General features: G+C 60.8%; 55 protein-coding genes, 1 pseudogene and 1 riboswitch (1 of these 57 running past the window's edge). Of the genes and pseudogenes, 36 read left to right on the forward strand and 20 right to left on the reverse strand.

Annotation, left to right across the window (positions count from 1 at the left end; genetic code table 11):
• Positions 1–260 precede the first annotated feature (260 nt).
• From K6T12_RS06550 to K6T12_RS06560, 3 genes are all read left to right on the forward strand, one after another.
• Complete coding sequence (locus tag K6T12_RS06550; RefSeq protein ID WP_222220696.1) at positions 261–836, forward strand: GNAT family N-acetyltransferase; 576 nt, start codon at positions 261–263, stop codon at positions 834–836.
• A gap of 8 nt (positions 837–844) precedes the next feature.
• Positions 845–1,576, forward strand: a complete 732-nt coding sequence (locus K6T12_RS06555) for a class I SAM-dependent methyltransferase (RefSeq protein WP_222220698.1) — start codon at positions 845–847, stop codon at positions 1,574–1,576.
• Between the two features lie 377 nt (positions 1,577–1,953).
• A complete protein-coding gene (locus tag K6T12_RS06560) occupies positions 1,954–2,160 on the forward strand; it encodes a hypothetical protein (protein ID WP_222220700.1) in 207 nt (68 codons plus the stop codon).
• 164 nt (positions 2,161–2,324) lie between these two features.
• Here K6T12_RS06560 and K6T12_RS06565 read toward each other — a convergent pair whose 3' ends face one another.
• Together K6T12_RS06565 and K6T12_RS06570 are read right to left on the reverse strand one after the other, a co-directional pair.
• A complete protein-coding gene (locus K6T12_RS06565; RefSeq protein WP_222220702.1) occupies positions 2,325–3,428 on the reverse strand; it encodes a phosphoribosylaminoimidazolesuccinocarboxamide synthase in 1,104 nt (367 codons plus the stop codon).
• A gap of 517 nt (positions 3,429–3,945) precedes the next feature.
• Positions 3,946–4,743 carry a hypothetical protein gene (locus K6T12_RS06570; protein ID WP_222220704.1) on the reverse strand — a complete coding sequence of 266 codons (798 nt, stop codon included), beginning with the start codon at positions 4,741–4,743 and terminating at the stop codon, positions 3,946–3,948.
• 265 nt (positions 4,744–5,008) lie between these two features.
• A riboswitch (cyclic di-GMP riboswitch) is annotated at positions 5,009–5,084 on the reverse strand.
• Positions 5,085–5,332: 248 nt separating this feature from the next.
• Between K6T12_RS06570 and cysK the strand changes: the two genes are divergently transcribed.
• Positions 5,333–6,823: a cysteine synthase A gene (gene cysK, locus K6T12_RS06575; protein WP_222220706.1), complete on the forward strand. Its 1,491-nt coding sequence runs from the start codon at positions 5,333–5,335 to the stop codon at positions 6,821–6,823.
• A 91-nt stretch (positions 6,824–6,914) separates the two neighbouring features.
• Here the strand turns inward: cysK and K6T12_RS06580 are convergent, their stop codons facing one another.
• Positions 6,915–8,312, reverse strand: coding sequence for a sodium:solute symporter family transporter (locus K6T12_RS06580; protein ID WP_222220708.1), 1,398 nt, complete (start codon positions 8,310–8,312; stop codon positions 6,915–6,917).
• Between the two features lie 320 nt (positions 8,313–8,632).
• On the opposite strand from K6T12_RS06580, the gene K6T12_RS06585 reads away from it, so the two are divergent.
• Both K6T12_RS06585 and speB read left to right on the forward strand, forming a co-directional pair.
• Positions 8,633–9,556: a LysR family transcriptional regulator gene (locus K6T12_RS06585; protein ID WP_222220710.1), complete on the forward strand. Its 924-nt coding sequence runs from the start codon at positions 8,633–8,635 to the stop codon at positions 9,554–9,556.
• Positions 9,557–9,662: 106 nt separating this feature from the next.
• Positions 9,663–10,640 (forward strand): agmatinase, encoded by a 978-nt coding sequence (gene speB, locus K6T12_RS06590; RefSeq protein ID WP_222220712.1) that lies wholly within the window; start codon positions 9,663–9,665, stop codon positions 10,638–10,640.
• A gap of 81 nt (positions 10,641–10,721) precedes the next feature.
• On the opposite strand, the gene K6T12_RS06595 is transcribed toward speB, so the two are convergent.
• Genes K6T12_RS06595 through K6T12_RS06610 form a run of 4 tightly spaced genes read right to left on the reverse strand, consistent with a single transcriptional unit; the run spans position 10,722 to position 16,795 of the window.
• Positions 10,722–12,026 (reverse strand): TolC family outer membrane protein, encoded by a 1,305-nt coding sequence (locus K6T12_RS06595; protein ID WP_315853571.1) that lies wholly within the window; start codon positions 12,024–12,026, stop codon positions 10,722–10,724.
• 2 nt (positions 12,027–12,028) lie between these two features.
• On the reverse strand, positions 12,029–15,091 hold the full coding sequence (locus K6T12_RS06600) for an efflux RND transporter permease subunit (RefSeq protein ID WP_222220714.1): 3,063 nt from the start codon (positions 15,089–15,091) through the stop codon (positions 12,029–12,031).
• Positions 15,092–15,096: 5 nt separating this feature from the next.
• Positions 15,097–16,179 (reverse strand): efflux RND transporter periplasmic adaptor subunit, encoded by a 1,083-nt coding sequence (locus K6T12_RS06605; protein WP_222220716.1) that lies wholly within the window; start codon positions 16,177–16,179, stop codon positions 15,097–15,099.
• Positions 16,180–16,189: 10 nt separating this feature from the next.
• Positions 16,190–16,795 carry a TetR/AcrR family transcriptional regulator gene (locus K6T12_RS06610; protein ID WP_222220718.1) on the reverse strand — a complete coding sequence of 202 codons (606 nt, stop codon included), beginning with the start codon at positions 16,793–16,795 and terminating at the stop codon, positions 16,190–16,192.
• Between the two features lie 455 nt (positions 16,796–17,250).
• Here K6T12_RS06610 and K6T12_RS06615 point away from each other — a divergent pair, with 455 nt between their 5' ends.
• Both K6T12_RS06615 and K6T12_RS21490 read left to right on the forward strand, forming a co-directional pair.
• On the forward strand, positions 17,251–18,468 hold the full coding sequence (locus K6T12_RS06615) for a multidrug effflux MFS transporter (RefSeq protein ID WP_222220720.1): 1,218 nt from the start codon (positions 17,251–17,253) through the stop codon (positions 18,466–18,468).
• A gap of 183 nt (positions 18,469–18,651) precedes the next feature.
• Positions 18,652–18,768 (forward strand): annotated as a pseudogene (locus K6T12_RS21490) (IS110 family transposase); the annotation flags it as partial.
• Positions 18,769–18,962: 194 nt separating this feature from the next.
• Here K6T12_RS21490 and K6T12_RS06620 read toward each other — a convergent pair.
• The gene (locus K6T12_RS06620; protein ID WP_222220722.1) at positions 18,963–19,712 is read right to left on the reverse strand and encodes a tRNA1(Val) (adenine(37)-N6)-methyltransferase; all 750 of its coding nucleotides are present in this window, start codon (positions 19,710–19,712) and stop codon (positions 18,963–18,965) included.
• A gap of 168 nt (positions 19,713–19,880) precedes the next feature.
• On the opposite strand from K6T12_RS06620, the gene K6T12_RS06625 reads away from it, so the two are divergent.
• Positions 19,881–20,147: a GIY-YIG nuclease family protein gene (locus K6T12_RS06625; protein WP_315853572.1), complete on the forward strand. Its 267-nt coding sequence runs from the start codon at positions 19,881–19,883 to the stop codon at positions 20,145–20,147.
• A gap of 9 nt (positions 20,148–20,156) precedes the next feature.
• On the opposite strand, the gene K6T12_RS06630 is transcribed toward K6T12_RS06625, so the two are convergent.
• Positions 20,157–20,930, reverse strand: coding sequence for a helix-turn-helix transcriptional regulator (locus K6T12_RS06630; protein WP_222220726.1), 774 nt, complete (start codon positions 20,928–20,930; stop codon positions 20,157–20,159).
• A 106-nt stretch (positions 20,931–21,036) separates the two neighbouring features.
• On the opposite strand from K6T12_RS06630, the gene K6T12_RS06635 reads away from it, so the two are divergent.
• The gene (locus tag K6T12_RS06635) at positions 21,037–21,651 is read left to right on the forward strand and encodes a 2-hydroxychromene-2-carboxylate isomerase (protein WP_222220728.1); all 615 of its coding nucleotides are present in this window, start codon (positions 21,037–21,039) and stop codon (positions 21,649–21,651) included.
• Positions 21,652–21,664: 13 nt separating this feature from the next.
• Entirely contained in the window at positions 21,665–22,360 is a 696-nt protein-coding gene (locus K6T12_RS06640) for a glutathione S-transferase N-terminal domain-containing protein (RefSeq protein ID WP_222220840.1), read from the forward strand.
• A 385-nt stretch (positions 22,361–22,745) separates the two neighbouring features.
• Here the strand turns inward: K6T12_RS06640 and ccoG are convergent, their stop codons facing one another.
• Positions 22,746–24,104, reverse strand: a complete 1,359-nt coding sequence (gene ccoG / locus K6T12_RS06645; RefSeq protein WP_222220730.1) for a cytochrome c oxidase accessory protein CcoG — start codon at positions 24,102–24,104, stop codon at positions 22,746–22,748.
• A 178-nt stretch (positions 24,105–24,282) separates the two neighbouring features.
• On the opposite strand from ccoG, the gene K6T12_RS06650 reads away from it, so the two are divergent.
• Both K6T12_RS06650 and K6T12_RS06655 read left to right on the forward strand, forming a co-directional pair.
• On the forward strand, positions 24,283–25,692 hold the full coding sequence (locus K6T12_RS06650; RefSeq protein WP_222220731.1) for an aminotransferase-like domain-containing protein: 1,410 nt from the start codon (positions 24,283–24,285) through the stop codon (positions 25,690–25,692).
• 85 nt (positions 25,693–25,777) lie between these two features.
• Positions 25,778–26,026, forward strand: a complete 249-nt coding sequence (locus K6T12_RS06655) for an RNA recognition motif domain-containing protein (protein ID WP_222220732.1) — start codon at positions 25,778–25,780, stop codon at positions 26,024–26,026.
• A gap of 351 nt (positions 26,027–26,377) precedes the next feature.
• Here K6T12_RS06655 and K6T12_RS06660 read toward each other — a convergent pair whose 3' ends face one another.
• Positions 26,378–27,718 (reverse strand): dihydroorotase, encoded by a 1,341-nt coding sequence (locus K6T12_RS06660; protein ID WP_222220733.1) that lies wholly within the window; start codon positions 27,716–27,718, stop codon positions 26,378–26,380.
• A 704-nt stretch (positions 27,719–28,422) separates the two neighbouring features.
• On the opposite strand from K6T12_RS06660, the gene K6T12_RS06665 reads away from it, so the two are divergent.
• The 5 genes from K6T12_RS06665 to K6T12_RS06685 all read left to right on the forward strand — a co-directional run bounded on the left by K6T12_RS06665 (position 28,423) and on the right by K6T12_RS06685 (position 32,194).
• Positions 28,423–29,145 carry a ZrgA family zinc uptake protein gene (locus K6T12_RS06665; protein ID WP_222220734.1) on the forward strand — a complete coding sequence of 241 codons (723 nt, stop codon included), beginning with the start codon at positions 28,423–28,425 and terminating at the stop codon, positions 29,143–29,145.
• Between the two features lie 44 nt (positions 29,146–29,189).
• A complete protein-coding gene (locus tag K6T12_RS06670) occupies positions 29,190–29,891 on the forward strand; it encodes an ABC transporter ATP-binding protein (RefSeq protein WP_315853573.1) in 702 nt (233 codons plus the stop codon).
• Positions 29,885–31,141 (forward strand): ABC transporter permease, encoded by a 1,257-nt coding sequence (locus K6T12_RS06675; RefSeq protein WP_222220736.1) that lies wholly within the window; start codon positions 29,885–29,887, stop codon positions 31,139–31,141. Before K6T12_RS06670 ends, K6T12_RS06675 begins: the two co-directional genes overlap by 7 nt.
• Positions 31,142–31,159: 18 nt before the next feature.
• Positions 31,160–31,711 (forward strand): DUF3299 domain-containing protein, encoded by a 552-nt coding sequence (locus tag K6T12_RS06680; protein WP_222220737.1) that lies wholly within the window; start codon positions 31,160–31,162, stop codon positions 31,709–31,711.
• Positions 31,712–31,933: 222 nt separating this feature from the next.
• Positions 31,934–32,194 (forward strand): Lpp/OprI family alanine-zipper lipoprotein, encoded by a 261-nt coding sequence (locus K6T12_RS06685; RefSeq protein ID WP_222220738.1) that lies wholly within the window; start codon positions 31,934–31,936, stop codon positions 32,192–32,194.
• Between the two features lie 20 nt (positions 32,195–32,214).
• Here the strand turns inward: K6T12_RS06685 and K6T12_RS06690 are convergent, their stop codons facing one another.
• Complete coding sequence (locus tag K6T12_RS06690; RefSeq protein WP_222220739.1) at positions 32,215–33,177, reverse strand: L,D-transpeptidase family protein; 963 nt, start codon at positions 33,175–33,177, stop codon at positions 32,215–32,217.
• A 156-nt stretch (positions 33,178–33,333) separates the two neighbouring features.
• Between K6T12_RS06690 and K6T12_RS06695 the strand changes: the two genes are divergently transcribed.
• Positions 33,334–34,269: a nucleoside recognition domain-containing protein gene (locus K6T12_RS06695; protein WP_222220740.1), complete on the forward strand. Its 936-nt coding sequence runs from the start codon at positions 33,334–33,336 to the stop codon at positions 34,267–34,269.
• A gap of 13 nt (positions 34,270–34,282) precedes the next feature.
• Here K6T12_RS06695 and K6T12_RS06700 read toward each other — a convergent pair whose 3' ends face one another.
• A complete protein-coding gene (locus K6T12_RS06700) occupies positions 34,283–34,486 on the reverse strand; it encodes a transcriptional regulator (RefSeq protein ID WP_222220741.1) in 204 nt (67 codons plus the stop codon).
• Positions 34,487–34,625: 139 nt separating this feature from the next.
• Here K6T12_RS06700 and K6T12_RS06705 point away from each other — a divergent pair, with 139 nt between their 5' ends.
• The 4 genes from K6T12_RS06705 to K6T12_RS06720 all read left to right on the forward strand — a co-directional run bounded on the left by K6T12_RS06705 (position 34,626) and on the right by K6T12_RS06720 (position 37,948).
• Entirely contained in the window at positions 34,626–35,774 is a 1,149-nt protein-coding gene (locus K6T12_RS06705; RefSeq protein ID WP_222220742.1) for a pyridoxal phosphate-dependent aminotransferase, read from the forward strand.
• Positions 35,762–36,571, forward strand: coding sequence for an amidohydrolase (locus tag K6T12_RS06710; protein WP_222220743.1), 810 nt, complete (start codon positions 35,762–35,764; stop codon positions 36,569–36,571). Before K6T12_RS06705 ends, K6T12_RS06710 begins: the two co-directional genes overlap by 13 nt.
• A gap of 83 nt (positions 36,572–36,654) precedes the next feature.
• Positions 36,655–37,284, forward strand: coding sequence for an NAD(P)-dependent oxidoreductase (locus K6T12_RS06715; RefSeq protein WP_222220745.1), 630 nt, complete (start codon positions 36,655–36,657; stop codon positions 37,282–37,284).
• A gap of 142 nt (positions 37,285–37,426) precedes the next feature.
• Entirely contained in the window at positions 37,427–37,948 is a 522-nt protein-coding gene (locus tag K6T12_RS06720; protein WP_222220747.1) for a hypothetical protein, read from the forward strand.
• Positions 37,949–38,178: 230 nt separating this feature from the next.
• Here the strand turns inward: K6T12_RS06720 and K6T12_RS06725 are convergent, their stop codons facing one another.
• Positions 38,179–38,952, reverse strand: a complete 774-nt coding sequence (locus K6T12_RS06725; protein ID WP_222220749.1) for an AraC family transcriptional regulator — start codon at positions 38,950–38,952, stop codon at positions 38,179–38,181.
• Between the two features lie 99 nt (positions 38,953–39,051).
• On the opposite strand from K6T12_RS06725, the gene panB reads away from it, so the two are divergent.
• From panB to K6T12_RS06770, 9 genes are all read left to right on the forward strand, one after another.
• Complete coding sequence (panB, locus tag K6T12_RS06730) at positions 39,052–39,897, forward strand: 3-methyl-2-oxobutanoate hydroxymethyltransferase (RefSeq protein ID WP_222220751.1); 846 nt, start codon at positions 39,052–39,054, stop codon at positions 39,895–39,897.
• A 266-nt stretch (positions 39,898–40,163) separates the two neighbouring features.
• A complete protein-coding gene (locus K6T12_RS06735) occupies positions 40,164–40,565 on the forward strand; it encodes a phnA protein (RefSeq protein ID WP_222220753.1) in 402 nt (133 codons plus the stop codon).
• Between the two features lie 120 nt (positions 40,566–40,685).
• Positions 40,686–41,657, forward strand: coding sequence for a DUF1835 domain-containing protein (locus K6T12_RS06740; protein WP_222220755.1), 972 nt, complete (start codon positions 40,686–40,688; stop codon positions 41,655–41,657).
• Between the two features lie 111 nt (positions 41,658–41,768).
• Positions 41,769–42,230: an FKBP-type peptidyl-prolyl cis-trans isomerase gene (locus K6T12_RS06745; protein ID WP_222220757.1), complete on the forward strand. Its 462-nt coding sequence runs from the start codon at positions 41,769–41,771 to the stop codon at positions 42,228–42,230.
• Positions 42,231–42,550: 320 nt separating this feature from the next.
• Positions 42,551–42,856 (forward strand): hypothetical protein, encoded by a 306-nt coding sequence (locus K6T12_RS06750; protein ID WP_222220759.1) that lies wholly within the window; start codon positions 42,551–42,553, stop codon positions 42,854–42,856.
• Positions 42,857–42,970: 114 nt separating this feature from the next.
• On the forward strand, positions 42,971–43,951 hold the full coding sequence (locus K6T12_RS06755; RefSeq protein ID WP_222220761.1) for an NAD(P)/FAD-dependent oxidoreductase: 981 nt from the start codon (positions 42,971–42,973) through the stop codon (positions 43,949–43,951).
• Positions 43,952–44,079: 128 nt separating this feature from the next.
• Positions 44,080–45,000: an AAA family ATPase gene (locus K6T12_RS06760; RefSeq protein WP_222220763.1), complete on the forward strand. Its 921-nt coding sequence runs from the start codon at positions 44,080–44,082 to the stop codon at positions 44,998–45,000.
• Entirely contained in the window at positions 45,000–45,974 is a 975-nt protein-coding gene (locus K6T12_RS06765; protein ID WP_222220765.1) for a DUF58 domain-containing protein, read from the forward strand. The genes K6T12_RS06760 and K6T12_RS06765 overlap by 1 nt, the downstream gene beginning before the upstream one ends.
• A complete protein-coding gene (locus K6T12_RS06770) occupies positions 45,971–47,947 on the forward strand; it encodes a transglutaminase TgpA family protein (RefSeq protein ID WP_222220767.1) in 1,977 nt (658 codons plus the stop codon). The genes K6T12_RS06765 and K6T12_RS06770 overlap by 4 nt, the downstream gene beginning before the upstream one ends.
• A 7-nt stretch (positions 47,948–47,954) precedes the next feature.
• On the opposite strand, the gene K6T12_RS06775 is transcribed toward K6T12_RS06770, so the two are convergent.
• From K6T12_RS06775 to K6T12_RS06790, 4 genes are all read right to left on the reverse strand, one after another.
• The gene (locus K6T12_RS06775; protein ID WP_222220769.1) at positions 47,955–48,533 is read right to left on the reverse strand and encodes a uracil-DNA glycosylase family protein; all 579 of its coding nucleotides are present in this window, start codon (positions 48,531–48,533) and stop codon (positions 47,955–47,957) included.
• 21 nt (positions 48,534–48,554) lie between these two features.
• Positions 48,555–49,085, reverse strand: a complete 531-nt coding sequence (gene ftnA / locus K6T12_RS06780; RefSeq protein WP_222220771.1) for a non-heme ferritin — start codon at positions 49,083–49,085, stop codon at positions 48,555–48,557.
• A gap of 49 nt (positions 49,086–49,134) precedes the next feature.
• Positions 49,135–49,305, reverse strand: a complete 171-nt coding sequence (locus K6T12_RS06785; protein WP_222220772.1) for a hypothetical protein — start codon at positions 49,303–49,305, stop codon at positions 49,135–49,137.
• Between the two features lie 107 nt (positions 49,306–49,412).
• Positions 49,413–50,195: a response regulator gene (locus tag K6T12_RS06790; protein WP_255611610.1), complete on the reverse strand. Its 783-nt coding sequence runs from the start codon at positions 50,193–50,195 to the stop codon at positions 49,413–49,415.
• A 390-nt stretch (positions 50,196–50,585) separates the two neighbouring features.
• On the opposite strand from K6T12_RS06790, the gene K6T12_RS06795 reads away from it, so the two are divergent.
• On the forward strand, positions 50,586–51,212 hold the full coding sequence (locus K6T12_RS06795; RefSeq protein ID WP_222220776.1) for a TetR/AcrR family transcriptional regulator: 627 nt from the start codon (positions 50,586–50,588) through the stop codon (positions 51,210–51,212).
• Here the strand turns inward: K6T12_RS06795 and K6T12_RS06800 are convergent.
• Entirely contained in the window at positions 51,201–51,656 is a 456-nt protein-coding gene (locus K6T12_RS06800; protein ID WP_222220778.1) for a hypothetical protein, read from the reverse strand. The genes K6T12_RS06795 and K6T12_RS06800 overlap by 12 nt on opposite strands.
• Before the next feature lie 95 nt (positions 51,657–51,751).
• Positions 51,752–52,939 (reverse strand): pyridoxal phosphate-dependent aminotransferase, encoded by a 1,188-nt coding sequence (locus K6T12_RS06805; protein WP_222220780.1) that lies wholly within the window; start codon positions 52,937–52,939, stop codon positions 51,752–51,754.
• Positions 52,940–53,390: 451 nt separating this feature from the next.
• On the opposite strand from K6T12_RS06805, the gene K6T12_RS06810 reads away from it, so the two are divergent.
• From K6T12_RS06810 to K6T12_RS06820, 3 genes are all read left to right on the forward strand, one after another.
• Entirely contained in the window at positions 53,391–54,470 is a 1,080-nt protein-coding gene (locus tag K6T12_RS06810; protein WP_222220781.1) for a TRAP transporter substrate-binding protein, read from the forward strand.
• 75 nt (positions 54,471–54,545) lie between these two features.
• Positions 54,546–55,082: a TRAP transporter small permease subunit gene (locus tag K6T12_RS06815; RefSeq protein WP_222220783.1), complete on the forward strand. Its 537-nt coding sequence runs from the start codon at positions 54,546–54,548 to the stop codon at positions 55,080–55,082.
• Positions 55,083–55,092: 10 nt separating this feature from the next.
• Positions 55,093–55,718: the 5' portion of a TRAP transporter large permease gene (locus tag K6T12_RS06820; RefSeq protein WP_222220785.1), read on the forward strand. 664 nt of this gene lie beyond the right edge of the window; 626 of the gene's 1,290 nt are visible here — the first part of the coding sequence; it begins with the start codon at positions 55,093–55,095; the stop codon falls past the right edge of the window.

The raw sequence follows: 55,718 nt of genomic DNA on the forward strand, positions 1-55,718 counted from the left end.
TCAACTGCTGATAACTCATGGTGGTACTTCTTCTACTTTGGCGAGCTGAAGCGTATCACTGTCAGCAGTTGGCCACCTCCCGCCTTTCAACCATGAGTGTTGCACTTATTATCTGAATTCAGGAAGCTACGTTGGATGGCAATAACCCTTATGCGATTCCATCTTATAGCCAGATTGTTGGGGCTTAGACAGGCCTCAACAAGGTATAGTGACGAGCTCACCGGTGTTGTACTTTGGCAAACCCTTACAGTATAGGCTTAATGAGCAAGGAAATACCCGTGCGCTTATTTGAAACCGAGAGACTGATCGTTCGGCAAATAACCAAAAAAGATCTGCGCGAGCTCACACAAATCCTCAGCGATCCGGACGTGATGAGGTATTCGGTAGGTGGTGTTTGCGACGAACAAGCCACCAGTAGATTTATCGACTGGTGTTTGGAGTCCTATTCAAGTCGTGGCGTAGGACCATGGGCTTTAGTCGAGAAAGGTACGGATGATCTTGTTGGCTTTTGCGGGATTGGTCCCGAACCGGTTGGCAATACCGAAGAGTTTAACCTCGGCTATCGGTTGGCAAGCAGGTTCTGGAATCGTGGTCTGGCCACCGAAGCCGCCGAAGGCGTACTCGGTTATGCCTTTGAAATGACGTCCATTGAATCGGTGGTTGTGATCATCGAGCCCGAACATACGGCTTCACTCAGGGTGGCCGGGAAAGCTGGGTTCAGTGAGTATGCCGACCTTGAGTTTCACGGTCGACCGGTGCGCTTGTACCGGATGAACAAGCAAGGTTGGAATGCTTTGCACAACGATGGCATGAGGACGTATTTTAGGCATCAATAGGAAGGAATATGAAACAAAATAAATATGATGATCCCAAGTTTTTTGCTGAGTACTCCAAGATGCCTCGCTCAGCCGGAGGCCTGGAAGCGGCCGGTGAATGGCAAGTGTTGCGGGAAAATCTTCCTGAACTTCTCGGGAAGCGAGTGCTCGATTTAGGATGCGGATATGGTTGGCACTGCCAGTTTGCCTCAGAGCAAGGCGCATCGCTTGTAGTGGGAATTGACATCTCGGAAAAGATGCTTTCAAAAGCCAGAGAGCTGAATTCGGCTGAAAACGTAGAATTTTTAAATACAGCTATTGAAGATTTTAAGGCGGCTCCTGAATCCTTTGACGTTGTGCTCAGTTCGCTGGCATTACACTATGTGAGAGATTTAGCGCCCGTTTTTTTAAAGGTTGCAGAACTGCTTTCTCCGAGAGGAATTTTTTGCTATTCCGTAGAGCATCCTGTGTTTACTTCGCGTGAGCAGCAGGACTGGTGCTACGATGATGAAGGTAATGCCTCTTATTGGCCGGTCGATAGTTATTTTGATGAGGGGCAGAGGACAACAAATTTTCTAGGATCAGAAGTCGTCAAGTACCACCGTACTGTAGAGAGCCACTTTAAAGCTTTGGTGTCAGCAGGATTCGAGCTCGAGTCACTGGTAGAGCCCTGTCCGTCGCCAGAGATGATCAAGAAAATGGGGTGGCAAGATGAACTTAGGCGGCCGATGATGCTTATCCTTAGAGCAGTAAAGAAGTAGGGGCGACAGATGGCTCAGGGGGCACGAGACGTAGTGCAGAAATATCACCGTTTAACCCTGGCGAAGCTTCTGTGATACGGGATGCTATTTCAGCAATGCGGCGCTGTTTACCGGCCTCGCTCCCTGTGATGTCTGCGCAACTTTACATTACATGAGGCTTTATTCACCACTCACCGGGAGAGGGTAATGACTCGTTCCGAGCGTGCCTGCCAGATCTGGTCGATACTGGCTTGGGCGGCAAAGCATCTTCCAATACTTACCTATAAGGACCTCTCCACTGCTTTCGTCCAGGTCAACATCGGTTACATGCCAAGGAGCCGACAGGCCGAGAATCCGTTCGTAGAGTGAGTGCTGATCCATTCCTGTATCCATACGAGGTGATCGACGAACGCACCTATCATGAAGGAGCTGGAGGCAAATCAGAATGCCAGCCCACTGGTGTTGATGAAGAGCCGGATATATCCAGCCATCAACAGCAGGTGTTCCAGCAAGATTGGCTGGAACATGGTAACCCGCAGCCCGACAAACTTGAGCTTGCGGTTCGGGAGCTTCCATCGAACGGGGTTTCGGGGCTGACTCGCTAAGATTGGCTGTCCATTCCCAGGGCGTGCTAAGCCTGTCGCGGTCAGTACCCAAAGGGCATACCAAGCCCGCTGCTACAGGGAGATGGACGGGGCGACAAATCCGAGAACAACCAAAAAGGCCAGACATCTGTCTGGCCTTTGATTTCTATCCGTAAAGAAAACGATCAGTCGATCAGACCGTACTGGTCGCGCAGGATCTCGATGATCTCCGCCTTCGGGTTGTCCGACAGCGGCAGTTTCTCACCGGTGATCTTCTCGGCGATGCCGACGTAGGTTTCGGATACCTGCATCAATACTTCGGCCGGCAGCGCGTTGTCGCGGGCCAGAGCCTGGCGCTCGTCCATGCGGTCCTTGTTCAGCAGGATGTCCGGGTCCGGGAAGTGGTTCAGCAGCAGCTGACGGAAGCCTTCTTTGGAGTTCTCCACCACCTTGCCTTCGCGGTAGGACGGGCCGTCCCAGATACGGGAGGAGTCCGGTGTGCCCACTTCGTCCATGTAGATCAGCTTCTCGTTGCCGCTGGCATCGGTGACGTAGCCGAATTCGAACTTGGTGTCGACGAAGACCTGGTCCAGCTTGGCCAGTTCGTCGCTGATCACGTCGAAGCCTTCCTTCAGCAGCTTCTCGTACAGGTCGATATCGTCCTGGCTGCGGAAGTTGAACGCTTCATAATTGTTCTCGATGTCGCTGCGGGTGATGTTGACGTCATCCGCTTCCGGCACGCCCGGGATGCCTTTCAGGATCCCCTTGGTGGACGGGGTGATCAGCAGTTCCGGCAGTTTCTGGTCCTTCTGCAGGCCGTCGGGGATCTCGATGCCGCAGAACTCGCGTTCGCCCTTGGCGTAAGAGCGCCACATGGAGCCGGTAATATACTGGCGGCAGATCGCTTCGATCATCACCGGCTTGGCTTTCTGCACGATCCAGACGAACGGGTGCGGGATATCCAGGATGTGGCTGTCGGCCAGGCCCTGTTCGCGGAACAGTTTGAACCAGTGGTTGGAGATTGCGTTCAGCGCGGCACCTTTGCCCGGTACGCCGTTCATGCCACCTTCACCGTGCCAGATGCAGTCGAACGCGGAGATACGGTCGCTGATCACCATGATCGCCAGCGGCGCGTCGGCGGCAACGTCATAGCCTTTCTCCTCGATCAGGCGACGGCTGTCGGCTTCGGTCAGCCAGTAAACGGAGCGTACTTTACCGCTGTGAACCGGCAGATCGGTACGGATCGGGAGGTCGTTGTTAACGGCCAATACTTTGTCGGCAAGACTCATTGGGAACTGTCCTGTGTCGGGAAATTAAAGCTGTATAGTTCGAAAACCGGTCGGCGCCCGCCAATCGAAGCAGGCGGCTCGGGTGGGTCGCAACCCGTGTTCAGATCGGCAGATCTTACCAGATCTGAAATTGGCTGCCACTACGGCGAAATACCGTCAATTTGTGCGGAAATAGGGCCCTCCGTGGCAGGCTTTTGTCCCATGCGGGGTTGCTATCATTCGAATAGGGCAATCCCTTGCAGTACTGCTCCTATGCCGAGGAACCTTCCGTGGCAGTACAGCTCCTGGATTGAGATCCCGGTGAGGACGATCGGGATCTGTGATAAGAGGGCGGTCCTTCGCAATAGCGCTTCCCTTGCGGGGCCGACAACCGAGCGGTCCCGCTGCCAGCGCACTGGCAGTGGCCAGCCATGGCCAACGGTCGTCCCTGTAACGCCGACAAGCGAAATCTAGGTCGGCCGTCCCGGGCCGCACCCCGCGAAGGGGTGATGTCGTCCTGCCTCAGGAGAGGTTGAACTTAATACAGTTCGAGCACGCTGCTATCGCCGCTGCCGCTTTTCAGGTTGACGGCCTGTACCTCCTGCACCGACAGCGAGCCTTTGCCGACCACCGCCCAGGCCTGGGCTTCGTTGCTGGTGGTGGATACTTCGGTCGCCTCGCCGGTGACCGGGTCGTAGCTGGTGTAGGTACCGTTGATCACATCGGCGCTGGACAGCGCCTGTGCCACCACCTCGATGCTGTGATCGCCCGGTGCCAGATCCGGCAGAATGAAGTTGAAGTGGTGGGCGGCGGTGGTGCTGAGAATCAGGCCGATCTCTTCGTCGGAGACCAGGCAGTCACGTTCGATCACCAGCGTGCCGTCGGACACGCCGTCACCGTCGGCATCGGTGGTGCTGACCTGGCAGCTTTCGATCACGCCACCGAGAGTGGCGTTAAGCTGCTGGAAGCGCTGCGCGAAGGTAACCTGGCCCGGCGCAGCCGGCTGGCCATCGACCAGCACGGTCACTTTGACACCACCCTCGGCGCCGGCGGTCTCGGTGCTGCCATTCTTGCCTTTGACGTTGGTCTCGGTGAACAGGCCGACCTCCAGCGATACGCCGATCAGCAGGTCCTTTTTGTTGGCGGTACGGATGGTGGCGTTCAGGATGCTGGACGCTTCCGGCGCCGCCAGACTGTTGCTCTTGCTGTCGGCACTGGTCGACAGCAGCTGGGTTTCCAGGGCGTGGGCGGCGAACTTGGCCGAGGCGGCAAATGCCGGGGTGCAGACCATACCCGCAGCCAGGGCGCAGGCCAGAGAGATAGTGCGTAGTTTCATCGGTTTGTAGCTCCGCGTTAGGTACTTTCTTATTCGAAAAGACCGGCGGTTCCTTTTCCGGAGGGTCTTGCAGTCCGCTTGCGGGGCGGCTTACAGCCAGTGCCGCCCCTGGGCTTACTCCATGTCCCGCCATTCTGGCGGGTGATGAGAGCGCGCATTGACCCTGCAGACACTGCCGGTCAGCAGCCTGACTGGTGTCTGATTGGTGCGCGAGCATCGGAGTGAAAGACCCTGGCTACCGATGAGGTGAGAGGTATGTCTCTCGTTCGGTAATCCGGCTATCCAGCGTGGGACCCGTGATTTTGCGTCATCCGATTGCTCGGATTTTGCCGTTTCGGGAGAGGATCTTTCGAGTTGGTCCTGCGGTGCTATGGCAGATGCATCACTTGCTTTACAACCTGTTCAACTCTTGAACACAGGGGCATCGTATCACAGCTTTTGGTTAAAAATTATACGATTATGGAATAAAACGTCCGTTTGAAATTCATAAGTGGCGGTATGCGAATTGCCGGAAGCTGTCGATACTTAAGGCGAAATAGGGAGCTTTTGCCATCCTGGCGTAGATCGGAGCTAGCGGTGGGGGAGATCCATGCCTGGTATCTACAACACCATTCTTGACACCATCGGCCATACCCCGGTGGTTCGAATCAATAAGCTGGCGCCGCCAGGCGTCAATCTGTATGTCAAAGCCGAAGCGTTCAATCCGATGGGATCGGTGAAAGACCGGTTGGCGTTGGGCATCATTCAGCGCGCCGAACAGACCGGCGAACTTAAGCCGGGCCAGACGGTGATCGAGGCGACCAGCGGAAATACCGGAATCGGCCTGGCGATGGTCTGTGCGGTCAAGGGTTATCCGCTGGTGGTCACCATGGCTGAGAACTTCAGCATCGAACGGCGCCGGATGATGCGTTTCCTGGGGGCCAAGGTGGTGCTGACGCCGGCGGCTCTTAAAGGCAGCGGGATGCTGGCCAAAGCGGCAGAGCTGGCCGAAACCCACGGCTGGTTCCTATGCCGGCAGTTCGAAAACGAAGCTAATGCCGATATGCATTCGCGCACCACCGCGCCGGAGATTCTTGAGGCGTTCGAGGGCCAGCGGCTGGATTACTGGGTCAGCGGGTTCGGCACCGGTGGCACCCTCAAAGGGGTTGCGCGGGTGTTGCGGCAACAACGCCCTGAAACGCGGATCATTGTCTGTGAACCGGACAATGCACCGTTGCTGGGTAGTGGGGTCGTTCAGAAGCGGGATAGCGAAGGCCAGCCGGATGGCAGCCACCCGAGTTTCCGGCCGCACCTGATGCAGGGCTGGACGCCGGATTTTATCCCCAAGCTGACCGAGGATGCGGTGGCGGCGCACCTGTTCGATCAGATCCTGCCAATCGATGGTATGGAGGCGTTGCGGCTGAGTCGCGAATTGGCCCAGAAGGAAGGCATTTTTACCGGTATCAGCGGTGGCGCGACCTTCAGTGGGGCATTGCAGATCGCCGAGCAAGCCGATATGGGTGCCAATATTCTCTGCATGCTGCCGGATACCGGCGAACGTTACCTGAGCACCCCTCTGTTCGAGAATATCCCGACCGACATGACTGACGAGGAGTGGGATATCTCCTGCTCGACGCCGTGCTGTCGGTTCGATAAACCGGTCGGTACGCCCGCTGAGCAGGTCGGTACGCCGGCCGAACCGGATAGTGAGCAGGCGCGCCGCTTCGTCGAACAGGTGATCAACGACAGCGGTCAGCCGGTGGTGCTGTTCGCACTGGAGTGGTGTGAGTTCTGCTGGTCGGTGCGTAAGTTCTTCGAGCGGCTGGGCATCGCCTACCGATCGATCGATCTGGACTCGGTGGAATACCAGGCCGACAACCGCGGCGGCAAGATCCGCCATGCGCTGAATACCCAGACCGGTTTCGCCACCATCCCGCAGATCTTTGTCGGCGGCGAGTTCGTTGGTGGCTGTAGTGACCTGTTCGATGCCTATAAGGAGGGCCGGCTGCAGAAGCTGCTGGATCAACACCGGGTGTCGTTCGATAGCGAGTTGCAGTTTGATCCCTACAGTCTGCTGCCGGGCTGGCTGCAACCGCGTTAAATCGGGTGTTTTATTTAATCAGCATCAACAACGACGGCGGGCCTCGTCGAGACCCGCCGTGAAAGACCGCCCAACTGTTGCGAAGGTGGGCTCAGTTTGCTTCCTGCCAGGCGTCGAGCTCTTCCTGCTGCGGCCCCCCCACTAGCAGGCTGACCAGTATCATCGTCAGCAGGCCGGACAGCATGCCGTACATGATCGGGTTCAGTGAGGACACGCTGGTCATGTAGATCGACAAGGTCACCACCATGGCGCTGACTACGATCGACGAAAGGGCCCCCTGCCAACAGGCCTTGGGCCAGAAGAACGCTGCCATCACCGGTACGAAGATACAGCCTGAGAGATAGGCGTAGGCGGTATCCAGCGCGGTCCAGACATCGCCGACCCAGACGCCGAGAGCGATCACGATCAGGCTGATAACGCCGGTGGCATAGCGCGAGGCTTTCATTTCGGCATCATCGTCCAGCTTGAAGATCGGGCGCAGCAGGTCGTTGGTTACCAGCGTAGCCGCACCGAGGACCGTGGAGTCGACCGTCGACATCAAGGCAGACATCAGCGCGGCAAGCACGATGCCGCTCATGCCGGCCGGCAGCACCTCGAGTACCAGTTGCGGCAATGCTTCGGCGCTGCTGTCCAGGCCGGGCACCAGTACATAGGCAAGCAGCCCGCAGATACCCATGGCGATGCCCCAGAAGATCGAGAAGGCGCCGGCTGCCAGCGCGCCGCGCTGAGCGATCTCTTCCGTGCGGGCGGTGAACATCCGTTGCCAGATCTCCTGGCCGATCATGATGCCCAGGAACAGCAGCAGCACATAGGACAGCATCCGCTCACCGCTGACATTGGTGACGGTGAGAAACTCGGCAGGTACCTGCGTCACCAGTTGCTGCCAGCCGCCGACCTGGTTGATGCCGGTGGGAATCAGGATCAGGATACCGATGGTCATCAGCACGAACTGGATCACGTCGGTAACGGTGATAGCGATCATGCCGCCCAGCATGGTGTAGACCATGGTGATCAAGCCGCCGACCACGATGGCGGTGTTCAGCTCCCAGCCCAACAGGGCTTTCAATACCGTGCCCAACGCCACGATCTGTACCACGGCAATCATCACCGTATACAGGGTGCTGATCACCGCGCTGACATAGCGGGTGCCGTGCGCGTAACGTCTTTCCAGCATCTCGCTGAGGGTATAGACCCGCAGGCGGGTCAATTTGCGCGCTAGAAATAGGCCCACCGCCACCACGCCCAGGCCGAACATCAGTGTAGGCCAGGCACCGGAAAGGCCGTACTGGTAGGCCTTGGAGGCGGACCCGAAGGTAGAACCGCCGCCGAGGATGACTGCGGCGAGGCAGGGAAAAAATACCCAGAAGGGCAGGTTGCGGCCGGCGACCAGATACTGGGAAGCACTGCCGCTGGCCCGCTTCATGCTGATGAAACCGCACAGGATCATCAGCCCCAGATACGCCAGCACGATGATGACGTCGATACTCATAAGTAGCTCCTTGTTATTTTTATAGAGCAGAGTGACTGCAAACCGGGAGGCCATTGCCAGGCAATGGCCTCCCGGTCATACCGGAGCTGACCGCATCGACACCGGACAAGCCGCGGGTCAGCCGACTTTCATCAGTATCCAGCGGGTAATCTGTTTCAATAAATACAGGATTGTGCACCTTTGGTTTTTAATTGTGGAAACATTCAAACTGTCATTAATCGCCTTCGGTTTGAGGGTGATTGACCGACGGGCCGGCTAGGCCATAAGTTGCTGTATTTGGATTTAACGCAAGTTCAGATTGCTGAATTGGAAACAGATTGATGAAACGAATGAGCCTGTCCGGCCAGGTTAGCGACCTGGATCTCAAACTGCTGCGGGTGTTCAAGACGGTCGTGGAGTGTGGTGGTTTTTCCGCCGCGGAGGTGGAGTTGAATATCGGCCGCTCGGCGATCAGTCGATTGATGTCTGATCTGGAAACCCGCTTGGATATGCGGTTGTGCCAGCGGGGACGTTCCGGTTTTCAGCTTACCGAGCATGGCCGGCTGGTGTACGAGTCCACGCTTGAACTGCTGGTTGACCTGGAAAAGTTCCGCGCCAACATCAATGCCGCCCATAGCCGGCTGGTCGGCGAGTTGACCCTGGGGTTGACCGATAACATGGTGACCGATGCCAACTCGCCGATCATCGCGGTGCTGGGGCAGTTTCATCAGCGGGAACCGGAGGTCAGCATCAATCTGCAGGTGGCCGCCCCCAACGAGGTGGAGCGGGCGGTGATCGAAGGGCGGGTGAATCTCGGTGTGGTGCCCTACCATCACCAGTTGCCGGGGCTGGAATACCGTGACCTGTACCAGGAAACATCGCAGCTCTATTGCGGTGCCCGACATCCGCTGTTTGCATTGGCTGATGGGCAGATCGACCGTCAGATGATGCAGGCGCATGATTTTATCGTGCCGGGTTATGCCCACAGCGTTGTACTCAAGGAGCGCTTTCCAGACCTCAACGCGGCGGCCGTTTCCTTCCAGGTCGAGGGGATCGCTACGCTGATCCTGAGCGGCCAGTATATCGGTTTCCTTCCCCGCCACTATGCGGCGCAGTGGGTGGATAAGCGGCAGATGCGGGCGCTGCTGCCGGAAACTTTGCGGTATCAGGTACCGTTCAAGGTAATTACGCGACGCGATGCGCAACCCAATCTGTTACGCAGCGCATTTCTTCAGGCGCTCGCTCAGGCGGAGGAAGCGGAATAATGTTTCCATAATTGGCAATCTTATCTGCAATACTTGGAATTTAAGAAACAAATACCGCCGCCTAAAGTCCGGTCATTGATGTAATCAACTGACAGGGTGATAGATTATGACCGGCCAAACCGAACAACGCTTCAGCCCGTTGCCGTCCCAATCCGTACCGCGCTATGCGGGAATTGCCACTTTCATGCGCCTGCCCTACCTGCCACCCGAGCAGTCCGAGGGTACCGAGATCGGCCTGTTCGGTATTCCCTGGGATGGTGGCACCACCAACCGGGCCGGCGCTCGTCATGGCCCGCGCCAGATCCGCGATTCCTCCTCGTTGATGCGCAAGGTTCATCCGGTGCTGGGGCTGAGCCCGTTCGAGCTGGCCAACTGCGCTGACCTGGGCGATGCGCCGGTCAATCCGCTGCAGATCGAGCCGACCCTCGAGATGGTGGAGTCGTTCGTCGGCGACCTGGTCGGGCGCGGCATCATGCCGTTGGCCGCCGGTGGTGATCATCTGGTCAGTCTGCCGATCCTGCGGGCATTGGCCAAAAAACACGGCCCGCTGGGGATGGTCCACTTCGATGCGCATACCGATACCTGGGATCGTTACTTCGGCGGTTGCAAATACACCCACGGCACGCCGTTCCGGCGGGCGATCGAGGAGGGGATACTGGACCCCAAGCGGGTGGTACAGATCGGTATTCGCGGTGGCTTGTACAGTGAAAACGACGATAATTGGGGGCTGGAGCAGGGGATCAGGGTGATCCGCATCGAAGAGTTCTACAGCCTGGGGATCGAACGGGTGATCGCCACCGCCCGCGAGGTGGTGGGTGAGCAACCAACCTATATCAGTTTCGATGTCGATTGTCTGGACCCGGTTTTCGCGCCCGGTACCGGCACCCCGGAGATCGGTGGCTTGACCACTTTGGAGGCCCAGCAGGTGGTGCGGGGGTTGCGCGGGCTGAACCTGATCGGCGCCGATCTGGTCGAGGTTTCGCCGCCGTTCGATCCCAGCGGTGCCACGGCGCTGGTAGGTGCGACGCTGATGTGGGAGATGCTCTGCCTGTTGAGCGAAAAGGTGGATCAGCGCAGGCGTTAGCCCGAACTGCTATCGGCGGGACTGCAGCTTAAAAGAAAAAGGCGCTCAAACGAGCGCCTTTTCTATTCCACAAGCCGGAGATCAGGGCTCGACCAGCCACTGGTCCAGGCTGTTGATGTCGTCCGGGTTCAGGGTGCCGACCTGCTGCTTCAGTTGGAACAGGTTCAGCACGTAGTCGTAGCGGGCGTTGGCGTAGTCACGCTGGGCAGCGTACAGCGCCTGTTCCGCATCCAGCACGTCGACCACGTTACGGGTACCAACGTTGAAGCCCTCTTCGGTGGCCTTCAAGGCGGTTTCGCTGGACTTGATGCTCTGTTTACGGGCTGCCACCGATTGCACGTTGGTACGCAGGTCGCGCAGCGAGCTGCGGGTCGACTGGGTAACCGCGCGCAGGGCGTCTTCGCGATCCTGCTGAGTGGCGGTCAGCTGGTATTCCGCCTGGCGGGTCTGGCTGCTGGTGCCGCCACCGGCGTACAGCGGAATCTTCAGCGTCAGGCCGATGGTGCTGGTTTCGGTGTTTTCGGTGCCGGCGGTGAAGCCGCTGTTGCCGTTGTCATCGTCATAGCTGGCGTCCAGCGACAGGGTCGGGTAGTGACCGCCGCGAGCGGCCTGCAATGCCCGGCGCTGGGCTTCGATGGCGGTGGTGGCGATGCGCAGGTCGAAGTTGCCCTGCCAGGCTTTTTCCAGCCAGGGCTGCGGTTCGACCGGGGTCAGGTTCTGCACCGGGTAATCGGCATGCAGGATATCGACCTGGCCGACGGCGGCGCCGGTCAGCCGCTCCAGTGCTTCGAAGCTGTTATCCAGCGCGCCTTGCGCCTCGATCCGGTCAACCCGGGCGTTGTCATAGGAGGCCTGGGCTTCCTGGACATCGGTGATGGCGATCAGGCCGACTTCGAACTGGGCGTTGACCTGGTCCAGCCGGCGCTTGATGGCACGCTCCTGGGCCTGGGCGGTTTCCAGTACGGTCTGTGCGCGCAGCACGTCCAGGTAGGCCTGTACCACCCGCAGGATCAGGTTCTGCTGGGCCTGCTCGAACTGCAGCTTGGCCTGCTCGGACAGTTGTTGTCCCTGCTTGAAGGTGTACCAGCGGCTGGCGTCGAATACCGGCTGACTCAGCGTCAGGGTATAGCCGTGGTTGTTGTAGTCGGAAAAATTGCTGTCGACATAGCGGGTGTCGGCACTGAAGTCGATCTGTGGTAACAGATTGGCCTTGGCCTGTTCCGCCGTCTCCTGGTTGGCCAGCGAGCTGGCCTGGGCGGATTTCAACTGCGGGTCGTTCTGCAGCGCCTGCTGGTAGATCTCTGCCAGGGCGGCTGCCTGAGCGCTGCCGGCGCCCAGCGCCAGCAGCAGGGATGCCCCCGTGGTAAGTGTGCGAATCGGTTTCACAATCACTCCTTAATTAATTCCGGATCCGGCTGTACCTCTTTGAAGGTACGTTTACCGAGATAGCTGTACACCGTCGGGATCACGAATAATGTTAACAGGGTTCCGAAGGTCATGCCGCCCACAATTACCCAACCGATCTGCTGGCGCGATTCGGCGCCGGCGCCGAAGGCGATCGCCAGCGGAACGGTACCGAGCACGGTGGCCGCGGTGGTCATCAGGATCGGCCGCAGGCGCAGGCTGGCCGCTTCGATGATCGCCTCCTGCAGTTGCTTGCCCTGATCCTGCAGCTGGTTGGCGAACTCGACGATCAGGATGCCGTGCTTGGTGACCAGGCCGACCAGGGTGATCAGGCCGATCTGGCTGTACACGTTCAGGCTGCCGCCGCTGTAATAAAGTGCAAACAGCGCGCCGAACAGTGCCGGCGGCACCGACAGCATGATGATCAGCGGGTTCTTGAAGCTCTCGAACTGGGCTGCCAGTACCAGGAAGATGAAGATCAGCGCCAGCACGAAGGTCTGCTGCAGGCTGGAGCTGGACTCCTTGAACTCGCGGGACGGGCCGGTGTAATCGAAGTTGGCCTTCGGGTCGATCTCCTTGAGCTTGGTTTCCAGGTAGTTCAACGCTTCGCCGAGGCTGTAGTCCGGCGCCAGCATGGTCTGGAATTTGACCGCCTTCATCTTGTCGAAGTGGTTCAGCTCGCGCGGCGCCACGGTCTCGGTCAGCTCGACCAGGTTGGACAGCTGGACCATCTCGCCATCCGGCGTGCGGATGTAGAGATCGGTCAGGTCGGTCGGGTCACGCCGCTCGCGGTCGTCCACCTTGACGATCACGTCGTACTGCTCGCCGGCCCGCTTGAAGCGGGTCACTTCACGACCGGCCATGTAGCTCTCCAGCGTGCGGCCGACGGTCGAGACGTCGATACCGACGTCGGACAACTTGTCACGCTTGACGTCGATCGACAGCTCCGGCTTGTTCAGCTTGAGGTCGGAGTCCGGCTGCACGAAGCCCTTGTTGGCGTGGATCGCGGCCATCATGCCATCGGCGATCTTCTTCAGGTCCTGGTAGGTGCCCTGGCTCTTGACGATGAACTCCACCGGCCGGGAGATGATGCTCTGGCCCAGCGACGGCAGGTTCATCGCGAAACTCATGGTGCCGGTGACGCCACCGTACAGCTGCGGCATCAGTGAAGCGGCGATCTCCTGCTGCTTGCGTTCACGCTCCTCCCAGCGGTCCAGACCGAGGAACGCCATGGCGTTGGTCTCGGACGGGAAACCGACCACCGCGAAGTAGTGATCGCCTTCGGGCACCGCGTCGAGCTTGGCCTCGACCTGGCGCGAGTAGCGGTCGACATAGTCCACCGAGGCGCCGTCCGGGGCGATGGAGAACGCCATTACCGTACCGCGGTCCTCGATCGGCGACAGCTCCTGCGGCAGCTGGCTGTAGTAGAAGGCTGTACCGGCGACACTGCCGACCATGATCAGCAGCGCCAGCAGGCGGGAGCGCAATACCTTGTCTAGCGCCCGGTGGTAGAGGTTGGTCAGTCCCTGCAGCGCACCCTCGATCAGGTTGAACAGCGCGCCGTGGCGTTTCTCATGACGCAACAGGCGCGACGACATCATCGGCGACAGGGTCAGCGCGACAAAGGTGGAGACCACCACTGCGCCGGCCAGGGTCAGGGCGAACTCGGTGAACAGTTTGCCGGTGCGACCCTCCGAGAAGGACACCGGCACGAACACCGCCACCAGCACCGCGGTGGTGGCGACCACCGCGAAGCCGATCTCCTTGGCGCCCTTGAAGGCCGCCTGGATCGGCGACAGCCCCGCTTCGACGTGGCGGTAGATGTTCTCCAGCATCACGATCGCATCGTCCACCACCAGGCCGATCGCCAGCACCAGTGCCAGCAGGGTCAGGGTGTTGATGGAAAAATTGAGCCAGTACATCATCGCGAACGCGCCGATCAGCGACAGCGGAATGGTCAGCATCGGGATCAGCGTGGCACGCAGGTTACGCAGGAAGAAGAACAGTACCAGCACCACCAGCAGGGCGGCCTGGGCCAGGGTCTGGTAGACCGACTTGATCGACTCGTCGATGAATACCGAGGAGTCGTAGGCGACCTCGACCTTCATCCCCTCCGGCAGGGTGGGGGTGATCTCGTCCAGCTTGGCGTAGATGCCGGCGGACACGTCCAGCGGGTTGGCGGTGGATTGCTTGACCACCCCCAGTGCCACGGCGGATTCGCCGTTGTAACGGGAGATCTGGCGTTCGCTCTCCGGCGCGATCTCGACCCGCGCCACATCGCGGACCCGGACCGGGTAGCCGTTGTCGTTGCGGATGATGATCTTTTCGAACTGGTCGATGTCGTTCAGGTCGCTGCGGGTCAGCAGGGTGAACTCACGGTTCTGGCTTTCCAGCCGGCCGGCCGGCACCTCCAGGTTCTGGGCGCGCAGCGCGGCTTCCACATCCTGCGGCATCACCTGGTAGGCGGCCATCCGGGCCGGGTCGAGCCAGATCCGCATCGAGTAGCGGCGCTCGCCGAAGATCACCACGTTGGCGACGCCGTTGACGGTCTGCAGCTGGTCCTTGACCTGCTGGTCGGCGACGTCGGTCATCTCCAGCGAGTTGTGATGATCGGAGCTGAACGCCAGCCAGATGATCGGCTGGGCGTCGGCTTCGGTCTTCGACACCACCGGCGCGTCCACGTCATCCGGCAGCTGGCCGATCACCCGGTTGACCCGGTCGCGCACGTCGGAGGCGGCATCATCCGGATCGCGGCTGATCTTGAAGGTCAGGCTGATCTGGCTCTTCTCGGTACGGCTGATCGAACTCATGTAGTCGATCCCTTCGATGCCGGACAGCGAGTCCTCCAGGATCTGGGTTACCTGGGTCTCGATGATCGACGCGCTGGCACCGGGGTACTCGGTCTCCACGGTCACGATCGGCAGGTCGATCTTTGGATATTCGCGCACGCTGAGCCGCTCATAGGCGATCAGGCCGATCAGCAGTACCAGCAGGCTCATCACCGTGGCCAGTACCGGTCGTTTGATACTGATATCAGAGAGTACCATCTGTATTACTCTCCTTTGGCAACCGCCGGGGCGCTACCGTCGACGAAGATCGGCGTCACCGGCATGCCCGGGTACAGCTTCAGGTGGCCGGCGGTGACGATTACGTCGCCGGCGTTCAGGCCGTCGATGATCTGTACCTGGCCCGGCCGGCGCTGGCCCATCACCACCGGTACCATCTCGACGGTGTTGCCTTGACCGACCCGCATCACGAAGAAGCCGCCGTCCTGAGGCACGATCGCCTGTTCCGGGATCAGCATGCTCTGTTCGTCGCGATCGATCAGCAGGCTGATCTTGGCGAACAGGCCGGGACGCAACTTGCCCTCCGGGTTGGGGATGCGGGCACGCAGCTGGATATTGTGGGCACGGTTGTCGACGCTGGGCGCGATGGCGTAGATCTCACCCTGGAAGATCTGGCCCGGGAAGGCATCCAGTTCGATATCGACGCTCTGAGCCTGGCGGATATCGGCCAGGTAGATCTCCGGTACCCGGAAGTCGACCTTCATGGTGCTCAGGTCGGTCAGCTCGACCAGGTCATCGCCGACATTGACGTAGTCACCGGGGCTGACCAGACGCAGGCCGGTCAGACCGGTGAACGGTGCCTTGATCACCATCTTGTCCAGCCGGGTCTGGGCCAGCGCCTGCTGGGCCTGGTCGACCCGCAGCTGGGCCAGGGTGCTGTCACGCTCCTGTTCGGAACCGACCCGCTTTTTCAGCAGACTCTCGGCGCGCGAATAGGCGATCTGGCTGAGGTTGACCCGTGCCTGGGCCTGTTTCAGCTCGGCGTTATAGATCGCGGCGTCCAGCGCCAGCAACGGCGTACCGGCACGCACCAGCTGGCCCTCGTCGAACAGGATCTGCTCGATCCTGCCGCTCTGTTCCGGGCGCAGCACGATGCTTTCGTTGGCGCGCAGGTTGCCGACCGCGCGGATGCGGGTTTCCACCGCGGCGGATTTGGCGGTGATGACTTCCGCCGGCAGTCCCTGCGGTGCGCCGCCTTTCTTTTCGCCGTCACCCGCGGCCTGGCTGAACGGTGACGCCAGGGCGCCGGCCATCAGCAGAGCTGCGATAAGGTGGTTGCGTTGTTTCATGATCGATCCCTTAATCGTTGCTGTTTACTTTGATTAACTTCAGAAATATCTCGCGGTGGTCGTGCAACGGCGCCAGCGAGCTCAAGGCCTTGCTGCGCAGCAGCGCACCCTGCCAGTTGTGCCAGGCCGCTTCGGCCAGTTTGCGGGCGCTGATATCGGTGCGCACGCTGCCTTCCTGCTGGCAGATCCGCATATCCCGTTCGATCAGCTGCAACACCTTCTCGGCCGAGCGCTGCACCGCATCGCGGAACATCTCCGACGCCTGACTGACCTCGCCGGACAGATTGGCCAGCAGGCAGCCGCAGGTTTCCATATCGCTGCCGTAGCGTTCGATCTCGGCTGCCAGCAGCTGCTCGATCCGATCCAGGTAGCTGCCTTCGAAGTGCTCCATCTGCTCATCCCAGCGCTCCAGCTCCATCGACTGGTAGTGCTCGATGATCTCCACCGCGAAGTGTTCCTTGCTTTCGAAGAAGTTGTAGAAGGAGCCCTTGGAGACCTGGCAGGCATCCAGGATCTCTTTCAGGCCGGTGGCGTGGTAGCCGTTGCGGGTGAACAGCTCGGCGCCAATCTCAAGTATTTTTTCCCGGTTATGTTCCGGGCGACGTCCTCGAACCATTATTTAACTAGACCGGTCGTTCCAAAAATGACGGTGTGTCATTCTAGCGGCAAGCGGCCTTTATACCAACGGTCGATTGACGCGATATCAAGAACAATCTGTTCGGCGCATGGGCGCGACATTACAAGGTTGCTGGCCGACAATTTATTGCCTGCCCCAAAACCGAACTCGTTAACCTGTGCAAGCATAGGGTTTCTATTCGTAACTTAATGAAAATTAAAGGTTAAGTTAGGTAAATATAGATAGGTACAGGGCCGCGGCCCGGTCGCCGTCAGGGATAGGCTGCTGCCGGCGGGAGGGATTTTACGGACTGGCCGGGTATCGGGCGGAGTCCGGATTGTTGCCGTTTCATTGCCAAACCCCGGACCTTATTCGTAATGGCTAAATCGACTGCCGGTTTACGACGGTCCGATGATCCCATGCCCTGCACTTGGGTACCTTTTACAGGAGACACTATGAGTCAACCGAGTACCGAAACCTCCAGCCACCGGCTGGCCTACCTGCTGGCCGCGCTGACCACATTGGGTCCGTTCGCCATCGATACCTATCTACCGGCCCAGCCGGCGATCGCCGAGGCGCTGGCTACCGATATCCACCGGGTGGAGCAAACGATGGGGATCTACATGGCCGGCCTGGCGATTGGGCCGCTGTTTGGTGGCCCGGCGTCGGATCGGTTCGGCCGCAAACGGGTGGCGGTGCTCGGACTGCTGTTTTTCGCACTCAGTTCGCTGCTGATCACCTTCTGCCAGACTATCGAACAGATGCTGCTGCTGCGTTTCTGCCAGGCGATCGGGGGCGGTTTCGCCGTCGTTACCGCGGCGGCAACGGTGCGTGATTTCTTCACCGGCAAGGAGGCGGCGCGGGTGATGTCGATGATGGGGATCATCATGCTGATCGCCCCGCTGGTGGCACCGGCGGTAGGCGCCAGTCTGCTGGAAATCTGGGGCTGGCGGTCGATCTTCGGCTGGCTGACGCTCTACGCACTGGCGGTGGCGGCCTTGCTGGCCTGGCGGATGCCGCAGGCGAGCCGCCAGCTGCAGAAAGGCGACGGACTGCGCGGTGTGCTGCGTAGTTACCGTAGCGTATTGAGCCATAAGCAGGCGATGGCCTACGGTATCGCCCAGGCGTTCAGTGCCAGTTGCATGTTCATGTTCCTGACCGAAGCCGCCTTCGTTTACATCGAGTATTTCGGTATGGCGGAGAGTGTTTTCCCGTTCCTGTTCGGTGCCAATATTATCACCATGGCGCTGTTCAACCGGCTCAATGTACGGCTGTTGGCGAGCCGGGAGCCGCACCAACTGCTGCGGCTCGGCATGCTGGTGCAGAGCTCGGCTGCACTGCTGCTGGCACTGTTCGTGGCTTTCGGCACGGCACCGTTGTGGCTGGTGGTGGGGCTGGTGATGCTGGCGGTCGGCGCGATGGGCTTCGTGTTCGCCAACGGCATAACCTGCGCGCTGGCATTCTTCCCGCATAACAGTGGTGCCGCCAATGCGGTGATCGGTACCGCCGGTTATGGTTTTGCGGCGGTCTTGACCACCGTGCTGACGCTGCTGCACGACGGCACTCCGTTGCCGATGAGTGCGATGATGGCGGTCTGTGCCCTGGCCGGCCTGTCGGTGCTGCTGCTGTTCAGCCGGCCGGCTACCGAGATGCCCGATGCGGTGGCGGAGTAAGCGGGGCGGCACCGAACTCCGTAGTAGCGGGCTTGGTAGGCCCTTTTGGTACCGACCGCGACAGGATTGGCACGGCCCCTGAAAGTCGCCCTCGGAGTGGGCTGCTACGCACGAATATCCGTAGCAGCGGGCTCTGACCGCGACAGGATTGGCCCGGTTCCCGAGTGTAGCCCTCAGAGCGGGCTGCTGGCCGCCGGTAAGAACCGCATGCAGGCGCTGGGCGCCGCCATGCGCAAGCTGGTACACATCTGTTTCGGTGTGGTGAAAAACCAGCAAGAATTCCAACTACAACTGCCGTAAAAGGCCGTTGTGGTCGGAAGCGAGAGATGGTATCTACGCACGAATATCCGTAGCAGCGGGCTTGGTATGCCCATTGGCTACCGACTGCGACAGGATCGGCCCGGTACACGAATGTCGCCCGCAGAGCGGGCTGCTACGCATGAAAATCCGTAGCAGCGGGCTTGGTATGCCTTTGGCTACCGACTGCGACAGGGTTACCCCGTTGCCTGCTCGTCGGCGACCCGCAACTTGGTGTAGTAGGGGGCGAACAGTGCGGCGGCTTCCCGGCTGTGGTAGGGGTGTTCGCTGTACAGGATGAACTCCGAACGCTGGCAGGGGCCCGGCTGGCGGTTGAGCTGCAGTATCTCGCGATGGGGCGGGTGCTGGCCACTGGTGCGCACCTGCAGCCGATACCTCGCGTGCAGACCGAGCGGTGCCGCCAACTGGATCAGCTGCTCGGTCTCCGGCAGCGGCAGCAGCAACCAGGCGCTGCCGTCGTCGCTGAGCAGGCGCTCGATCGCCTCTGCCAGCTCATCTAGCGGCAGAGCGTCGTTATGGCGCGCCGCTGCCGTCCGTTCGCAGCTGCTCTTGGTGGAGTCGCTGAAAAACGGCGGGTTGCAGAGGATGCAGTCGTAGCCGTTTTCGCACTCCCGCGCCCACAGGCGGATATCCTGTTCGATCAGCCGCAACCGCTCCGGCCAGGGGCTGTTGGCGAAGTTTACCCGCGCCTGCTCGGCGGCCTGCGGGTCGATCTCCACCGCATCGATTTGTGCCTTGCTGCGTTGGGCGGCGAACAGCGCCAGCAAGCCGGTGCCGCTGCCGATATCGAGAATCCGATGACTTTGCTCGACCGGCACCCAGGCGCCCAGTAGGCTGGCGTCGGTGGTCACTTTCATCGCACAGTCGCCCTGTTCGATGCGGAACTGGCGGCACTGGAAATAGCTGTTGCGTTTACGTCGGCTCATCGGTTTTTCAGAAACAGTGGAGATAAAATCTAGCCGCGCATCTTACCTGAAGCGGCGGGCTTTGCATCTGTCTGCCTCGGTTGGCCGCATCACCGGCTATTTGTGAAGGCTTCTTATCTCGGCAAAAGACAGGCATTATCGGCCGCCATGAATTCTTGGTTTGTTTATATGGTGCGCTGCGCGGACAGCAGCTTGTACACCGGTATCACCACCGACCCGCAACGGCGGCTGGCCGAACACAACGGCGAGCGCGCCGGCGGTGCCAAATACACCCGTAACCGCCGGCCGGTCGAGCTGGTCTGGAGCGAGCCCTGCGACAACCGCTCTGGCGCCACGCGGCGAGAGATCGAGATCAAGGGGATGAGCCGGCGTCAGAAGCTGGCACTGATCCGCTCAACGCTTATCAATACCGTCTGCGAGCCGGAAACGGAGTAGCCCTTCCGATTAGCCGGCTTTCGCCTTTATCGGGCTCTCGCCAAATGCCTGGCTGTAGGCCCGGCTTAGCGCTTCCGGGCTGCTGTAGCCATAGCGCGCCGCCACCGCTTTGACGCGGGCGCCGGCTGCCAGCTCCTGCCGCGCCAGCGTCAGCCGCCATTGGCGCAGATAGCTGAACGGTGTCTGCCCAACCAGTTCGCCGAAACGGGCCATAAACTGGCTGCGCGACAGGCCGGCAATGTCCGCCAGCTGTTCACTGCGCCAGGCGCGCTGCGGTGCTTCATGAATCGCCACCAATGCCCGGCTGATGCGCGGGTCGGCCAGGCCGGCAATCAGGCCCGGTTGACTGCTGCCCTGCTCGATGGTGTGGCGCAGCAGCATAATTACCAGTACTTCCAGTAACCGCTGCAGGGTCGAGCGGCCGCCACAACGCGGGACCTGGGTTTCACGGGCGATCAACTGGGCCAACTCGTTGACCATGCTGTCCGGTGCCACCGGCATGCTGATCCGCGCCGGCAGTGCCCGGGCCATCGGATTGCTGTCGCCGCCCAGCGATACCACGGCTGCTGTGATCACCTCTACCAGATGTTTTCCTTCCGGACCGGACGTTGGAGCGTCAGTCGCCGGGACGCCGGCCGGCCAGAACAGCACTTGTTCAATCAGACCGCCTTCCGGCTGGCCCAGCAATAGCAGGTTGGCGGACGGGTCCCCGCGATCGGTCAATGCCGAGGCCTGCAGTTCAAAGCGGTTTAGCAGTGACGATAGGCGATCTGGTTTCTGCATTTCGGACTCTTTATCAGGTAAAGCGGAAATTTCATTACGTAGGGTGTCCTATTATAAGCATCATCGCCCCTTAAACGGGTAACTCAATCAGCTTGTCAGGTGTGCTATGACGCAACAGATCGACTACTACCTCAGCTCCGTCTCTCCGTTTACCTACCTGGGTCATCAGCGGCTGCTGCAGACCGCAAGTGCGGAGGGGGCCCTGATCAACTACCTGCCGATGCGCCTCGGCCCGGTGTTTGCCGCTTCCGGTGCGCTGCCGTTGCCGCAGCGGCCGCAGTGCCGACGCGATTACCGCCTGCTGGAACTGCAGCGTTGGGCCCGCAAGCACAAATTGCCGATCAACCTGCAACCGCGCTTTTTCCCCGCCGACCCGGGCTTGGCCGACTGCTGCGCCATCGCCTTGCAGCTACAGGGACGGGATCCGGGCACCTTTATCGGTCAGGTGCTGGCCGCCTGCTGGACGCAAGAGCGCAATATCTCCTCCCGGGAAGTGCTGGCCGAGCTGCTTGAACAGGGCGGCTTTGATGTCGACGCGGTACTGGAACAGGCGGTCTCGGCTGAGGTGCTCGCTCAGTATGACCGCAACACCGAGCAGGCGGTCGAGCGTGGCATTCTCGGCGCGCCGGCCTATCTGCTGAACGGCGAGCAGTTCTGGGGGCAGGATCGGATCGAGCTGCTGGCCGATGCGCTGGCCGCGAATGCCGCCGCTGCTGGCTGAGGAGGAGCAGTTCATGATCGAGTTCTATCACAGCCCGACGCCGAACGGACACAAGATCGCCATCATGCTGGAGGAGTGCGGCCTGCCGTACCGGCTGCACCCCATCGATATCACCCGTGGCGACCAGTTCGAGCCGGCCTTCCTGGCAATCTCGCCGAACAACAAGATCCCGGCGATCGTCGACAGCGATGGCCCCGGTGGCGAACCGATCTCGGTGTTCGAATCTGGGGCAATCCTGCAGTACCTGGGCCGTAAGGCCGGCAAGTTCTATCCGCAGGATGAGCGTGGCCGGGTCGAGGTGGAGCAGTGGCTGATGTGGCAGATGGGCGGGCTGGGGCCGATGGCGGGCCAGGCACACCATTTCCGGGGCTATGCGCCGGAGCCGATCGATTATGCGATCGCGCGTTATACCGACGAGGTCAACCGTCTGTACGGCGTGATGGATCAGCGTCTGGAGACCCGCGATTACCTGGCCGGCGACTACTCCATCGCCGATGTCGCCTGCGTCGGCTGGGTGGCCTCTTACGAAAAACAGGGGCAGGAGCTGGCCGAATTCCCCAACCTGAAAGCCTGGTTCGAGCGGTTGATGGCGCGCCCGGCGGTAATTAAAGGGATGGCGCTGGCGGCCGACGACAGCCAGAGCGAGCGGATCGCCCAGGATGACCAGGCCCGCTCGGTGCTGTTCGGCCAGCGGGCCCGGCACTCATGATTTTTCATTCTTGATGGCCGTGGGCGGTGATGGGAGGTACGGTCCGGCGCTCCGGCGGCCCCTCCCATCTCAAAGCAGAGAACGCCGGTTGGGCTGAGTTCGGTAAGGCCCGGCACGAGATGGACCCAATGCGTGTGGCAGTTGTTGCGCGCGCGGTTCTCTTCGCCAACCTACGATGCTGAACCGCACTTAAGGGGGGCAGCATCGATACCGGTATTGAACCGAGCAACCTGTCGGACTTAACACTAATCTACTGCGGAAAAACGGATATTGGTCATCTTTTTCGAAAAATTTCGTTAAATAGCTCGCTATTCGCCTCAATCGTTCGAAAAATCGGCCTCAATCCCGCTGTCCCTCGCTACGATCGGTCAAGCCCGACAGGTTGCTAGCGCGCCAGCTGCAGGAAGGTGCTGGCCTTCTCCACCCGGACATCGCCGGCCTGCGCCACGAAGGTGATATCAACCCGGGGCGGCAGGCTGTCATTGCGGCTGCACAGCTGATAACCCTGGCTGTGGCTGCCCTGATCGCCGAGCCACAAGGTGGCCGGACCATTCAGGTACAGCCCCTGCGGGCCACGCAGCGACAGTTCAACCGAGCTCAGTGACGGGTCTACCGCTTCCAGTTTGAGCTGATAACTGTTGCAGATCTCGCCGCGGCTGTTGTGCTGGACGATGGCGCCCCGGTCGCGCAGTACCTCCAACACCAGCGCGCTGCGCTGGCTGAAGCCGAAGGCCACCGCGCCGGTGGTGATCAGCAGTACGCTGAAATAGCCGAGCAGCCTGGGTCGTAACAGCTTGCTGGGTTTATTCTGTAGCTGATTTTCAGATTTGAAAGCGATCAACCCTTTCGGTTTGCCGATCTTCTCCATCACTTTGTCGCAGGCGTCGATACAGGCGCCGCAGTCGATACATTCATACTGCAGGCCGTCGCGGATATCGATACCGGTCGGGCAGACCTGTACGCAGAGATCGCAGTTGACGCAGTCACCGGCATCGCCGTTGCTGCTGCCTGTGGTGCGGCGCGGTTCGCCCCGCGCGGCGTCGTAAGTCACGGTGCGGGTGTCGGCGTCGAACATCACCCCCTGAAAACGGGAGTAGGGACACATATGGGTACAGACCTTCTCCCGCGCGAGGCCGGCGTTCAAATAGGTCAGCGCGGTCATGGTCACCAGCCAGCCAACGGTGGCGATATCCGGCTGCAATGCCAGCAGTTGTTGGCTCAATTCGCGGGCCGGCACGAAGTAACCGGTGAAAGTAAAGGCGGTAACGAAGGCGGCCAGCAGCCAGAGCGCGTGCTTGGCGATACGGCGCAGGACGCGAGTGCCGGTTAGCGGCTGCTTCTCCTGCTTACGACGTAGCGCGGCGCGCCCTTCGGTCAGGGTCTCGATGCGGATGAACAGCCAGGTCCAGATACTCTGCGGGCAGGCGAAGCCACACCAGACCCGGCCCCAGCCGACGGCGGCGAAGAACAGCAGGGTGGAACCGGCGATCATCAAGCCGGCCAGCAGCGGCAGGTCATGCCAGGCCAGGTCCAGGCCGAACAGCAGGATACGGCGCGCTTCGAAATCGAACAGCAGCCAGGAGCGGCCATCGACCTGTACCCACACCAGGGCGAAATAGATCAACAGCAGCGGGCCGCTGATCAGCCGGCGCAGGTTTTGGAAGCGGCCTTCGGTAAGACGTACGTGGATCTTGCCGCCTACCGCCGTGGTGGTGGACAGGGTGCGAAGGGGGATCTGTTGCATGACGGACTCCGGGTTAGGGTACAGCCGCCGTTGACGGTCAGCTGTGCCGCTTTGTGCTCACGAAATCTACTTTAGCGTTGAAAAAAAATAGGAACAGGGATAAGAATATAAAAATATAGAGGTACAGTGCTTTGGTTGAGTCTGTGCCCACCAAACGTAGTTGGGATAATGAAACGCCATGAGTGATTTTCTGTACCTGCAGCTGGAGCGTGAGTTCAGCGAGGCGATCGAACAGGGGCGCTGGGGTGCTGGCGAACGGCTGCCGTCGGTGCGCACCCTCTGCCGTGAGCGACAACTATCAAAGGCCACGGTACTGCATGCTTACAACCGGATGGAGGCCCGTGGTCTGATCGAGGCGCGGGCGAAGGCCGGTTACTTCGTGCGTGGCCAGCTCGACAGCCGACCGCCCCCCGCTGCCGGCAATCCGGACTCGGTGCCGGCGCTGGTCAGCGTCAGCGACGTGATGCGCGACATCATGACCCAGAGTGCGGCGTTCGACATTCTGCCCAGCGCCGATCAGCGTGCCGAAACACCCCCGGGCGTGATCGAACTGAATCGCAGTATCGCCCGGGCACTGCGTCACCAGCGGGGCCTGCAACACCAGTATTACGACGCGCCGACCGGTACGCCGGCGTTGCGCGAACAGCTGGCGCGCCGCTACCAGCGGCTCGGCTGCGCATTGGCGGCGGACGATCTGAACATCACCGCCGGCTGTCAGCAGGCGCTGTTCCTGGCGTTGATGGCCTGCTGCAAGCCGGGTGACGTGGTAGCGGTGGAATCGCCCGGTTTCTACGGTGTGCTGCAACTGGCGGAATCGCTGGGGTTGCAGGTATTGGAGATCCCGGCGGCGGCGGACAGCGGGTTGAACATGGACAGCCTGGCCGAGGCGTTGAAGAGCTGGCCGGTGCGCGCCTGCGTGGTGACGCCGGCGTTCGCTACACCGTCCGGCAGCCTGATGCCGCAGGCGGCCCGCTCCCGGCTACTGGCGCTGGCCGAACAACATGACTTCGTGGTGATCGAGGATGATATTTACGGTGATCTGGCATTCGATCAGCGGCCGCCACCGCTTAAAGCGCTGGATCACAGCGGTCGGGTGATCCTCTGCGGCTCGGTGTCCAAGTCGCTGTCGCGTGACCTGAGATTGGGCTGGATCGCCGCCGGCCCCTGGCAGACGCAGGTTAACCGGCTGAAATTGGTCAATATGCTGGCCTGCAGCCGCTTCATTCAGCGCGGCCTGTCCGATTTCATCGGCGACGGCGGCTACGACCGCCACCTGCGTCGTCAGCGCAGCCTGCTGGCCGACCAGCGCGATCAACTGGCCGAACTGCTGGATCGCGACTGGCCGTTTCCGGTGCGTTTCAGTCTACCGGCAGGCGGCTTGACGCTCTGGCTGGAACTGCCCGAGGCGGTGGATACCCTGAACTGCTACCGACGGGCCCGCGATCACGGACTGATCATCACCCCGGGGGCGCTGTTCACCGGCCAGAAGCGTTACCAGCACTGCCTCAGGCTGAGTTTTGCCCACCCCTGGAATGAACCGCGCCGCCAGGCGGTGACGCTGCTGGGAGAGCTGTTGGCTGAGGGTTGAAGCGCTGACACGGAACTGACATTTTGCCGGTCTACAGTGATTGACACCTTGTCGCTAACCCTTGGCTGCAGCGGAGGCGGGCACTATGCGTATCTTCGTCGGCAATCTGGCATCAGACTTGGCAGAGGAGGAACTGCTGGACTGTTTTAGCGAGTTCGGCGAGGTGGAGGAGATCCGCCTGATCACCGATCCGGAGACCGGCCTGTCACGCGGTTTCGCCTTCGTCACCATGCCGGACCGGCAGCAGGCCCGGGAGGTGATCGGCCAGCTGCACCGCACCAGCCTGCGCGGCCGGCCGATGCAGCTGGAGTATGCCCGTAGTCGAAGGGGATAGGCAGTTAACAGGTTACAGTTTTGAGTTAACAGCGGATCGGTCGTTGGCTGCTGGCCATTGGCTCTCATTGACCCACTGGTTAAGAGTAAAAGCCTGAGATCTCATTGCAACTGCAGGCTTGGTACTTAACCTCTGGCTTGCAGCTGTAGGGTGGGCATGTTTTCTGTGCCCACGCGGTGCTTGTGTACCTGATGTTGTTGTCACCCTTGAATTCGCAATGAACCATCAAAAAGCCCGCGCTGTCATGGACTCCGCGGGCTTTTCTTTTAGCCTCAGGCTGTTAGCTGTTAGCTGTTAGCTGTTAGCTGTTAGCTGTTAGCTGTTAGCTGTTAGCTGTTAGCTGTTAGCTTTTCACCGATCGAACTGCAGCCGCTTGCCGATGGCGCCGCGCTCGATCAGCTTGCCGTCCTGGTAGACCACCTGGCCGTTGACGATGGTGGTGTCGATCGATGCCTTGAAAGTGTGGCTTTCGAACGGCGACCAGCCGCACTTGTACAGCACGTTGTCGCGGGTCACGGTGTACGGTGTGTTCAGGTCGACCAGCACCAGGTCGGCCCAGTAGCCTTCGCGGATATAGCCACGATCGATCAGCTTGTAGCGATCGGTCACGTTATGGCTGGTTTTGCGGACGATCTTCTCCAGCGAAAGCGTGCCGTTGGCGTGGTGGTCCAGCAGGCTGAGCAGCGCATGCTGCACCAGCGGCAAGCCGGCCGGCGCCTTGAAGTAGGATTCCTCCTGCTTCTCCTCCCAGGTGTGCGGCGCGTGGTCGGTGGCGATGATGTCGATCACGTCGTCGTTGACCGCCTGCAGCAGCGCGGCGCGGTCGCTGGCGGACTTGATCGACGGGTTGCATTTGATCTGCGAGCCCTTGGTCAGGTAGTCCTCTTCGCTGAAGAACAGGTGGTGGACACAGGCCTCCAGCGTAATCTGTTTGTCCTTGACCGGGCCGGCCTGGAACAGCGCCAGCTCCTCGGCGGTGGTCAGGTGCAATACATGCAGTTGGGTACCGAATTTCTTGGCCAGGTCGACTGCCAGCGACGAAGACTTGTAGCAAGCCTCGCGGGAACGGATCTCCGGGTGGTACTTAACCGGGATATTGTCACCGTACTGGGCGCGGTAACGGGCCTCGATTTCGGCGATCATCGGGGTGTCTTCGCAGTGGGTCACCACGATGCCCGGTGCTTCGCGGAAGATTCCCTCCAGGGTCTGGATGTTGTCGACCAGCATGTTGCCGGTGGAGGCGCCCATGAATACCTTGACGCCACAGGCCTGGTCCGGATCCAGCTGCTTTATCACCTCCAGGTTGTCGTTGGACGCACCCAGGTAGAAGGAGTAGTTGGCAGCGGACTTCGCAGCGGCCAGGTCGAATTTCTCTTCCAGCGCAGCCAGCGTCAGCGTTGGCGGCTTCACGTTGGGCATCTCCATGAAGCTGGTGATGCCGCCGGCGACTGCGGCGCGGGATTCGGTGGTAATGTCTGCCTTGTAGGTGACGCCGGGCTCGCGGAAGTGGACCTGGTCGTCGATCATTCCTGGCAGCAGCACCTTGCCACGGGCATCGATCACCTGCTTGGCCGATTCTCCCTGCAGGTCGCTGCCGATCTTCTCGATGCGGCCGTCGCGGATCAGAATATCCAGTTCCTGCTGCTGGTCTTCATTTACCACCAGCGCATTGGTAATCAGTAAGTCTGCCATGTCCATTCCCGTTACACGATTAGGTTGGCCTGAATTATACCCCGATGAGGGCGCCATGCGAGGTGGCAACGTCGCAGGAGGCGGTTTCTGGCTGAGCTGCTGTCAACCAACAGTTGTTTAAATTGATCGTTTTCAATTAATACTGGAAGTCGGTTGCGGAATGGGCAACAATGGCTGTCCATTTCCCGAACTGGTCATACCATTCCGCGGTGTTCAGCTCAGCATTACTGTTCCCTGGAAAGATCGGTTCACTTCAATGGTCAGGCAGACGTCGAATGTAGAGTGAGTAGACTGTTGCCGAAGTGATGCCAAGGCATCGCAGCGGTATTGCACTGACTGATTCAACACTTCCTAGTGAATCTATTGCGGCGGCCCTTGGCCGCCGTTTTTTTTGCTTTGCGAATTTTGTCCGCTTGTTGCCAGGCTCGATCACAGTCGCTGTTGGCGTTATTGGAATATTGACCGCCATGGTTGGGCTGCGGACAGCGGCTTAGGGCCAGCAGCCTGCTGTAGCAATGGCAATCTCCGCTGTTAACTGACAACTGTTAACTTTTGGCCTCAGGTTACCTATAGCCTGCCATCCCGGCACCTTTGGCGACAGTCGGTGAGGTAATGAGCTGTATCACCCTCTTGAAATGTTATACTGTATCAATTAGCGTTTCGTCCTCTTCTTAAACAGCTGCTCGGAGTTGGAGATTCTGATTATGCGCAAGCTTATTTCACTGGCGTTACTGACTGCTGCCGTGCCGGCGTTGGCGGATATGGAGCGCCAGCACCAGGCCCATGTTCATGGCGAGGCGACCTTGTTGATGGCGCTGGATGGCAAGCAGCTGGAGCTTGAGCTGCGGTCGCCGGCGGCCAATCTGTTCGGCTTCGAGTATCGGCCGCAAAGCGAAGCCGACAAGCAGGCTTTCAAGGCCGCCAGTGAACGGCTGGCGCAGGGCTACCAGATGATTCTGCTGCCGGAAAGTGCGCTCTGCATGCTGGACCGGGTGGAGCAGGGTTGGGACACTGGCGGCGACCATGACCATGACCATGACCATGACCATGACCATGACCATGACCATGACCATGACCATGACCATGACCATGACCATGACCATGACCATGACCATGACCAGGCGGACGAGGACGATCATACTAAGAGTACTCATGATGATCATGGGCAGCCCAAGCATGCGCATGACCAGCATGGGGCGCATCATGATGACGATGGACAGCCCGAGGCTGGCGAATCGGGCCATACCGACTACCGGGTGGCATACGGTTTCCGTTGTATGAAACCTGAAGCGATCGATGCGGTCGAACTGGGCCTGTTCAATGCCTTCCCGGCGATGCACGCGATTGACGTGCAGTGGGTTCTGCCACAAGGGCAGGGGGCAGTGGAAGCGACCGCCACATCCGCTAGGGTGCGGTTAAGCCATTAACACAAATGTGGTTTACAACGACAGGTAGTCAGTGAATGCAAGATATGGCGATTGAGCTGAGTGGCTTGAGTTTTGCCTGGCCAAAACAGTCTCCGATATTGCAGATCGATCATTTCGCATTGCCCCGTGGCGAGCGGCTGTTCCTGCAGGGGCCGTCCGGATGCGGCAAGAGTACGCTGTTGAACTTGGTCGGCGGGGTGCTGACCCCACTGCAGGGGGAGATCCGGTTGCTCGGTCAGCCGTTGGCGGCGAACTCCGCTCGCCAGCGCGACCGGATGCGGGCCGATCATGTCGGCTTTATCTTCCAGAGCTTTAACTTGCTGCCCTACCTGTCGCTGGAAGAGAACGTAATGCTGCCGTGCCGCTTCTCCCGTCTACGGGCTGAGCGGGCGCGGGCCCAGTACGGCAGCGAGCGGGATGCCGCCCGGATATTGCTGGCGGCGCTGGAACTGGATGAGCCGGCCCTGCAGGGGCGTTCGGTTTGCGATCTGTCGGTCGGTCAGCAGCAGCGGGTCGCTGCGGCGCGGGCGCTGATCGGCAGTCCGGAGATCATTATCGCCGATGAACCCACGTCGGCGCTGGACAGCGATGCCCGGCAGATCTTTATCGACCTGCTGATTCGCGAATGTGACGCCACCGGCAGCACGCTGCTGTTCGTCAGCCATGATCGCAGTCTGCAGCAAGCGTTCGACCGCAGCCTGTTGCTGACCGAGGTGAACCGGGCGAGAGGAGGTGAGTCATGCTGATCTCGCTGGCCTGGCACAGTCTATGGAACCGCCGCAGCAGCGTCCTGCTGACGGTATTGGCGATCAGTATCAGCGTGATGCTGCTGTTGGGGGTGGAAAAGGTCCGGGTGGAGGCGCGCAGCAGCTTCGCCAATACCATCTCCGGCACCGATCTGGTGGTCGGTGCGCGCAGCGGCCAGGTGCAACTGCTGCTCTATTCGGTGTTCCGTATCGGCGATGCCACCAACAATATCTCCTGGCAGAGCTACCAGGAGATTGCCGGCCATCGCAACGTGGCCTGGACCATCCCGCTGGCGCTGGGTGATTCGCACCGTGGCTTCCGGGTGTTGGGTACCAATCAGGATTACTTCCGTCATTACCGGTACGGCGCCGAGCGGCAATTGAGCTTCGCCGAAGGGCAGCCGTTCGACGATCTCTACGATGTGGTGCTCGGCGCCGAGGTGGCGCAGAAACTGGGTTACAAACTCGGCCAGCAGTTGGTGATCGCCCACGGCATGGGCAACACCAGTTTCGCCGAACACAAGGACAAGCCGTTCCGGGTAGTCGGTATCCTGGCCCGCACCGGAACGCCGGTCGACAGCACCCTGCATGTCAGCCTTGAGGCGATCGAGGCGATCCACCTGGATTGGCGCGCCGGGGTGCCGATACCAGGCGCCAAGGTGGATGCCGAAAAGGCGCGGGCGCTGGACCTGCAGCCGAAGCAGATCACCGCGTTCATGGTTGGCCTGAAATCGAAGATCGCTACCTTCCATCTGCAGCGGGCGATCAACAACTACCGTGCCGAGCCGCTGTCGGCAATCCTGCCCGGCGTTGCGTTGCAGCAGCTGTGGCAGATGATCGGCATCGCCGAGCAGGCATTGCTGGTGATCTCCGGCTTCGTGGTACTGACCGGGCTGATCGGTATGCTGACCGTGTTGCTCAGCAGTTTGAACGAGCGCCGGCGCGAGATGGCGATCCTGCGCTCGGTCGGTGCGAGGCCTTGGCAGATCATCGCTTTGCTGACCCTGGAGACCACGGTGCTGACACTGCTCGGCTGCCTGGTCGGCACGCTGTTGTTGTATGCCGCCCTGCTGTTGGCTCAGCCGTGGATCGAGCAACTGTTCGGGCTACATATCGCGATCAGTGCACTGAGCAGCTACCAGTTGCAGTTGCTTGGCCTGGTTGCCGTGGCGGGTATACTGGTGGGTGTGGTGCCCGGTTACCGGGCCTATCGAAACTCCCTGGCCGATGGCCTGACCATCCGGCTGTAACGCTTGAGAGTCTGTACTATGCGTGCATTACTGTCCCTGTTGTCCGGTGCCCTGCTGATGTTGTGCTTGCTGGCGACCCCGTTGCAGGCGGCCGAGCTGGTCAATGGCGAAGAAGTTCAAGAGCTGGAATGGGACGCCCTGATGCCGGCCGATTTCACATTTGATAATGTCCTGGGCGGCGATGATGAGATCGGCTCGCTGGAGGATTACGATCCGCGTGCCCAGCAGAAATACGACCAGATGATGGAGGTGCTGCAGTCGGCGCCGGTGGTCAAGGAGCTGGATGGCAAGATGGTTAAAATTCCCGGCTTCGTGGTGCCGCTGGAAGGGGATGGCCAGACCGTCAGCCGGTTCTTCCTGGTACCCTATTTCGGCGCCTGCATCCACGTGCCGCCGCCGCCCTCCAACCAGATTGTCCATGTTCACTATGAACCGGGTACCCAGGTGAAGAACCTGTACGATGCGATCTGGGTAACCGGCAAGCTGACCATCGAGACAACCACTCACGAGCTGGGCGCCTCCGGTTATTCATTGGAGGCTTTCCGGATCGAGCCCTACCAGATGGAGTGAAGGGGCGTTCGCTTTACAGCCGCCGCTTGCCGAACGGGCCGGTCCGGATACGCCGGGTTCCATCTGCTGCAATCAGTGACCGATCTCGGCCGATCTTGCCCTCTATTTGCCGGACGTCAATTTTTCTATCGGTCCTGTGCTCTGTTTCCTGAACTTTACAAAGCCTTGTCTATACTTTCCGTCACAGCAGTACCTATCATCCACATGCAGGGGCGGAAAAAGATGAGATCCTTCAAATTACTGTTGCCATTGGTGGCCGCCGGCCTGATCGCCGGGTGCGCCAGTACCAGTCACTCTGAAATGGATTCCATGCGCACGATGGCGCAGGATGCGATGGAGCGGGCCAACGCGGCGGCTGCCAAGGCCGATCAGGCATCCCGCGATGCGGCGATGGCGATGGAAGCGGCCAAGAAAGCCCAGGCTTGTTGCGAAGCCAACACTCAGCGGATCAATCGCGCCTTCGAAGACTCGATGCGTAAATAGCGACTGGAAGGGTACCGGTTTCAGGGTGAGCTGGTCAGCTGCCGACCAGCCGCCCGATCGGTACGGCGGCGATAACCAATGGCGGCCGGCACGCCATCGGCCTGCTTAGCGATCTGTTCGACCAGCTGCCAGTCGATATGGGCATCCTGTTCCGGCGTAGCGGCGATGATGGCATCTACCAGCTGGTTCATATCGATCCCCTGATGGCCGGCCTCGGCAATCGGATAATCCGGCCGGCTGACCTCCAGAAACAGCAATCCGTCCTGCCAGCCCAGCTTGAACGGCTGATCAACAATCCTGACCGGTGTTTCCACTCGGACCTCGGCAAACAGGCTGGCGATATCCTCGGGATAAAGACGTATACAACCATGGCTGACCTTCATGCCGACGCCGGCCGGGCGGTTGGTGCCGTGCAGCAGGTAGCCGGGTAGGGCCAGCCGCAGTGCATGGCTGCCAAGCGGGTTGTCCGGGCCGGCTGGAATGCTGGCGGGCAGCTCGATACCGCGTTCGCTGTACTCCTGGCGGATCGATTCCGGTGGGGTCCAGCTCGGCGCTTCGATCTTGGCGCTGATATGGGTCAGGGCACGCGGAGTCTGCCAGCCTTCGCGTCCGATGCCGACCGGATAGGTCCAGACCTCGCCTGTTCGTTCAGCTGGAAAGTAATAGAGCCGCATCTCGGCCAGATTGATAACGATCCCCCGTCGTGGCGCCTTCGGCAGCACATGCTGGGTTGGCAGCAGGATCAGACCGCCCGGTTCGGGTAGCCAGCGGTCGGTCTGGTGGTTGGCCAGCACCATCTCGCGATAACCGAGGTTGTGGCGGCGGGCGATCCGTACCAGGGTGTCGTCCGCACTGGCGGTGGTCATCTGCAGGGTGCCGATCACGCCTTCGTCGCTGGCCAACCGATAGCTGGCGGCATTGCCTGGGGCACTGAGCAGAGCGCCCAGCAGGCAGGTCAGTATTAGCAGGGGCAGATGTGGCATGATTGGCATCGACCTGATTCGTTACTGGCTTCTCCCCTCATGCTAGCCCAAAAGCGTTGGTCAGACCTGTTATGTAATCACTTTTACGTAATAAAAACAGCGGGATAGAATAGCGGCAGGCCAGTTCCGGCCACTGAACAGCAGGGAGAGCCAGCGTTGGAACAGATCATCGGCGTTATTCTTGAATCGGGCCGCTCGGCGGTAGATATGACCCTCTATATCCTGCTGCCGATCATGGTGGTGATGTTGGCGCTGATGAAGCTGCTCGACGCCAAGGGCGTGTTGGCCTGGGTCGCCAACCAGCTGGAACCGCTGCTGAAAATCTTTGGCCTGCCGGGGCTGGGGGTGTTTGCAATTATCAAGCTGCTGTTCGTCAGCTTCGCCGCGCCGGTGGCCACCTTCAGCCTGATGGATCGCAACGGTACCGCCCAGCGGCAGATCGCCGCCACGTTGGCGATGGTGCTGACCATGTCGCAGGCCAACGTGGTGTTTCCGATGGTGGCGGTGGGGCTGGACCTGCCGGTAATCATGCTGACATCGCTGGTCGGCGGCCTGTTTGCCGCCAGCCTGACCTACTACCTGCTGGCCCGGCAACCGGCCTGGCAGGTGGATCACAGCCTTAACCATGAGGTGAAGTCGGCATCCGAGCCGAGGACCGCGATGCAGGTGCTGTCCGATGGCGGCCAGGAGGGGGTCAAGATCGTGATCGGCATGCTGCCGATGCTGATTTTGGCGATCTGCTTCGTCAACACCCTGCGGGCGACCGAGGCGATCGACCTGATCAGCGCCGTGCTGGCGCCGCTGCTGGCGCTAATCGGCCTGCCGGAATCGACGGTGTTGCCGCTGGTCACCAAGTTCATCGCCGGTGGTACCGCCTTTATGGGGGTGACGCTGGAGCTGCTCAATAGCGGCGCGATGAGCGCCCAGGAGTTGAACCGGATGGCCGGCTTTGCCACCAATCCGCTCGACCTGGTCGGCGTGGCGGTGCTGGTGGCGGCCGGTCCGCGGGTTGCCGCCATCGCTCGGGTTGCGGTGATCGGCGCCTGTGCCGGCATGGTGCTGCGCGGCGTGCTGCACCTGATTATTTTCTGAGGCGAAGGCTGGCTCAGCGATTCAGTACCAGCTGTGGGCCGTTCTGTTTGCCGGACGGCAGCACATGCTTGGCGAATACGCCGTAGATATGGCCGCAGCTGTTGCAGTAGACCACCTGGAACCAGGCGTTCCGGTCGCGGGCGCGCTCCTCTGAATCCTTCGATACTATATGTTCGATCCCTTCGATTGCGCAGCTGGGGCATTTGGGCTCGGCCATCCGGTTTCTCCTTCATTCTCGATTTTCGGTTTGATTTGACCGGTAACGCGCCAGGAGTTCCCCGCGGGCGCGGTGCGGGTGCAATGCCCCCGGCTTGCGGGTACACTCCGCTGAAAAAATAAGTGTGGACCAAGGCACCATGCAGTATCCCGAAAGCAAGCTGCCCCATGTGGGCACCACCATCTTCAGCCAGATGTCGCAGCTGGCGGCGGAACACGACGCCATCAACCTGTCGCAGGGGTTTCCCGACTTCGATGGCCCGGCCGAGCTGCGCCAGCGGGTGAGCCACTATATCGAGCAGGGCGCCAACCAATATGCGCCGATGCCGGGGGTGCCGGCCCTGCGCCAGGCGATTGCCGGCAAGACCGAAGCGCTCTACGGCCGGCCGGTCTGCCCGGACAGCGAGATTACCGTGACCTCCGGTGCCACCGAGGCGCTGTTCGCCGCGATCAGCGCGGTGGTCCGCGCCGGCGATGAGGTGATCCTGTTTGATCCGAGCTACGACAGCTACCAGCCGGCGATCGAGCTGAACGGCGGTCGGGCGGTGCGTCTGCCATTGCAGCCGCCGGCATTCAGCATCGACTGGGACGCTTTGCGCCAGGCGATCAACGGCCGCACCCGGATGATCATCGTCAATACACCGCACAACCCGACCGGCGCGGTGCTCAGCGCCGGGGATCTGGAGCGGCTGGCCGAACTGCTGCGCGGCAGCGATATCCTGCTGCTGGGCGACGAGGTCTACGAGCACATTGTATTCGACGGCGCCGAGCATCAGAGCCTGCTGCGCCATGCCGAACTGGCCGAGCGGGCTTTCGTGGTCTCCTCATTCGGCAAGACCTTCCATACCACCGGCTGGAAGGTCGGCTACTGCGTGGCGCCGGCCGCGCTGACCGCCGAGCTGCGCAAAGTACACCAGTACCTGACCTTCTCGACCATCACCCCGGTACAGCTGGCGCTGGCCGACTATCTGACCAGCGACCCGGATCATTACCTGTCGCTGCCGGCGTTCTATCAGCAGAAACGCGACCTGTTCTGTGACCTGCTGCAGGGCAGTCGCTTCCAGCTGTCGCCCTGTCCCGGCACCTATTTCCAGCTGGTCGATTACAGCGCCATCAGCGAGCTGCCGGATGTCGAGTTCTGCCGCTGGCTGGTGGAGCAGGCCGGTGTGGCGGCGATTCCGCTGTCGGTGTTCAGCGAGGTCGATCCGGGTACCCGTCTGGTACGGCTCTGCTTCGCCAAGCAGGCGGACACCCTGAAACAGGCGGCGGAGCGGCTATGTCGGATCTGATCGAGCACGGGCCGCAGCAGGATCTGCGGATCAGCCTGGTCCAGACCGAACTGGTCTGGCAGCAGCAGCAGGCCAACCGCGACCGGCTGGCGGAACTGCTGCAACCGCTGGCCGGCCAGAGCGACCTGATCGTGCTGCCGGAGATGTTCACCAGCGGCTTCAGCATGGCGCCGGAGCAGGTGGCCGAGCCGGTCGACGGGCCGACCACCGACTGGCTGCGACAGCAGGCGGCCGAACTGGGCGCGGCGATCACCGGCAGCGTCGCCACCGACCTGGGCGGCCGTTACTGCAACCGGCTGCTGTTCGTCAGCCCGCAGGGCGAGGTGCAATACTACGACAAGTGGCACCTGTTCCGGATGGCTGGCGAGCACCAGCACTATCAGGCCGGCGAGCGACGGGTGATCTTCGGCTACCGGGGCTGGCGGATCCTGCCGCTGATCTGTTACGACCTGCGCTTCCCGGTGTTCAGCCGCAACCGCCAGGAGTACGACCTGCTGTTGTGTGTTGCCAACTGGCCGCAGCCGCGCCGTCACCCCTGGCGGACCCTGCTGCAGGCGCGGGCGGTCGAAAACCTCTGCTACGTGGCGGGCGTCAACCGGGTCGGCGAGGATGGCAACCAGCTGCCCTACAGCGGCGATTCGATGCTGGTCGACTTCAAGGGTGAACCGCTGATCGATCGGCCGGCCGGCCAGCCGTTTATCGAAAGCACCGCCCTCAGTGCCGGTCAGCTGGCCGCGTTCCGGGAGAAGTTTCCGGCCTGGTTGGATGCCGACCCGTTCGTTCTGGGCGACGGCTGAGCGGGTACAGATTGCGGAATGCTCTTTGACCCGGGCGGTTTTTCGGTAGATGCTCTATCGAAATGGAAGTGGGGAGAGCGGCGATGCGGTTGCTGGTGATCGGAGCGAGTCGGGGTATCGGTCTGGAGGTGGTTCGCCAGGCGTTGCAGCAACAGCATCAGGTGACCGCCTGTGCCCGGCGGATCGGCCGGATGGAGGACTGCCAGGGCGCGTTGACGGTCAATCGCGCCGATATCCTGGATTTCTTCTCGGTACAGCGGCTGATGCCGGGCCAGGATGCGGTGGTAATCTGCATCGGTGCGCTGCCCAGCTTCGACAAGGTGCGCTGTTTTTCGGAAGGCACCCGTAACGTGATCGACGCCATGCACGCCGCACACGTCAAGCGGCTGCTGGTGGTTACCGGCATCGGCGCCGGCGACAGCCGGGGGCACGGTGGCTGGCTCTACGACCGGCTGTTCCACCCCTTCGTGCTGGGTACCATCTACAAGGACAAGGATCGCCAGGAGTACCTGGTGCGGCGCAGTAATCTGGACTGGACCATCATCCGGCCCGGTTTCCTGACCCACGGTCCGCGCACCGGTCAGTACCGGGTGCTGACCGACCTGGACGGCATCCGTTGCGGCAAGATCGCTCGCGCCGACGTGGCGCACTTCATCCTGCAGGAACTCAATGGCCCCGGTTATCGGCATCAGGCGCCGCTGATCTGCTACTGAACCGCTTCAAGGATCTCACCCGGTGGTCGCTTTTTCCGCCCGCTCCAACGCTGATTCGCTGGCCTTTTCGTGCACTCAGCGCCCCGGTTCAAACAAGCGTATGAACTATACTGCAGAAAGATTTACAGGTGGAGGCAGCAGCATGAAACGGCTGATATTTCTGGCCCCGTCGCTGGGCCAGGCGGAAACGGTCGTCGAAGGATTGCGTGCACTGGATATCGATGACAATTGGATGCATATCGTGGCCAAAGACCACCATATGCTGGAGCAGGCGCACCTGCATGAAGCAACCGACCTCGAAACCACTGAAATGGCCACCGATCTGGATTGGGGGATGGTTGCCGGTGGGACCCTGGGCATGTTGGCCGGGCTGAGTGCGATCGGGCTTGGGCCGCTGGGCCTGGTGTTGGGTGGTGGTACGGTATTGGCCGGTAGCCTGTTGGGCATCGGCCTGGGCGGTTGGCTGGGTAAGATGATCGGTGAACAGACCCCCCGTGCCGAGCTGGAGAAATACAGCCATGCCATCGAGCAGGGGCAGCTGCTGATGATGATCGATATCCCGGAACTGAAGTTGCCGGCGGTGTTCAGATTGATTCGTGAACACTGTCCTCAGGCGCTGATCGAGTCAGCGACGCTGACCCACGATCGCCAGATTGCTGCCTGACCAGATCGCTGTCTGATTAGTAGCGTTCGACCCACTTTACCCCGCCAGGGTGGAGAGCCGAAATCTGTTTTCGGCCATCTGGGGACAGCCGCGAGGCTGTCCCTTTCTAGTTAGTTCTGAGTTAACAGTTTTGAGTTAACAGTTTTGAGTTAACGGCTAACCGCGCGGCTGTATCACTGTTTACTGTCCACTCAACACTCAACACTCAACACTCAACACTCAACACTTTCTTACGCTCGTCGCAGGTATTCACCCGGCGTCACCCCCAGCAGGGTTTTAAAACGGTTGATAAAGGCGGAGGCGGAGTTGTAGCCCAGCGCCAGCGCCACGCTGGTGACTGCTTCGCCGCTTTCCAGCCGCTGCACCGCTTCCAGCATCCGCAACCGCTGGCGCCACTCCCGGAAGCCCATGCCCATCTCCTTGTGGCAGAGCCGGTTAAGGGTGCGGCTGGTGGCACCGATCTGATCAGCCCACTGCTCCAGGGTGCGTTTGTCGTCCGGCCGCTCCAGCAGTCGGGTGGCCAGTTGGGCCAATCGGGGATCCTCCGGTAGCGGAAGTTCGTAGGCCACTTCGCGGGCGCGGACCAGCTGATCCATCAGGCAGGCGATCATTCGTCCTTCGGCCCCTTGCTCGTCATAGGCCGCCGGCAGGGTCGACGCCTCGCGGATCAGTTCGCGCATCAGCGGGGTTACTTCGAGCACGCAGCTCTCCGCCGGCAGGTCGTGCAGCCAGGGATGACCGATATAAACGCCACAGAACGCCACCCCGGTGCGGCTGCGCAGTTCGTGCTCGACGAACGGCGGGCACCAGAGCGCATGCTGGGGTGGAATAACGTAACTGGTGTCGTGGGCGCGGGCCAGCATCACCCCGCGGGTGGCGAACGAAAGTTGACCGTAGGGGTGGTCATGCGCTTCTACCAGATTGCCGGCCGGGATCTTCATGACCCGAAAGAAAACCGGTCGTTGCAGGTTATCGAATTGGGGCTCGGGAAGGACTTTCCACATAATATGTCCGGTTCGCGTTACTTGTTGTCCTAATGCAGCAAGAAGGACAGCGGGTTGGAGCATACCATGGCGTGGGTTTTTCGAACACAGGAGTAAGAGATGAGTGTGCATCTCAGTCGAGACCGCGTGACAGTACCCAAGGTGCTCGCGCGCAAGGGTGGTGAGAAGCTGGTCGTCCTTACCGCGTACAGCATGCCAATGGCCCGTCAGTTGGATCCGCATTGCGATATCCTGCTGGTCGGCGATTCCCTGGGTATGGTGCTGTACGGATTGCCGAATACCTTGACGGTTTCGCTGGACATGATGATCAATCATGGCGCAGCGGTGGCGCGGGGGGCGGAGCACGCCCTGGTGGTCGTGGATATGCCGTTCGGCAGCTATCAGGAATCGCCGCAGCAGGCGTTCCGCAATGCGGCGCAGCTGATGGCGCAGAGTAATGCCCAGGCGGTTAAGCTGGAAGGCGGCGAGGAGATGGCGGAGACGATCGCTTTCCTGACGGCGCGCGGCATTCCGGTGATGGCCCACGTCGGCCTGAAGCCGCAGTCGGCCAACAGCATGGGCGGCTTCAAGGTACAGGGACGGGAAGATGCCGAGGCGGAGCAGATCATGCGTGACGCCAAGGCAGTGGAAGCCGCTGGGGCCTTTTCCGTGGTCATTGAGGGGACCGCCGAGCCGGTCGCGGCGCGGATCAGCGCCAATCTGTCGATCCCGACCATCGGCATCGGCGCATCGGGCGCCTGCGATGGCCAGGTACTGGTGACCGACGACCTGGTGGGCATGTTCGGTGAGTTCACGCCGAAATTCGTTAAGCGCTATGCCGATCTGGGCAGCCAACTGGGCGAGGCGGCACGCCGTTACGCCGAAGAGGTCCGTTCCGGTGCCTTCCCGGCGGCGGAACACTGCTTCGGCGTCCAGGCCAAAGCAAAAATCAGCGGCGATCGCTGAGGCGTTAAAAACGCTCAATAATCGGCGAAAAATGCACCTTTATCTGTTGAAGATGTGGATTTTTCGCCGATTTTAGAGTTCTCGCACTGCCTTCATTCCCGTCTTTTAAAACCACGCATCACTGTCTTTTTCCGTCATCCGCGGCTGCCTCCCGGCCTGCACAGTCTAAACTGATAGTACTCGCGCCAATGGCCGTAATCCGTAAGCGGTGTCCGGGCCGGCGTAACCGAGCGATCAGGACAGGGGGGAACCCGGAGGATTCAGTGATGAGCAAGGGGCATGAAAAACACCATGAACGACATGTCGGCCTGTCGAAGTTCGGCAAGGATCTGGTGCGCCGTTCCGGCTCCCACTGCGAACTCTGCAATAAACATGGCGTCAAGCTGGTGGTGCATGAGGTGCCGCCCTCGCCACCGGAGCCGGAGCTGGAACACTGCATCTTTATTTGCGAAGGCTGTGACCATCAGCTCCGTCAGCCGAAACGCACCCAGCCCGACTATTGGCACTTCCTGGCGACCTCGATGTGGAGCACCATCCCGGCGGTCAAGATCAGCTCGCTGCTGATGTTGCATCGGTTGTGCGAGACTGAGCCCTGGGCGGCCGAGCTGCTTGACGAGGTTTACCTGACACCGGAGGAGCAGGCTTGGCTGAGAGCTGCCCGTCGTTAAGTTAGTCCGCACAGTCTTCGGACAAGCGCCGAATCCCGGTCGCTTTGGCAGCCGGCCCTTTCCCGTTGCCCCCGATACTGAAATAATTCCTGGCTGAACAGATCAGCGCAGGGAATACCAATGTTGCATATCACCAACGGCGATAACGCCAACGAAGTGCTTCGGCAGGCTGCATTCGATGGCGCCTTTCTGGCTTGGGCCGATGTCCTGCACGAGGGGCCGGTGCCTGCCGGCCTGAGCCTGCAGGAGATGTCGCTGATTCGGGCGCGCTTTATCAGTTATTGCGGCTGGGCCAGTGAGTTCGAGGCCCAGACCCACTTTCAGACGCGTGATGCACTGTTTACCGCCGCAGCCGGGCGTGGCGAAGTGGTGATCTGGAACAGTCGCGAACTCTATGACCAACTGCACCTGCTGCAGATGCTGGCCTGGTATGGCCAGGAGGGCACAGGCCAGGCGGCGCCGACTCTGGTGTTCGTGCCGGGCCTGATCGGTATCGACGACATGACCGCTGAGGTGCTGCGCGACTGTTACTGTCAGGCGGTACCGGCTAGCGCAGACCAATTGGCCCTGGCCGCCGAGGGCTGGCAGGCTTTCACCGCGCCCAATCCACGTAGCCTGGCCGCTTTTGCCGCACAGCCGAATGACGCGCTGCCCTGGTTGTCGGCCGGATTGCGGCGTCTGCTGCAGGAGTATCCCGATCTGCAGGGGATCAGCCGCACCGAGCGGCAGGTTCTGCAGGCGGTCGCCGCTGGCGAACAGAGCCCGGCCGGTATCTTCCGTCATTCATGGGCACAGGAAGAGGTGCCGTTCATGGGCGACTCCAGCTTCTGGCTGATCATCAAGGGGATGCTGGAATCTCCTCAGCCGCTGTTGCTGTTGGACGGCGACCAGCCATTCCGCTTGCCGGGCATGTTTGGTCCAGATGAGAGCTTTCTGGCGCAGCGGCTTCGGTTGACCGCGTTTGCCGAACAGCTGCTGGCGGGGCAGGGTGACTGGCTGGCACAGCACCAGATCGATCGTTGGGTCGGCGGCGTCCACCTGAATCCGGACAACCGCTGGCGCTGGGATGGCAAATCTTTTCTACGTCAGTAGCCCTTTTTTCAGGGGAATTCGGTTAGAGGGCAGGGTCGCGGGGGTCGCGTATCGCGCCACGAGGCTTTACCATGTAAGTTCATTTACAAAAAATCTCTTTGGAGTAGCTCTATGCAGATCAGCGACAACAAGGTAGTGACAATTCACTACACTCTGACCAACACCGACGGCGCCGTCATCGACAGCTCCGTCTCCGCCGAGCCGCTGGCCTATCTGCATGGTGCAGGTAACATCGTAGTTGGCCTGGAAAGCGCCCTGGCTGGCAAGGCTGCCGGCGATAAGCTGGACGTGACCGTCAGCCCGGAAGAGGGTTACGGCGAGAAGCACGACGAGCTGGTTCAGAAGGTGCCGACCGAAAACTTCTCCGGCATCGAGACCGTCGAAGTGGGTATGCAGTTCATGGCTGAAGCGCCTTGGGGCCAGCAGCCGGTCACCGTGATCAAGGTGGAAGACGACGGCATCACCATCGATGGCAACCACCCGCTGGCCGGCGAAACCCTGCAGTTCGCGGTCGAAGTCGTTGAGGTTCGCGATGCCACTCAGGAGGAGATCGAGCACGGTCACGTGCATTGATCCCTCGGTGCCGGGGCGGGCGCCCCGGCATTCAGTTTCCTTACGTCTGCCTTTCTATCTATCCCCGCTTGCCCCGCTTGTGTCTCTCTTTCAGCCGGTACTCTCCGTTGGGCCGGTACTTTCAGATCGTTTAACTTTAACGTCATCCATTCTCATTCTAATGTGTTATTAAACCGTTCAGGAACGGCCTTTCGATCGCTGCTGGACTAAGCTTATGGAGCCCCGGGCCGGGGAGCGCACCGTGCGGCGAATCGTTGTTCACGCCGCCGGGCTGCCAGACCGATGGAGCCGTAGGTTAAGAAACCACAGGAGAACAAGTCATGCGAGTAGCCGATTTCAAGACGCTGGCCGGCGAGCACCATATCAAGAATGTGAATTTCGTCGAATCCAGTTGCGGGCCGATGGTGATCGAGGTGGAGTTCGAACGGGGGCAGGAGGTTGTGCGCGACCTGATCAAGGACAGCAAGGGCAATGTTATTACCTATACCAATATCACCCAGGCCTATGACGTGTGCAGTCGTGCCGGGGTGCACCGGGCTAATCTGGTGCAGGTGATTCCTCATGACGAGGCTTGTGTGGGTATGTTTGCCGAATACCATCGGGATGCAATTCCATTGAAGTTCTGAGGAACCGTCGCTGATCCAGTACTGCTCGGACTTTAGGAACAACCGCCAGTGTCAGGCGGTTGTTTGCATTGTTAACGCCGGCCCCGTGCCGGCTTTTACTGGATGCGGGTACGGATGAGAAATAAGCATGTTGCGGTTATTGGTGCCGGCTTGGCCGGAGCGGTACTCGCCAATCGCCTGGTGCAGGGCGGGCACCGCGTCACAGTGTTCGAAAAGAGCCGAGGCAGCGGCGGGCGGTTGGCGGCGAGCCGGATGGAGCAGGGCAGCGCCGACCTGGGCGCCCCCTGGCTGGAAGCGACCGATGACGCGCACTACTGTGGCTGGCTGAGCCGCTTGCGGGATGAGGGGCTGTTACTCGAGTGGCAGCCGCGAGTGTGCGATTTTGACGGATACCCGCAGCGCTCACAGCGGGTCTATCTGGCGCGTCCCAGCATGAGCGGCCTGACTCGGGTGTTGCTCGAAGGGGCGCGGCTGCAGACCGGAACCCGGGTCGATACGATCTGGCCGGAAGATGAGCAGCTGTTGCTGCGTGACGAAAAGTGGCAGCCGATCGGCACCTTCGATGCGGTGGTGGTGGCCACCCCGGCGTCGCAAGCGGTACCGCTGCTGGAAGTCGTGCCGCGCTTTGCCCGCCGCGCCGCCGCCGTTGTATCGGCGCCCTGCTGGGTATTGCTGCTGGCGTTCAGTGAGCCGCTGACGATCGACGCCGATCTGGTAGTGGGTGAGCACCCGGTGTTGGCAAGGGTGATTCACGACAGTGCCAAGCCTGGCCGGAATACCGATGATGAGCATGATATCTGGGCGTTACATACCCGAATCAGCTGGTCCGCCGGCATGCTCGAACAACCGCAGGACCAGGTCGAACGGCAGATCAGGGAGGCATTCCTGCAGCAGTTCAGCATCAGTCAGCTGCCGGTGACCAGCCGGCTGCACTGCTGGTTGTACGGCAGTCATGCGGTACGGCCGCAACCGCTGTTGTGGGATCGGCACCTGGCGGTCGGTGCTTGCGGCGATTGGTGTCAACCGGATGGCCTGGCGGGTGCCTGGCAGAGTGCTGAACGGTTGGCCGACCGGATGTTGGCAGAGTGGGCCTGAGTGTACCCCCGGCCTGCGCCGGCTGTCCGCTGCACGATTGTTCTATAGTGTATTGAGTCGGCGAATAGCGTCGGCTGCCAGGGCCGGCGATCGCTCCGTTCGCAGCCCGTTCCCAAGGAGTCGAAGGGATGCATACAGAGATTGCGCGGGCTATCGCCGCCGTTGATTCAGTACTCTACGGCAAGCAGTTGCAGGTTAAGCTGGCGCTGACCTGTCTGCTCTCTCAGGGGCACCTGCTGATCGAAGACCTGCCCGGCATGGGCAAGACCACCCTGGCCCACGCGCTGGCGCGGGTGCTGGGGCTGGAGTATCAGCGGGTGCAGTTTACCAGCGACATGCTGCCGGGGGATATCCTCGGCGTGTCTGTATTCAGCGCCGCCAACGGCGAGTTCCGTTTCCATCCCGGGCCGGTGTTCAGTCAGTTGTTGCTGGCTGACGAGATCAACCGTACCACGCCGAAAACCCAGAGTGCCTTGCTGGAGGCGATGGAGGAGCAGCAGGTCACCCTGGAAGGGGTGACCCGCCCGTTGCCGTCGCCATTCTTCGTCATAGCCACCCAGAACCCGATCAGTCAGTACGGTACTTTCCCGCTGCCGGAGAGCCAGCTGGACCGGTTCCTGATGCGTATCTCGCTGGGCTACCCGGCCCCGGAAGCGGAGCGACTGCTGTTGAAGGGCGGTGATGTGCGTGGCCGTATCGAACAGTTGCCGGTCTGTCTGGCGTCTGAACAACTGCTGGAGGTGCGGGCCCGGGCCGCTGACGTGAAAACCAGCGACAGCCTGCTCGATTACCTGCAGCGGCTGGTCGGATACAGCCGCGAGTCGGGCCAGTTCGCCTACGGTATCTCGCCGCGCGGTGCACTGGCGCTGCTCAGCTGTGCCAAAACCTGGGCGTTGTTGAACGGCCGCCAGTACGTGGTGCCGGAAGATCTGCAGCAACTGCTCGGACCGGTGTTCGGCCATCGCCTGCGGGCTGCCGAGGATTATGGTGAGCACGGTGGCGAGGCGTTGATCCGCCTGCTGCTGCGCGAGGTGGATGTGGTGGGCTGATGTCGAGGTCGATTCCGCTGTTCGATCGCCCGTTACGCCAGCTTTTGCGGCGGGCCGATACGCGCCGCAGCCGGGCGCGATCTGCGGTACTGACCCAGAACCGGATCTATATCCTGCCGTCACGCCAGGGCTGGGTGTTTATTCTGCTGCTGACGATCCTGGCGCTGATCGGCATTAACTACCAGAACAACCTGATCCAGGCGGTCGCCTTCCTGTTGACGGCGCTGTTGCTGCTGTCGATGTTGCACACCTATGCCAACCTGGCCGGCCTGAAAGTCACCGCGCTACAGGCGCAGGACTGCTTCGTCGGTGAAAAAGCCGCTTTCGAGTTGCAGCTGGGCCGCACCACCCGGCGTGATTACGAGCATGTCGAATTGCGCCTGGCGGGCGGCGAGCCGCTGGTAACCGACCTTATTGACAGCGAGCAACAGTGCCTGCGGCTCTACCTGCCGGCCCCCCGGCGTGGCCGGCTGGCCAGTGGGCCGCTGCTGATCGAAACCCTCTATCCGTTGGGATTGCTGCGCGCCTGGAGCTGGGTCGATATCGGCCTGGAGGCGCTGGTCTATCCGCAGCCGAAGGCTGGTGGTTGCTTGCCGCAAGCTTACGAGCCGGCTGATGAAGGGATCGGACAACTGGCGGACGGCGGTGACGAGTTCGGCGGCTTCGAGCGTTATCAGCCCGGTATGCCGCTGCAGCGGTTGGCCTGGAAAGCCTACGCCCGTGGCTTGGGGATTCACGCCAAAAGCTATCCGGCGGCCCGGGCGCGTCACTGCTGGCTGGATGGGGCTCAATGGCCGGAACTATCCGTCGAGGCGCGGCTGAGCCGGCTTTGTCACTGGGCGCTGCTATTGGAGCGCCAAGGGGAACTCTACGGTTTGCGGCTGCCGGGTGTCGAGCTGGCACCGGCGCATGGCGATCGGCACCGCCGCAAGGTTTTGAGGGCGTTGGCGTTGTACCGGGAGGGGACGACATGAACCCCTATCAATTATCCCGCCCGGCACTGAACTGGCTGTTGGCCTCGATTGCCTTGGTGTTGCTGCCGCTGATCGGCCGGGTGCCGGGCTGGCTGCTGGCGTTGGCGGCTGTCTGCATCGCCTGGCGGCTGCTGATCCACCAGGGGCGTCTGTCATACCCCCATTGGAGTGTCCGTGTATTGCTGCTGCTGGGCTGTAGCGCCGGTATCCTGGTCAGTTTCAGGGGGCAGATCGGGGTGGAGACGGCGGTTGCGCTGCTGGTACTGGGCTTTCTGCTCAAGCTGCTTGAGATGTACCAGCGCCGCGATGCCCTGCTGGTGGTCTATCTGGCCTACCTGGTGGCGGCGCTGGCATTGCTGTTCAACCAATCGATCCCGCTGGCGATCTATCAGCTGGTGGTGCTGGCGGTGATCAGCACCGCGTTGCGCTCGGTTTACCAGGGCAGCCGGGTCGATGGCTGGCGGCCACTGTGGCAGGTGCTGCGGTTGTTCGGTCAGGCGCTGCCGATCACGCTGGTGCTGTTTCTACTGGTGCCGCGGGTCGAGCCGTTCTGGCAGTTGAGCTGGCAGCAGGGCAACGCTACCACCGGTTTGGCGGAGCAGGTGGCGCCCGGTGACGTGGCCCGGTTGACCCGCTCGGCGGACAGGGCGTTTCAGGCCCGTTTTGACGGGACGGTGCCCGCTCAGACCCAGCTCTACTGGCGGGCGATGACGCTGTCGCAGTTCGATGGCCGCCGCTGGCGTCTGGCCGACGGCTATCGGGATCAGGGCACTCAGCAGGGGCCGTCCGCCGTTGGGGCAGCGGCGGCAATCGAAAGAGAACGGGCGCCGCTGAACTACGAGCTGATCCTGGAACCGACCGGCCAGCGCTACATGCCGTCGTTAGCTTTGCCGGTAACATTTGCCGGTACCCTTAAGCGTCGCCAGGATGGGACTTTGCAGTTGCAAAATGAGCTACTGCAGAGGCGCCAGTTTGCCCTCGGCTCGCAGTTGGGGAGAAACTTGCAGGATCTGCCGCGACCGCAGGACAGCGCGTTGCCACAGGGCAGCAATCCACGCAGCCAGGCTTATGCCCGTCAACTCTGGCAGCGCAGCGAGCGGAATCCGCAAACCTACCTGCAGGCGATCCTGCAGCTCTACCATGACCGGTTCAGCTATACCCTGCGACCGCCGCCGCTGCCGGGTGAGTCGGTCGACCAGTTCCTGTTCGATACCCGGCAGGGCTTCTGTGGCCACTTTGCCAGCGCCACCGCGGTGTTGCTGCGCGCCGTCGGTATTCCGGCACGGCTGGTCAGCGGTTACCAGGGCGGCGAGTGGAACCCCTACGAGGGCTACCTGACGGTGCGCCAGTACGATGCTCACGCCTGGCTGGAAGCCTGGCTGCCACCGGCCGGCTGGGTGATGGTTGACCCCACCGCCGCAGTGGCGCCGGAGCGGGTCGAGCGCAGTGCCGAGCAGCTGTTCGCCCGCGATGAGCAGTTCCTGGCGGACAGCCCCTTTTCGCCGATGCGCTGGCGTGGCGAGTGGCTCAACCGGCTGCGGATGCGCTGGGAGGCGGTTAACTACAGCTGGCAGCGCTGGGTGCTCAACTATCACCAACGCCAGTCCGGCCTGTTCCGCGACTGGCTGGGGGCGAATCAGCTCAGCCGGGCGGTACTGTTAACCACATTCTTGCTGGGCGTATTGCTGGCATTGGTGGCCTGCTGGCTGCTGAGGCGCAACCGGCCGGTGCCGTTGCACCCCTGCGATCGGGCCTTTGTGCGTTTGCAGGCGCAACTGGCCAAGCGTGGGCTGCCGCGCCGGCCGGATGAATCGGTATCGGCATTTTGCCAGCGTCTGCAACAGCACTATCCGGAGCAGTCGGAGCAGTGGCGGCGGCTGGCCGAGCAATACACCCGCTACCGTTATGCCGGTGAGGGGAGCACCGAGCAGCTCTGTGTGTTGATTGAGCGTTGTCGACGGCGGCTGGCTTGATTGGCTGTCAGTCGAGCAGTTCGGCGACCCGCTGGCGCAGTGCGGGCAGCTGCTGTTGTTCGAACCAGGGGTTGCGCTGCAACCAGAAGCGGTTACGGGGTGACGGGTGCGGAAGGCAGAACTGGCGGGCATCCGGCTGCTGGTCACGGACCCGCTCGGTCAATGAGCGCTTGTCAGCCAGGTAGTAGTCCTGGGCATAACGGCCGACCAGCAGCCACAGCTGGCAATCCGGCAGGGCTTCGATCAACGGCGGGTGCCATTGCGGGGCGCACTCGGTGCGCGGCGGCAGATCGCCGCTGCGGCCGCGGCCCGGGTAGCAGAAGCCCATCGGTAGCACCGCCACCAGTCCGCTGTGGTAGAACTGTTGCCGGTCCAGACCCAGCCAGTCGCGCAGCCGGTCGCCGCTGCTGTCATTGAACGGGATGCCACTCTGGTGGGCGAGCCGGCCGGGAGCCTGACCGATAATCAGCAGCCGGGCCCGCGGATCAAGCTGCAGCACCGGCCTGGGAGGTTGCGGCAGCTGCTGCCGGCAAAGGTCGCATTGGCGGACCCGCTGCAGCAGCGGCGTGATCCCGGTATCGCTCATCAGGTGCTAAGCGGCCGGAGGTCAGACTTCGGCCGGCGCGTCCATGATACTGCCGGACTCCTGGCCGACCAGTTTGCCGATCTCCTTGTCGATAAAGAACAGCCCCTTGCCGTCTTCGCCGATGATCTCGATCTTGTCGAGGATACCCTTGAACAGCTTTTCCTCTTCATGCTGCTCGGCGACATACCACTGCAGGAAATTGAAGGTGGAGTAGTCCTGATTGCTGAACGCGGTATGGGCCAGTTCATTGATGCTGCGGGTGACCAGGCTTTCGTGTTCGTAAACCTTTTCGAACAGGTCTTTGATGGAGGTGAACTCCTCGGGCGGCGCTTCGATCGAGCCGATTCGGGCGATCGCGCCGGTTTCGTTGACGTAGGTGAACAGCCGCTTCATATGCTGCATCTCTTCGTCGGCATGCTGCTTGAGAAACTCCGCACAACCCTCGAACCCCTTGTACTCCGCCCAGGCGCTCATCTGCAGGTAGAGGTTGGAGGAGTAAAACTCCAGGTTGATCTGTTCATTCAGCTTGTCGACCATCGCTTGGGTCAGCATATTCGGTATTCTCCTTCTGTTATCGGCAACGGATGTGCAGTGGGATTGCTCAGGATGCTTTCTTGGGTTTGCAGAGCCAGTGCTTATCGGTGGCCGAGCGGGCACACTTGACACAGATGAATCGGCTGTCGCGGGTGATGGCGATCAGCTGCTTGAAGTGGTCTTCGATATCGCCCTTGCTCAGCTTGCACAGGCTTTTGGTTTTCAATGAGTTAGCCACGGCAACCTCCGGTTGTCACCATTGTGTCATAGTCGGCGGGTAAACGCAGGTCGTCTCACGGCGGGGGAGGCGCTGCCGGCGGTGACTGGCCGCCGCAGCGCCTGGGATCAGATTTCGTGAACCAGGTTCTCGATCAGCGATTTGACGTTCTCGTAGGAGAGCGGCTTGCTGACCACGGCGGAGACGCCGGCCTGCTGGATCGCTGCCAGTCGCTGCTGGCTCTGCTCACTGGTGATCATCAGGATCGGTACCGTTGGCTGGTCGCTGTCGTGGCGGATATGTTCGGTCAGCTCGCGGCCATCGATATTGGGCATATTGTAGTCGGTGATGATCAGGTCGAAATGTTGATTGCCCATGATCGACAACGCCTGGGCGCCATCTTCCGCCTCCTGGATCTGCTCGACGCCCAGTCCTTCCAGCATCTGGCGGACATATTTGCGCGACAGCCGGCTATCGTCGACCACCAGCACCTGCAGGTGCTCGTTGTCTTCGTTGACGTTCGGCTCTTCGTTGGTGGTGTCGGTCAGATAGTTCAGGGTGCTGCGCAGTGCCACGCTAAGCTCGTCGCCGGAAAACGGCTTGGGCAGGATAGCGATGGCGCCGGCCTGGCGGATCGGTTCCAGGTAGCGGTAATGGGTTTCGGACGAAATCAGCAGGAAGGTGATATCGGCCAGATTGGGGTCCATTCGCATCTGCTCCAGCAGCTCGGTGCCGGTCATATCGGGCAGATGCATCGAGGAGACCACGATGTCCGGATGCTGGCTGAGCATATATTCCAGCGCGGAGCTGGCCTCGGTAAACTCTTCAATGGTGTTGATACCGTGCTCGCGCAGCCGGCCGGTGATGATGTTTCGCTGTACTTTCGAGGGCTCGATTACGACTACGAGCAAGTCAATTAGATCCATAACCGGTCAATATTCCTGACATTCAGAATCGATACTTCGCACCGCGCTAAGCGTGCGCAACGATGAGATCTGCGCTTGGCACTACTCAATCAACCGTTCGATATGATGACAGGCTATGGTTGCTAATTAAAGTGAATGAGGCGATGAATCTTGTTTAATTCCCTCGCTTGTTGACGAGGCGTCAATTTTTTCCCGCAGGCGGCCCCGACTTTCGGCGTCGGCGCGAATCGGCCGACTACACCCGCCGAGCGTTGACCTGTATCAGCTTCAGGGGCGGTTTCGGTTTTCGCTTTTCCGGTTGCAGCGTAGCATGCAAGCCAGCCTTGGGCATTGAACCGTCCGGGGCGGTCCAGTTAACCGTGCAGCAGGACAGTTATGACTCTCAACGGAAATGCGTCACGTACCCGTGGCCAGATTCTGGAGGCCGCGGCCGACATTATTTCGGATCAGGGTATCTCCGCGCTGACGGCGGCCAGCCTGATCGAACAGGCGGGTATCAGCAAAGGCGGTCTCTATCATCATTTCAAGCAGATGGACGAGGTGATGCTGGCTACCCTGACGATGCTGGTCGACCGCTATCTCGAGCTGCTCGATGACGGCCAGGACCGCAATGTGATGGAGGTGCTGGATCGGCTGGAACGCAATCTGTTCGAGGTGCAATTGAGCCAGCGGCGGTTGTTGCGGGCGTTGTACTGTTTTGCCGAAGTGGTGATGTTCCGCAGCGCCTACCGCCAGCAGATGGTGCGGTTGTTTGACGGTATTCGCCAGTTGCGGCGCCAGCAGTTGCAGGCGGCACGGCCCGATCTGTCCGATATCCAGCTGCAACAGCTGAGTGCCTTGCTGGATATCCATGTGCAGGGCGTGTTGAGTCGTCATCAGCTGGATGATGAGGCGATGGTGGCCGATGAGCGGGCTCACTGGCAGGCGTTTCGCGAGTTGTTTCTGCAGGCTTTGCCGCCGGTAGCGTTGGTCGCCGAGCCTCCGGTCGAGTTAACGGCCTGAGTCGCTGTTTTTTTCGGCTAGCGCTGCCTTGCTCAATGACTCGTAACACGCCTGGCCGAAGCCGGGTAGTTGCAGTTGCTCGCCGGATGCCAGGGTCAGTGAAACGCCACTGATCCCCCACCGTTTGAAGCTCTCTATCTGGTTGATCTCACGGTAGTTGATCCGCTGCTCGTTGGCACTGGCCGGCCGACGGATCAGCAGTGAGCGCGGCGCCAGCTTGATGCTGGCGTCGCTGAACTCCAGCTCCATCCGATCGTAAGTGTATTGGGCGCGGCGCAGCGCGAAGATCGCCACCAGCGCGGGGCCCAGCAGGTAGGGCGAGCCAAGATCCATCATCATCACCATCAATGCCAGCCCCAGCAGGCCGAAGAACAGTTTGTTGCACAGCGCATTCTTCTGCGCGCAGTGTTCACTATCCCAGTGAAATTCGGTGGTTTCGCTCATGATGTCGGAGTCTTTAGTCAGCGGCGGAAGGAAGGTCGGAAATAAAATAGCCGCACCTGGGTGCGGCTATTGCTCGTACTAACGGCGGCTGCAGGTCAGCCTTCGATCGCCTTCTTGATACGGCTCAGCGCGTCTTCCAGCACGTCCAGGCTGGTAGCGAAGGAGAGACGCATATTGCCCGGTGCGCCGAATGCCGAACCCGGCACCAGTGCAACGCCGGCTTCGTTCAACAGGAACTCGGCCAGGGCAATGTCGTCTTCGAAACGATCATCGTTGTCGATGATCTGTTGGAAGCTCGGAAAGGCGTAGAAGGTACCGTCCGCCGGAATGCAGGAGACCCCCTCGATGTTGTTCAGGGTTTCCACCACGTAGTCATGGCGCTGTTTGAACGCCTTGACCATCTCGACTACGCAGCCCTGATCGCCTTCCAGTGCGGCTTGGGCAGCGACCTGGGAGATCGAGGTCGGGTTGGAGGTGCTCTGCGACTGGATCTTCTTCATCGCGCCGATCAGCTTGGCCGGGCCCGCCGCGTAGCCGATACGCCAGCCGGTCATCGAGTAGGCCTTGGAAACACCGTTCAGCACGATGGTGCGCTCGTACAGTTCCGGGCAGGCGTTCAGGATGTTGCAGAACGGCTGCTCGGTGAACAGGATATGCTCGTACATGTCGTCAGTCGCCACCAGTACCTGCGGGTACTTCTTCAGAACTTCGCCCAAGGCTTTCAGCTCGTCCAGCGTGTAGGCGACGCCGGTCGGGTTGGACGGGCTGTTCAGTACCAGCAGACGGGTCTTGTCGGTGATCGCCGCTTCCAGCTGTTTCGGGCTGATCTTGAAGCGCTGCTCCTGGGTGGTGGTGATGATCACCGGCGTGGCGTCTGCGATCTTGACCATATCCGGGTAGGAGACCCAGTACGGCGCCGGCACGATCACTTCGTCGCCCTCGTTCAGCAACGCCAGGGACAGGTTGAAGAAGCTCTGTTTACCGCCGCAGGACACCAGGATCTGGTTGGCTTCGTAGCTCAGGCCGTTGTCGCGCTGCAGTTTGGCAATAATGGCTTTCTTCAGCGCCGGGGTACCGTCGACAGCTGTGTACTTGGTGAAACCATCGTTCAGTGCCTTGATTGCGGCGTCTTTAATATGACTGGGAGTGTCAAAATCCGGCTCGCCTGCGCCCAGGCCAATAATGTTCTTGCCTGCCGCGCGCAGTTCGGCTGCACGGTTGGTCACCGCCAGCGTTGGAGAAGGTTTGATGTTGTTGACGCGGTCTGAGAGTTGAACGTCCAAGCCTATTTCCTCTTTATAGAGTACCCATGGTGAAAAATAATCAGCCGGATGCATTGGCGTTCGCTTGATAATTTTAGTGTTTGCTTGCCGCATCCGGGCGGTGCTGCGGGCTACACAGCCGATCTAGCATACAGTAAACGCATTTCGGCATGAATCCTTTCAGCGGCGATTTTTCCCGGTTTTCCACGCCTCGGAGCGATTCAGTCTGGTCTAAATCCCTAGGTAGAAATACGGAGTCGGATTGGGGGATTTCCACGATCGGCTACGTGGTTTTTGGCTCTGTTTGCGCACTATTTCGAATGGGGCGCTTCCGAGCCGTTCGTCATCATGTCAGTCCTGTCGGTATTGCTGTGCCGACCTGTTGCCGCCGCTTGCGCTGATTTAGCGAAGAGGCGGCCACCGGAGCGTGCCTGTGGGCACATTGGGCTGTTAACGAGAGGCGATAAAAATAATGCTTAAACTCAAGTTCACCAAGAAACTGGTCGCGGCGGCGGCCTGCCTGGCGGCGATCGCGCTGCCGGCCCAGGCGGCTGACAAGGTATACCGTCTGAAGATGGCCGAGACCTGGCCGTCCAACTTCCCGATCTTCGGCGATGCGCCGCGCAACATGGCGGCGATGGCCGAGAAGATGTCCAACGGTCGGTTGAAGATCACCATCGACTCCAAGAACAAGCACAAGGCACCGCTGGGCATCTTCGATATGGTGCGCTCCGGTCAGTACGACATGGGCCACTCGGCGTCCTACTACTGGAAAGGAAAGGTGCCGAATACCCTCTACTTCACCACCATGCCGTTCGGCATGACCGCGCCGGAGCAGTACGGCTGGTTCTACAACGGTGGCGGCATGGAGCTGATGGAGCAGGTGTACAGCCAGTACAACCTGCTCAGTTTCCCGGGCGGCAACACCGGTAACCAGATGGGCGGCTGGTTCCAGAAGGAGATCAACTCGCTGGAAGACCTGCAGGGCCTGAAGATGCGTATTCCGGGCTTTGCCGGTGAAGTGCTGGCCAAGCTGGGCGCCAAGCCGACCAACATCCCGGCCGGCGAGCTGTACACCGCGCTGGAGCGTCGCACCATCGACGCGCTGGAGTGGGTCGGGCCGTCGCTGGACCTGCGTATGGGTTTCCACAAGATTGCGCCCTACTACTACACCGGCTGGCATGAGCCGGCTACCGAACTGCAGTTCCTGGTCAACCAGCGCAGCTGGAACAAGCTGCCGGAAGACCTGCAGGAGATCCTGCGGGTGGCGATGCGCACCGCCGCCTATGACATGTATATCCAGTCCTACCATGCCTCCGCCGAGAACTGGCAGCGGATGAAGCAGGAGTTCCCGGATATCCAGGTCAAGTCCTTCCCGGCCGAGGTGATCAGCGCGATGCGCAAGGCCAACGACGAGCTGCTGGCCGAGAAGGCGGCGCAAGATCCGCTGGCCAAGCAGATCATCGAATCCCAGACGGCTTACATGCAGAAAGCCCGCGTGTGGACCGACATCTCCGACAAGGCTTACCTGAACAGCCTGTCCGCTCAGTAAGTCATCGGCCCGGCGCCCTGTCCAGGGTGCCGGGCCCGTTCCCTTCCCTTTGACTGATGTTGCCGAGGAGCGCTGATGTTTCTGCTGCGACTGGAGTCCGTCATCAACCGGTTTTCCGACCTGTTGGGCAAGGTCTCCGCGATTCTGTTTGTGCTGATGCTGTTCAACGTCTTCTACGACGTGATCATGCGCTACCTGTTCAACGACGTATCGATCGGCATGCAGGAGCTGGAATGGCACCTGTTTGCGGCGATGTTCATGCTCGGCGTGCCCTACACCTTGAAAGTGGGTGGCCATGTACGGGTCGACCTGATCTACGAACGACTGAGCGGTAATCAGAAGGCCTGGATCGACCTGGCCGGCACCCTGGGGTTGCTGCTGCCGTTCTGTCTGCTGGTGGGCTGGTACGGGGTCGGTTTTGCCCGCGAAGCGTTTGAACTGGGTGAAACCTCGGGTGATCCGGGCGGCCTGCCATACCGCTGGATCATCAAGGCGGTGATTCCGTTTGCCTTCTTCTCGATGGCGATCAGCGGCGTCGGTTTGCTGCTGCGCTCGATCAACACCCTGCGGGGCCACCACCCGGTGGCACACTACCAGCCGCCGTCGCATTGAGGAGTCTTCGATGATCGGTATTGTAATGTTTTTCGTGGCCCTGGTGATGTTGCTGGCCGGCTTCCCGGTGGCCTTTACCTTCGGCGGCGTGGCGCTGCTGTTCGGCGTGTTTGCCGAAGGACCGGATATGTTCGCCTTCATGCCGTTCCGCATTCAGTCGATCATGGAGAATACGGTGCTGATGGCGGTACCGCTGTTTATCTTCATGGGCATTGTATTGCAGAAGACCCGGCTGGCCGAGCAGCTGCTGGAATCGATGGGCAAGCTGTTCGGCGGCGTGCGTGGCGGTCTGGCGATCTCCACCGTGCTGGTCGGTGCACTGCTGGCGGCGTCGACCGGGGTGGTCGGTGCCTCGGTGGTGGCGATGGGGTTGATCTCGCTGCCGGTGATGCTGAAGTACAACTACGACAAGTCGCTGGCCTGCGGCACCATCTGTGCCTCCGGCACGCTGGGCCAGATCATCCCGCCGTCGATCATCCTGATCATCCTCGGTGACGTGCTGGGAATTCCGGTCGGCGACCTGTTCAAGGCGGCGGTCGGGCCGGGCTTCGTGCTGATCGGTGTCTATGTGCTCTATATCCTGATCTACACCTGGCTGAAGCCCGAGGCGGCGCCGTCCATCCCGATGGATGCGGA

It is taken from the genome of Marinobacterium arenosum, assembly GCF_019795155.1.
Taxonomy (GTDB): Bacteria; Pseudomonadota; Gammaproteobacteria; order Pseudomonadales; family Balneatricaceae; genus Marinobacterium_C; species Marinobacterium_C arenosum.

Excerpts from the sequence above, each read along its gene's own strand:
- K6T12_RS06605 (WP_222220716.1), bottom strand. The coding sequence starts at position 16,179 with ATGAAACAACGCAACCACCTTATCGCAGCTCTGCTGATGGCCGGCGCC.
- K6T12_RS06740 (WP_222220755.1), top strand. The coding sequence starts at position 40,686 with ATGTTGCATATCACCAACGGCGATAACGCCAACGAAGTGCTTCGGCAG.
- K6T12_RS06670 (WP_315853573.1), top strand. The coding sequence starts at position 29,190 with ATGGCGATTGAGCTGAGTGGCTTGAGTTTTGCCTGGCCAAAACAGTCT.
- K6T12_RS06765 (WP_222220765.1), top strand. The coding sequence starts at position 45,000 with ATGTCGAGGTCGATTCCGCTGTTCGATCGCCCGTTACGCCAGCTTTTG.
- K6T12_RS06745 (WP_222220757.1), top strand. The coding sequence starts at position 41,769 with ATGCAGATCAGCGACAACAAGGTAGTGACAATTCACTACACTCTGACC.
- K6T12_RS06580 (WP_222220708.1), bottom strand. The coding sequence starts at position 8,312 with ATGAGTATCGACGTCATCATCGTGCTGGCGTATCTGGGGCTGATGATC.
- K6T12_RS06615 (WP_222220720.1), top strand. The coding sequence starts at position 17,251 with ATGAGTCAACCGAGTACCGAAACCTCCAGCCACCGGCTGGCCTACCTG.
- K6T12_RS06620 (WP_222220722.1), bottom strand. The coding sequence starts at position 19,712 with ATGAGCCGACGTAAACGCAACAGCTATTTCCAGTGCCGCCAGTTCCGC.
- ccoG (WP_222220730.1), bottom strand. The coding sequence starts at position 24,104 with ATGCAACAGATCCCCCTTCGCACCCTGTCCACCACCACGGCGGTAGGC.
- K6T12_RS06570 (WP_222220704.1), bottom strand. The coding sequence starts at position 4,743 with ATGAAACTACGCACTATCTCTCTGGCCTGCGCCCTGGCTGCGGGTATG.
- K6T12_RS06635 (WP_222220728.1), top strand. The coding sequence starts at position 21,037 with ATGACGCAACAGATCGACTACTACCTCAGCTCCGTCTCTCCGTTTACC.
- K6T12_RS06720 (WP_222220747.1), top strand. The coding sequence starts at position 37,427 with ATGAAACGGCTGATATTTCTGGCCCCGTCGCTGGGCCAGGCGGAAACG.
- cysK (WP_222220706.1), top strand. The coding sequence starts at position 5,333 with ATGCCTGGTATCTACAACACCATTCTTGACACCATCGGCCATACCCCG.
- K6T12_RS06565 (WP_222220702.1), bottom strand. The coding sequence starts at position 3,428 with ATGAGTCTTGCCGACAAAGTATTGGCCGTTAACAACGACCTCCCGATC.
- K6T12_RS06650 (WP_222220731.1), top strand. The coding sequence starts at position 24,283 with ATGAGTGATTTTCTGTACCTGCAGCTGGAGCGTGAGTTCAGCGAGGCG.
- K6T12_RS06640 (WP_222220840.1), top strand. The coding sequence starts at position 21,665 with ATGATCGAGTTCTATCACAGCCCGACGCCGAACGGACACAAGATCGCC.
- K6T12_RS06675 (WP_222220736.1), top strand. The coding sequence starts at position 29,885 with ATGCTGATCTCGCTGGCCTGGCACAGTCTATGGAACCGCCGCAGCAGC.
- K6T12_RS06800 (WP_222220778.1), bottom strand. The coding sequence starts at position 51,656 with ATGAGCGAAACCACCGAATTTCACTGGGATAGTGAACACTGCGCGCAG.
- K6T12_RS06680 (WP_222220737.1), top strand. The coding sequence starts at position 31,160 with ATGCGTGCATTACTGTCCCTGTTGTCCGGTGCCCTGCTGATGTTGTGC.
- K6T12_RS06660 (WP_222220733.1), bottom strand. The coding sequence starts at position 27,718 with ATGGCAGACTTACTGATTACCAATGCGCTGGTGGTAAATGAAGACCAG.
- K6T12_RS06775 (WP_222220769.1), bottom strand. The coding sequence starts at position 48,533 with ATGAGCGATACCGGGATCACGCCGCTGCTGCAGCGGGTCCGCCAATGC.
- K6T12_RS06550 (WP_222220696.1), top strand. The coding sequence starts at position 261 with ATGAGCAAGGAAATACCCGTGCGCTTATTTGAAACCGAGAGACTGATC.
- panB (WP_222220751.1), top strand. The coding sequence starts at position 39,052 with ATGAGTGTGCATCTCAGTCGAGACCGCGTGACAGTACCCAAGGTGCTC.
- K6T12_RS06625 (WP_315853572.1), top strand. The coding sequence starts at position 19,881 with ATGGTGCGCTGCGCGGACAGCAGCTTGTACACCGGTATCACCACCGAC.
- K6T12_RS06815 (WP_222220783.1), top strand. The coding sequence starts at position 54,546 with ATGTTTCTGCTGCGACTGGAGTCCGTCATCAACCGGTTTTCCGACCTG.
- K6T12_RS06810 (WP_222220781.1), top strand. The coding sequence starts at position 53,391 with ATGCTTAAACTCAAGTTCACCAAGAAACTGGTCGCGGCGGCGGCCTGC.
- K6T12_RS06735 (WP_222220753.1), top strand. The coding sequence starts at position 40,164 with ATGAGCAAGGGGCATGAAAAACACCATGAACGACATGTCGGCCTGTCG.
- K6T12_RS06555 (WP_222220698.1), top strand. The coding sequence starts at position 845 with ATGAAACAAAATAAATATGATGATCCCAAGTTTTTTGCTGAGTACTCC.
- K6T12_RS06705 (WP_222220742.1), top strand. The coding sequence starts at position 34,626 with ATGCAGTATCCCGAAAGCAAGCTGCCCCATGTGGGCACCACCATCTTC.
- K6T12_RS06665 (WP_222220734.1), top strand. The coding sequence starts at position 28,423 with ATGCGCAAGCTTATTTCACTGGCGTTACTGACTGCTGCCGTGCCGGCG.
- K6T12_RS06725 (WP_222220749.1), bottom strand. The coding sequence starts at position 38,952 with ATGTGGAAAGTCCTTCCCGAGCCCCAATTCGATAACCTGCAACGACCG.
- K6T12_RS06755 (WP_222220761.1), top strand. The coding sequence starts at position 42,971 with ATGAGAAATAAGCATGTTGCGGTTATTGGTGCCGGCTTGGCCGGAGCG.
- K6T12_RS06685 (WP_222220738.1), top strand. The coding sequence starts at position 31,934 with ATGAGATCCTTCAAATTACTGTTGCCATTGGTGGCCGCCGGCCTGATC.
- K6T12_RS06690 (WP_222220739.1), bottom strand. The coding sequence starts at position 33,177 with ATGCCACATCTGCCCCTGCTAATACTGACCTGCCTGCTGGGCGCTCTG.
- ftnA (WP_222220771.1), bottom strand. The coding sequence starts at position 49,085 with ATGCTGACCCAAGCGATGGTCGACAAGCTGAATGAACAGATCAACCTG.
- K6T12_RS06700 (WP_222220741.1), bottom strand. The coding sequence starts at position 34,486 with ATGGCCGAGCCCAAATGCCCCAGCTGCGCAATCGAAGGGATCGAACAT.
- K6T12_RS06610 (WP_222220718.1), bottom strand. The coding sequence starts at position 16,795 with ATGGTTCGAGGACGTCGCCCGGAACATAACCGGGAAAAAATACTTGAG.
- K6T12_RS06600 (WP_222220714.1), bottom strand. The coding sequence starts at position 15,091 with ATGGTACTCTCTGATATCAGTATCAAACGACCGGTACTGGCCACGGTG.
- K6T12_RS06750 (WP_222220759.1), top strand. The coding sequence starts at position 42,551 with ATGCGAGTAGCCGATTTCAAGACGCTGGCCGGCGAGCACCATATCAAG.
- K6T12_RS06760 (WP_222220763.1), top strand. The coding sequence starts at position 44,080 with ATGCATACAGAGATTGCGCGGGCTATCGCCGCCGTTGATTCAGTACTC.
- K6T12_RS06715 (WP_222220745.1), top strand. The coding sequence starts at position 36,655 with ATGCGGTTGCTGGTGATCGGAGCGAGTCGGGGTATCGGTCTGGAGGTG.
- speB (WP_222220712.1), top strand. The coding sequence starts at position 9,663 with ATGACCGGCCAAACCGAACAACGCTTCAGCCCGTTGCCGTCCCAATCC.
- K6T12_RS06795 (WP_222220776.1), top strand. The coding sequence starts at position 50,586 with ATGACTCTCAACGGAAATGCGTCACGTACCCGTGGCCAGATTCTGGAG.
- K6T12_RS06770 (WP_222220767.1), top strand. The coding sequence starts at position 45,971 with ATGAACCCCTATCAATTATCCCGCCCGGCACTGAACTGGCTGTTGGCC.
- K6T12_RS06585 (WP_222220710.1), top strand. The coding sequence starts at position 8,633 with ATGAAACGAATGAGCCTGTCCGGCCAGGTTAGCGACCTGGATCTCAAA.
- K6T12_RS06710 (WP_222220743.1), top strand. The coding sequence starts at position 35,762 with ATGTCGGATCTGATCGAGCACGGGCCGCAGCAGGATCTGCGGATCAGC.
- K6T12_RS06630 (WP_222220726.1), bottom strand. The coding sequence starts at position 20,930 with ATGCAGAAACCAGATCGCCTATCGTCACTGCTAAACCGCTTTGAACTG.
- K6T12_RS06655 (WP_222220732.1), top strand. The coding sequence starts at position 25,778 with ATGCGTATCTTCGTCGGCAATCTGGCATCAGACTTGGCAGAGGAGGAA.